Here is a 51,245-nt window from a genome sequence, read left to right as displayed (position 1 = left end):
GTTGTTCGCAGCGGTCACGCCAACGGACCCCGGACGGCCCGGCAAATGGTCCTTGATCCGCTCCCACTGGTCGTCGCGCAAGGCATGTCGATGCATCGGTCAGCCTCTCCAAAGCTGACTGCCTATGCATCGAAGAACCGGGGCTGCTGGAATCGGGAAGCCGCTTGTTGATCAACGATTCCGCCGCACTGTTGCAGCCCAGACTCACTCGGCTGGCTCCAATTGACGACACGCCCTAATCCGCCGTTCCAGGCGACTGACTGTACTCTCTACCGACGAGGCTGGCTGTGCATTTTCAAAATCCAGGCTCAGAGCCACCAGTACGTCCCGAGGCCCGAAATGCATGGTCAGTAACTCATTCATCCGCAAAACGCCGGGCTCGGCTTCCGCCAGACGCCGCATGCTTGCTCGGATCTCCGGGTGCACGCCTTCACCCGTCAATAGGCTCTGACTTTCGTAGGCGAGGAACGCGGCAGTTACGGCCAGCAGCAGGCCGATGGCGACGGATGCCATCCCGTCCGCGATCGGCAAATTGAACATCTGCCCGGCCGCGATCCCAGCGGCGGCTATCAACAAACCCAGAAGAGCCGCCGTGTCCTCGAACAGCACCGTGAAAACGGTGGGGTCCTTGCTCGAGCGAATGGCATCGAGCCAGCGGCGCCCCCCTTTTCCGGCAGCGAAGGCGCGCAGGGCGACCAGCCAGGTGATCCCCTCAAACATCAAGCTCAGCGCCAGCACGGAATAGTTGACCCAGGGGCTCTCCAGCGGATGGGGTTTGAGGATCTTCTGGATCCCTTCCAGCATCGCCACCCCAGCACCCAAGCCGAAGATCAGGATCGCGACGATGAAAGTCCAGAAATAGAGCTGCAAGCCGTGCCCGAACGGATGCTCGGAGTTGGCGGGCTTTGCCGCCTGGCGCATTCCGTGCAGCAGCAGCCCCTGATTGCCGGTGTCCACCAGCGAATGGATCGCCTCGCTCAACATGGCCGAGCTTCCAGTGAACCAGGCGGCGCCAAATTTGGAGATCGCGATCAGCATGTTGCCGGCCAGCGCAGCGTAGATCACCGTCCTGGTGCTGTGAGATGCCATGCTGCCCTTTTCGAGTCGTTGATGGACTACCGTCGAGACGCCTTGTCTGGCTTTTCGTTTCGTTGTGCTGTTCCAGCACCCACTGATATGAGTATCTGATGCGGAAAATGATCCTGCCACGGCCCGGCATGATCCCGATCGTCCAGGACCAAATAATCAGCGCAACCCGCTGGGCCGAACCAAGGAGGCGCGCTTCTTCTCCGAATGGAGGCTACATTCCGCCCGGATAACCCGGTCCGCCACCGCCTGCCGGCGGCACCCAGTCGATGTTCTGCGTCGGGTCCTTGGTATCGCAGGTCTTGCAGTGCACGCAATTTTGCGCGCCGATCTGCAATTTCGGCGCACCTTCGTCGGCGCCGATGATCTCGTAACCCCCCGCCGGAAAGTGGCGGCTCTCCGGGCTGAGGAAGCGGTCCAAGTTAACGGTGATCACCAGCCTTGGCAACTGCCAGTCACCGAGAACCCCACGCCCCGCTCAGATAATCGTTCCGCACAAAGCACCCACGCCCGCAGTGACACCCATGGCCAGCGCTCCCCAGAATGTGACCCGAATCGCAGCCGGGACCATCCGGGCGCCGCCAACGCTCGCCGCCAGGGTTCCCAACACCGCCAGTGATAGCAGCGAACTGACCGACACAGCGACGATCAGCCATGCGTCCGGTGCCAGGGCCGTGACCAGCAGAGGCATTGCCGCGCCCACGGAAAAGCTGGCGGCCGACGCCATGGCCGCCTGGAGCGGGCGGGCCATGAGCGCCTCGGAGATACCGAGTTCATCGCGGGCGTGCGCCCCGAGCGCATCGCGCGCCATGAGTTGTTGCGCGACCTGCCTGGCCAGCGCTGGATCCAGGCCACGGCCGACGTAGATCGCCGCCAGTTCCCGATGCTCGCCGGCACTGTCCACGCGAAGCTCTGTTCGCTCCTTCGCCAGATCGGACTGTTCGGTATCCTTCTGGGAGTGCACCGACACATACTCTCCGGCCGCCATCGACATGGCTCCGGCGGCCAGCCCGGCAATTCCGGCGATCAGGACGCTGCTGTGGGTCCCATGTGCCGCGGCAACCCCGAGGACCAGGCTCGCGGTCGACAGGATGCCGTCATCCGCCCCCATCACAGCTGCGCGCAGCCAACCGGTGTGTCCGCTGCGGTGGTGTTCCTGTTTGGGAATCATGCGTGTTCCGATCATCGGCTTGCCCTAAAACGGTAGAAAATCACCTTGGTGACTTCAACCAGCCCCAGATACGCCAGGGTCGCCCCCACCAGGAACACAAAGAACAGCGGCGGCGGCGTCACGAATCCAAACCAACGACCCCAGGAAACAAGCGGCAGAACGATCGCAAAGGCGACAGCCCCAAGGTTCGTGGCAATCAGAAACCGGCATGGCATGCTGCGAAAGAACTGCCGGCGCGTGCGGATGCAAAACACCACAAGGGTTTGCGTCGTCATCGACTCGATGAACCAGCCGGTCTGGAACAGGGCCTCACCCGCGCCGAAGAAGACCAACAGCGCGTAGAACGTGATGAAATCGAAGACCGAACTGACCGGACCGAACACCAGCATGAAGCGTTCGATCAGCCGGATGTCCCATTTTACCGGCGCGACGGTGGCCTCGGGATCGACGCTGTCGAATGGTATGGCGATTTCCGACACGTTGTAGATCAGGTTGTTCAGCAGGATCTGGATCGGCAGCATCGGCAGCATCGGCAGGAACGGCAGGATCAGTGTGGCACCGGCCATGCTGAACATGTTGCCGAAGTTGGAGCTCGCGCCCATCAGTACGTACTTGGAAACGTTCTGCACCGTGGCCCGCCCGGCGACCACGGCTTCACGCACCACCGACAGGTCGTGCTCCAGCAGGATCAGATCGGCTGCTGCCCGGGCGACGTCGGCCGCTCCATCGACCGAAATCCCGACATCCGCGGCGTGCAGCGCCGGCGCGTCGTTGATGCCGTCGCCCAGAAAGCCGACGACATTGCCCAGCCGCTTCAGAGCCAGCAGGATCCGCAGTTTCTGCTGCGGATTGACCCGACAGAACAGGTTGACATGCGGAAGCTGGCCGATCAGCGCCTCCTCCGTCATGTGCTCCAGCACATCGCCGGTGAGCACGCCAAGGACCGGCACCTGGATTTCAGTGAAGACGTGGCGGGATACGTGTTCGTTGTCGCCGGTCAGCACCTTCACGGTGATTCCGGCTTCCGCCATCGCCTTGATCGTTGCGCCTGCACTGGTTTTCGGCGGATCAAGGAAGATCGCGAAACCAGCAAAAACCAGATCGGCTTCATCGGCAATCGCCGCAGTTTGATGGCTGACATCGACCACGCGGCTGGCGATACCCAGCGCGCGGAACCCGTGCGCGCCGATCCCGTCGAGCGTGGTCTGGAACGCGGCCCGCCTCGCCGTATCCAGTGGCTTCTCCACGCCATCGGCGTCTTGATAGTGTCCTGACAGCCGCAGCAAATCCTCAGGCGCGCCCTTGACGATCAGGCGGCGTGTCGCATCGTGCTCGACCAGAACCGAGACCCGCCGCCGCTCGAAATCGAACGGCGCTTCGTCGATCTTCCTGAACGCGGTCATGTCGAATGGCTCGGCAGCGAGAATCGCCTTGTCGAGCGGACTTTTCATCCCGCTCTCGAACTGGCTGTTGACGTAGGCATAGGTGTACGCATGTCGACTTTCGGCGCCGTGGCCGTCGATCGTACGCACGAGCTTGATCGACGCTTCGGTCAGCGTGCCCGTCTTGTCGGTGCACAGCACGTTCATGGCACCAAGGTCGTGGATCGCCGAAAGGCGCTTCACGATGACCTTCCGCCTGGCCATCTGCATGGCCGACCGAGCCAACGTTACCGTAACGATCATCGGCAGCAGTTCGGGTGTGAGACCGACGGCGAGGGCGACGGCGAACATCAACGACTGCAGCATCGGCCGGGCGAAGGCGATGTTCATGACAAGAACGAACAGCACCATCAGCACGGTGAGGCGCATGATCAGAAGGCCGAAGCGGCGAATGCCGACGGTGAACGCGGTGGCCGGTGGCTTCTCCGCCAGGCTGGTGGCGAGGTGGCCAAGTGCCGTCCTGCCACCCGTTCGACAGATCAGAATTGTTGCGGTTCCACTGATGACTGAGGTGCCGGCGAATACAGCATTGGAGGCGCCCGCAGGGTCTTCTGCACCGGAGGCTGCCTCACTGGCCCGCTTCTCGGCGGGATAGGGTTCACCGGTCAGCAGCGCCTGGTTGACATAGAGGTCCCGGCTTTCCAGCAGTCGGGAGTCGGCCGGGACAAGATCGCCGGCGATCAACTCGACGATGTCGCCGGGGACCAGTTGGTGGATCGGTACCGAAACGCTCGCCCCGTCGCGTCGCACGGTCGCCTGCACAGCGACCGACTGTCGCAGCGCCTCGACAGCGTTCTGCGCTCGAACCTCCTGGACGAAGTCGAAGATGATGCTGAGCATTACGATGCAAAAAATGATGACGAAGCTTGCGACGTCACCCGTCGCTGCGGACACGGCGCTGGCGATCAGCAGGATAATGATCAGCGGGTTACTGAAGCGGGCGAGGAATTGGAGCCAGAGCGGTCTGCGTTTAACGGTTGCGGCATCGTTTGGCCCATAAGTCGCAAGACGGGACTGTACCTCCGCGGTGGTTAGCCCGGCGGCCTTCGTCCTGAGCCCCGCCAGCAGCCGGTCCACTGGCTCCTGCCAAACTTGTTCAGGCTCCGGCTCGCCGGTGTCGGGGTGCGCGTCCGCGACCAAACCGCCAAGCAGCGCGCCACTGGAATGATCATTCATTGCAAAGGGCTCCTGCTTTGTCAGGCGCGGTTCTCGCGTGCGTCCGCTCAATTTGAACGCATGACATTAACGGAATGGGACCCGGCCGTTGCCATGCCGGCGCAGGTCGGGCGACACAACCCTCAATCACCGGATACCGTTGAGGCAGGATCGGGAAGTACGCAACGCCTGTTGACAGTTCACGATAACTGCCAAAGCCCATATCGGCCACTCGGCCCGTGGCGCCAGCCCATCCGCGTCGGTCCGCCACTTCCGTCCAGCGAAACAAATTCTGGCGCGCGCGGCGATGCGGCGGTCGCACTCTCCCCGTCCACGAGCGGCTGCGCATCTCGCCCCCTCAATGGGTCGGGACGCTGTGCGCCGCGCCGGGGATGGTCACTGAACTACGACCGTGGGGCGACCACACGCTGGATGGCCTGAGCAAGATCCTGTTCGCTAAACGGCTTGCGCAGCACCGTCGCACTTGGCCGACCCGCCCGCATGGGCGCTCCGCTCATGAGGACGTAGGGTTTCGGACCATTCTTGAGAATGCGATCGACCGCGGAGATACCATCGCCTTCCTGCAGATTTAAGTCGACGAGCATCAATCCCGGTTGGTGCCGCATGGCATCTGCCACGGCTTCGTCTTCAGTGGCGACAATCGCACAGACCATGTGGCCCATGTCTTCCAGAATTTCGGCGAGCAGCTGGCCGATGATTGCATCGTCCTCAACAATCAGGACACTCAGAGCGGTCATGGCCATCTGTCGCCTGTCCATCAGAGGATCAGTATATCGTTTTCGACGCTCAATGCTCCTGGCGTTGCCCAGGCTGTCCCTGCGGTCACAAGGCGGTCATGTGGCGTGCGGACCGTTCTGCTCAGGTGAACTCTGCCCGCAGCCGCGCCACTATCGTCATCACGCCGTATTTGTTCGAAGGGAAGCCTCACGTCGGTCTCCCCAGCGACCATCCTGACCCCCTTGATGCGCCGGGTTCCGCTGCATGTTTTTCTCCGGACGACCCGACATGACCGGTCAAGGTGATGACCGCATGATTCGCCGTGACTCGGATAGCTGCCTCGGGCACGCTGGGCTCCCAGTGCCGATCCGTGAGCACGGCCCGGTGTGACTGACCGTCGAGAGACACGGCGTCCTCCAGAAGTTCTATGCAATAGGCTAAATGGCAACGTCATGCGCCACTATATCGGATGACGGACCGGTTTGTGGAGGCTCGGAAATTACTCAGAGTATCCTGGAATGTCCGAGATCAGCCAGGTCCTCTATTGCTTTGAAATTGATGTGGTGCTATGCGCTTTTTCGTGCACGCCTCGGTTTCACGTGCCCTCGAAAGACAATACTGTTATGACAGAAGAACTCTGGAGGCCGGCCAGCGTCGTCCTTTTTGCACCGAGAGACCAGGTTACGGCGCGCGGCCCCGCCGAACATTCTGCTGATTTTGCCGTCGTCGCGATCGGTGCGTCCGCGGGTGGCCTGGATGCCTGCAAGAAGCTCCTCGCCGCGCTGCCCCCCAAGCCCGGGATGGCCTTCATTCTTGTTCAGCATCTCGATCCGACGCATGACAGCATGCTGGTAGAGCTGCTGAGCAGCCAAACGTCGATGCTCGTGGCGCAGGCAATGGAAGGGACGCCGGTCGAACCGGATCATCTCTATATCATTCCGCCTGGAACCTATCTGTCAGTCGTGAGCGGCTGCCTGCATTTGTCTCACCCCCAGGCCCTACACGGCGCGCGGCTCCCGTTCGATTTCCTGTTGCACTCCCTGGCCGCCGAATACCGGGACCGGTCTGCGGGCATCATCCTGTCGGGAACCGGGAGCGACGGCAGTGTCGGGCTCGCGGCGGTCAAGAAAGCAGGCGGCCTGGTGATCGCGCAGGACCCGGCCGAAGCCGGATATGCGGGCATGCCGGAAAGCGCCATTCTGGCGAGTGTCGTGGATCATGTGCTGCCGATCGCCGATATGCCAGATGCGCTTGCCAGGTACGCTGACACCGGCAGCCTGCGCCAACAAACGCAGGCTCAGGATACACCCAAAGACTGGCTACCCGGCGTAATAGAATTGCTCCGCGGCAGAACCAGCCATGATTTCACGCTTTACAAGCCGGGCACGCTGCAGCGGCAGATCGAGCGGCGAATGGCAGTAGCGGCAATCGACGTCCACGACATCGAGCGCTACATGCAGTTGCTGCTTTCCGATCAGGCCGAACTCAACACTCTTGCCAAGGAATTGCTGATCAACGTGACCGGCTTCTTCCGCGATCAACACGTGTTCACCCTGCTGGCCGACAAGATCATTCCGGATCTGGTAAGCGCCCACCCGCAGGGCCAGCCGATCCGCATCTGGATCGCCGGTTGCAGCACCGGTGAAGAAGCCTACTCGCTGGCCATGCTGTTCCGGGAGGCGATTTCCGCAGCGAACCGCGATATCAAGCTGCAGGTATTCGCCTCCGACATTGATCCGGACGCTGTCGCCAGCGCGCGTGAGGGTCGCTATCCGGAAACGATCCAGACCGATGTCTCAAAGGAAAGACTCGCCCGCTTCTTTTCGAAAGAGGATAAGCAATACCGGATCTCGGCCGAACTGCGTTCCGCGGTTGTCTTCACTGTACAGGATCTGCTCGCAGATCCACCGTTTTCCCATATTGATTTCGTATCCTGCCGGAATTTGCTGATCTATTTGCAAGCCGAGGCACGGGAAAAAGTCCTGGCCCTGTTCCATTTCGCGCTGCGTCAAGGCGGCGTCCTTCTGCTTGGCACATCCGAGACGGTGGGCAGCGACGACGGCCGGTTTGAGCCGATTTCAAAGACCGCCCGGCTGTATCGGCACATTGGTCACTGCCGGCCGGGCGAGATCGGCTTTATCAGGGGCGCCATCGATGGGTTGCGCGCGCCGGTGCGGCACGTTCAAGATCAGACCATCTCACGTCAGGCTGCGCTGGCGGAACTCTGCCGGCGACTGGTGATCGACACCTATGCGCCCGCGGCCATGCTGATCAACCGCAGCCATGAGTGTCTCTATTCCCTTGGTCCGACCGACCGCTATCTCCGGGTCGTGTCCGGACATCCGACCCAGGATCTGCTGGCGCTCGTTCAGCCGGCGATACGTACCAAGGTTCGTTCCGCGATACAACAGGCGACCCAGGCGAATGCGCGCATCGTCATCGCCGGCGGGCGCACAAGCCAGGATGACAGCGGCCGGACATTCAGCATCGCGGTTCAACCTGCCCGCACCAACGGTGAGGATCTGCTGCTCGTTTGTTTTGTTGACGATCTGAAAGCCGAACGGGCGCGGCAACGGTCCGGGAGCGGGGGGGACACAACCCGCGTGACGGAACTGGAGCAGGAGCTGGAGGCCACGCGCATCGAGTTGCAAGGTGCGGTCCATAACCTGGAGATTTCCGCCGAAGAACAGAAGGTGATCCACGAAGAGGCTCTCTCCGTTCAGGAAGAGTACCAGTCGACCAACGAGGAGCTTCTGACCTCGAAGGAAGAGCTGCAGTCGCTGAATGAAGAGTTGACTGCACTGAACAGCCAGCTTCAGGAAACGCTGGAACGGCAACGCACGACGGCCAATGATCTGCAGAATGTACTTTACAGCACCAACGTAGCGACGCTGTTCCTCGACCTCGATCTTAGCATCCGGTTCTTCACGCCAACCACGCGGGCGCTTTTCACCATCCTACCGGGCGATATCGGGCGTCCGCTGTCCGACCTGCATTCATGGGTCATAACGGAAGGCGATCTTTCCGCCGATGCCAGAACCGTTCTGCGGACCCTGAATCCGATCGACCGCGAGATCGAAACGGAAAACGGCGCCTGCTACCTCCGCCGCGTCCTGCCCTATCGCGCGCAGAACGGCGGGGTGGAGGGCGTGGTCATCACATTTTCCGACATGACTGAAAGGCGGCGCGTGACGGACGAGCTTGGCATAGCGAAGCGCCATGCCGAGCAGGCGAATGCCGCGAAGTCGCGGTTTCTGGCCGCCGCAAGCCATGATCTGCGACAGCCTCTGCAAACGCTTGTCCTGTTGCAAGGCCTGCTGGGAAAGCATGTTCAAACCGAGCGAGGCCAGGTGCTGATCGGCCGCCTTGATGAAACCCTGAGCGCGATGGAAGGCATGCTCAACGCCCTGCTCGACATCAATCAGATTGAATCCGGCACGGTAAGCGCTGAAAAAATCTGCTTCCCTGTCAACAGCCTGCTTGAGCAATTGCGGGACGAATTCAACTATCATGCCCAGGCCAAGGGCCTGCGTTTGCGCGTGGTTCTTTGCGGATTGTCAATCGAAAGCGATCCGCGCCTGCTGGCGCAGATGATCCGCAATCTTGTTTCAAACGCCTTGAAATACACCAGGCATGGCGCGATTCTGCTTGGCTGCCGCCGGCACGCTGGAAAGCTTCGTATCGAAGTCTGGGACACCGGGATCGGTATCGCGGACGGCGATCTCCAAGCGATCTTTGACGAATACCATCAGATCGACAACCCGGCCCGTGAGCGAAGTCGTGGCCTTGGGCTTGGACTGTCCATTGTCTATCGCCTCGGGAAACTGTTGGGTCACGAGGTTGGTGTTCGGTCGCAGCCAGGACGCGGGTCGGTCTTCACTGTGGAGGTTGGTCTGGCATCCGGGGCACCGACGGCGCTTACCACAGAGCAAGCGGCCACTGCCGAAGAGAACGCGACTGAGCCTGCGCGTCATACCGGCGAAATCCTGCTGATCGAAGATGATCCGGATGTCAGAGATCTGCTGGAGGTATTTCTCAGAGAAGACGGCTACGACGTGGCGACCGCGCCGGACGGCCCAACGGCACTGACAATGCTGAAAACAGGCGCGATGCGGCCCGATCTGATTCTCGCTGATTACAACCTTCCAGGCGGCCTGAATGGTGTTCAAACCACGGAGAAGATTCGGGAACTGCTCCACCGAGCCATTCCGGTCATCATCCTGACCGGTGATATCCTGCTCGGCAGCGTCCGGGACATTGCGCTTCCGGACTGCATCCGACTCACCAAACCGGTGAAACTGGCCGGACTGACGCAGACCGTTCAGCACCTGTTGCCGCGTTCGCAAACCATGGCTGAGCCACGAGCGGCGTGTGCGGCTGAAGCGGTCGATCCACCATCGCCGCCAATGGTATTCGTTGTTGACGACGATGCCGGCGTGCGGGCCGCAATCCGAGCCGCTTTGGAAGACGACGGCCGAGCCGTGACCGACTTCGCCAGTTGTGAGGCGTTCCTGGAGACGTTCCGTCCAGGGCATGAAGGGTGCCTGGTGATTGATGCCTATCTTCCCGGGATGTCCGGCCTTGAGTTGCTGAAGCAGCTTCACAACCTGGGCCACACGTTGCCGGCGATCATGATCACCGGCAACAGCGATGTTTCGGTCGCGGTCGCAGCCATGAAGGCGGGCGCGATGGACTTTATTGAAAAGCCGATCAGCCGGAGCGAATTGCAGGCAAGTGTCGATTGCGCACTGGAACAATCGCACGATACGAGCAAGCTGTCCGCTAGGCGCGAGGATGCGGCACATCACGTCGCCGGCCTGACCCCGCGGCAGCGTCAGGTCATGGATCTGGTGCTCGCCGGCCATCCTAGCAAGAACATTTCCGCCGATCTTGGCATCAGCCAACGCACCGTAGAGAACCATCGGGCCGCGATCATGAAGCGGCTCGGTGTGAAATCGTTGCCTGCACTGGCAAGAGTGGCGCTCGCGGCAACCGGAGCAGACTCCTAACTCAGGCGCGCGGGTAACGACCGGAAAGACAGTATTTTCCAGATCGCCCATCTGTATCCATCGGTACCTACAGCAAGAGCGCTTGTTCCGTAACGGCAGCTTACTCAACGTACTGCTGTCGTGGAGGTATATGATGGGTCTCATTCTGTTGGTTGTCGTGCTGGTGCTGCTGTTCGGCAGTGGCGGGTGTCCTCATGGCTTTACTTCTGGTGCTCTAGTCCGTCGGTGGCATGCCGTACTTGCGCTAAAGGACACGACGGCAGGTCGTGAGCCGGGAAGCTTTTCCGGCTCGATTCGTTCGCAAGGCTGCTGGATAAGTAGATTCCGATCCTTTCGCAATTTTCATCAAGAGATAGGGTCGGCTGGTCGAGCGGATAAAGCAACCATCGCCTGCAGTCATAGGGGCCGCATAACCAGTTTAGACATAGTGGCTGTCATCCTGGTACAGATACAGTTCCGGAGGAAAATCGTGCACAACATTGCAACATACGAGAGACCGACAAACGTCGTAACGGCGCTGTTCTCGACTAGCGTGACCTCTTTCAGCCTTGCGGAGAGTGCGACATTCGCTGATCTCGCAGACAGTGTTGAGACGATCAGCGATCACGATACCCGTGTGCTAATGGCGATCTATTTGACCGTCGGCGTAACAGACCGACCGATTTCGGCCCTGCGTTCCGGCGTCTGATCGATTTCGCTATCGCGTCCGGGATCGACGACACCTGCGCATGGCAGGACCCCACCGGGGTTTCCAGATCACCTGCTGGCGCAGCCGGTTCAAAATTGCCGCGGGCACGGCCCACCAGGTCGATCCTGGCGGGCCGCGGAGTTGGGCTTGGACCCGTCACGGCCTCAATCTCGCTCGTCGCATTGGTGGACCTGACTGGTGGTTTCCGAACAGGTTCACTTTTTACTGTCGCTGTCGTGATCGAACAGCTCCAGCGCCAAGAGCAACGCAGCAACCCCTTTCACACACGAGAGGTATGCGGCCAGGCCGGCATCATTGTCGACCAGCCAGTTGAGTGCCTACTGCACAATCACAAAGACCGATACCACGTGCTGCAGTCGGCGACGCTTATCGTCGCGCGGGCCGGTGGCATTGACGATTGCGACGAGTTTGTCGCTCGTGGTCTTGGCAAGCGCGACAGCCTCCGTGCCCACTTTCCCCAAGTTCGTCTTGCGATCGCAGGCCGGATCAGGCCGTGCCGGGCCGGAACAGCCGGCAGCAGGGGCAGGCAGGGGCCGAGAGCGTTCCGATATGAAATCGATCCATCCTGACTCTTGATCCGTGGAACCGATTACGCGGTCAGGTGAACGTAATGTGCGTTCACCCTCCACCGCGATCAGGACTGGATGCCGAGTGCGCCGAGCAGCCACAGCACCAGCAACACGACCAGCACGAGGCTGAGCACGCCGCCCAGTCCCGCCCCACCGTAGCGGTTGTAGCCGTAATAGCCGCCGCCCCCACCGAACAGCAAGATCAGCACGACGATGATTAGAATGGTGCTCATGGCACACCTTCATGAAAGCTCTGCGATATTGTCGGAGCATTGAGTTTTTCGGGATGATTGCCCAGGGCGCTCAGGCATTATGCCGCTGCCTCAGGGGACCGCCTTCTTCGCGGACTTTTCGATGACCTGTCCGGTCGCCGAGGTCTCCGCAGTGGTATGGCAGGCTGCCAGCAGCGCGACTGTCGGCATTTTGTTATGGTATCGCATTTTAATACTCTCTGAGTTTGCGGGGTGCGGGCTAAATTCGCCCAGTAACCACGAGGACAATGACAAGGATGATGATCAGGCCCAGCCCGCCGCTCGGGAAGTAGCCCCAGTGTGCACTGTGCGACCAGGTCGGGAGCACGCCGATCAGCATCAGAACCAGAACGATCAATAGAATTGTGCCAAGATTCATGGTAGAGCCTCCGGAGACGCGTGCCGGACGACGACCGGTCCGGCAGCCTTGTGAACAATGCAGTCGGCTCGATGTCCGCCGCGAACCCATGGCCGCTATCTGTTCACGCTCTTGCAGCAGCGGTGGATTTCGACCTGGCCGCAAGAGACTCCGGCGTCCTGCGATGCCGGTAGACTCGGAAACTACTCAGATCAGCAACAGATCGGTTGAACAACAGGAAACGCGCGCTGAAACCTGCTCCCTGGTATAAGCCTCAGCGACCAACACAACGCTTCGCCTTCCAGCAAACACTATGCTGCCGCCGGGACGAGGTCGCAATGGATGGGCGCCGCGGCTGCGCCCTGGTCCCAGAAACTCTGGCGGTCGCTCCGCGGCGCCCGGCCGATGCTCAACCGTCTATTGCTGGTTCATCAAGTATTTCTCTCACGGGAATCGTCCGCGCACGAGGTCTCCCATTCACATGGGCGGCGGGGGGACTTCCGTTTTCTTGGTCCCAATGTCAGTGTACTTCGGAAGATAGGCGTAGCTACGGTTGAAGGGCCAAATGCCGAGGTACCAGACAATGCCGACCATGGCCACCGGAAAAATAAGCTGTAACATGTTACTATGTCTCCTTGCTTGTCAGGCTCGTTCCTCAGCTCTTGCCGATCCCGGCAGGCGCGGCTTCTGGCTGGAGCAATTCCGGCCTCGTAACGCCTGCCGCGGACGACGCCGCCAGGAGTCCGCGTGAATGTTGGACGACGAGTTCGTTGAACCCAGTAACGATGCAGGCCGGAGCCGGATGGGCAGGCAGATTGTCCTGCCCCTGACGGCTTCGGCAGTCATCACTCCTTCAGCGCGTCCTTGATCCCGCCGACGGTGTTCTGGATCTTGCCCTCGACCTTCTCACTTTTCCCGTCAGCGACCAGCTTTGCGTCGCCGATAACCTTTCCGACCGCTTCCTTGACGGTGCCCTCGACCTGCTTGGCCGACCCGGCTATCCGATCTTTGTCAATCATTTCTTGTCTCTCCGCTTGTTGATGCCCTATTCGGGCGAGTCACGCGGCCAACAGCCGCGGGATGGTGCGTACCAACCGACCACGACGGGCCTCTGGGCGTATTTCAGGTCATGCGTCTGGTCGTGGACCGCGTTGGTGCTCGCATAGGCCGTCGTATCAAGGGTCCGAACTCCTAGGAGATCCGGGATCAATCAAGACTGTGTCATAGGCGCCTATTACATGGTTCGCAGCGGCTTTGCCTTCAGCAATGAGAGCCGACGCTGGTCCAGACGCTCACCCGAACCTGGTAGCCCGCCGGTCTGCTGCAGCCTCGCAGTATGTGACTGTTCGATCCGACCGGATAGCCGGATGATGCACGGGGGCGCGACATCGCGCCAGATTCGGAAAATACTCAGACCTATGAGGCTCCACGGGAGCCCAGACATGGCGTCTTTATGCAAGATCAGGTCGAGGGTGAACGCGGCGTTGTTGCACGGATCAGAGGTTGATGATGTGGGTTCGGCTGCGTTTTGAGCGCATAGCCGACGCGCCGGTGCGACTTCTGCGCCGATGGGAACGCCAAGACCTTCTTGTCACAACCCGCTCCCTCGGTCGCCCTGAACTGGTCCCGCCACTGGGGTGTGCACCATAAGGAGGCAGAAGGAATTTGCGATGACCAAAGCTTCGACGCCGGCCGCAAGTGTCCGCCCCGTCTCCTCGTCCGTCTCGGCAGCGGTATCCACCACCACGTTCCAGCTTGTGCCGGCTGGATCCGCCGGAATCCGGAATGTCACGGCATCATGAGAGGCATTCAGGAGAATGAGGAACGTGTTATCCGGTTCCTGCTCCCCACGCTCGGTCAGATGCATGTGCCCGGGCTCACCGCTCAACCGCACCGCAAGCGCCTTTGCTTGGGCGTTTCCCCAGTCCGTCTCGGACATCTCTGCACCATCCGGGCGAAGCCAGACGACATCCTTGACCTCGGTGCCAGGAATGGTCTCGCCGTGGAAGAACCGGTGGCGGTGGAAGACAATATGCGCGCGCCGAAGCGCAATGAGCTTGCGGGCGAAGGAGAGCAGCGCTTTGCCTTCCTGGCCCATGCCCTCCCAGTCGAACCAGCTGATTACGCTGTCCTGGCAGTACGCGTTGCTGTTGCCGCCCTGGCTTCGGCCGAACTCGTCGCCGCCGAGGAGCATGGGAACCCCCTGCGACAGCAGCAGTGTTGCCAGGAAATTGCGCATTTGCCGCTTGCGAAGCGCCACAACCTCGGGGTCGTCGGTCGGCCCTTCGGCGCCGCAATTCCAGCTGTTATTGTTGTCGGACCCGTCGTGGTTGTCCTCGTTGTTCGCGTCGTTGTGCTTCTCATTGTAGCTCACGAGGTCGCGCAGCGTGAACCCATCATGGGCGGTGACGAAGTTGATGCTGGCCCAGGGACGGCGCCCGCGTCGATCATGGATGTCGGCTGATCCCGAAAACCGTGAGGCGAGGACTGGCAGGAGGCCCTCGTCACCCTTCCAGAGCCTGCGAACGGTGTCCCGATACTGGTCGTTCCACTCCGCCCAGCCCGGCGGGAAGTTGCCGAGCTGGTATCCGCCCGTGCCAGTATCCCAGGGCTCGGCGATCAGCTTGACCGCCGACAGCGAGGGGTCCTGTGCCATGGCGTCAAGGAAGCCAGCATTCTCGGTAAACTCGCCATTGACGCGCGCGAGAGTTGTGGCGAGATCGAAGCGGAAACCGTCCACACCCATTTCATGGACCCAGTAACGCAAGCTGTCCATTACCATGCGCAGCACATAGGGATGGCGAAGTTCGAGCGCGTTCCCTGTGCCCGTGAAATCGCTGTAGTACCGCTCCGCCCCGGGCTTCAGAAAGTAATAGGATTTGTTGTCAATTCCCCGAAAACTGAGGGTCGGCCCCAACTGGTTGCCTTCGGCAGTATGGTTGTAGACAACGTCAAGGATGACCTCGATGCCGGCGTCGTGTATTTGCTGTACGAACGCCTTGAACCCTCCGAGCCCCTCTGTTCCCAGATATTCGGGATGCGGCGCGAAGAACCCGATGGTGTTATAGCCCCAATAGTTGCGTAGGCCGCGCTCAATCAGATGGCGGTCATGGATAAACGCATGGATCGGGAGGAGCTCGACCGCGGTAATGCCGAGGTCGCGCAAATATGCCACGACCGGTGCCGCGGCAAGGCCGGCGAACGTGCCGCGCACGCCCTCTCCGACCTCAGGGTGACGCATCGTGTACCCCTTCACGTGCAATTCGTAGATGACGGTTTCGTGCCACGGGCGTTGATCCGGCCGCCGTCCCCACGTGAAGGCGGAGTCGACCACTTGGCATTTCGGAACGAAAGAGGCGCTGTCGCGATCGTCGAAGGACAAGTCCTTCGCGTCGTCGCCAACCTTGTAACCGAACAGGGCGTCGTTCCATTCGAGCGCACCGACGAGCGCCTTGGCATAAGGGTCGATCAGCAATTTGTGATGGTTGAAGCGATGGCCTGCCTCGGGCGCGTACGGTCCGTATACCCGATAACCATAGAGTTGACCCGGCCGCACATCCGGCAGGTAACCGTGCCAGATCTCGTGCGTGTATTCCGGCAGTCGGATCCGTGCGATTTCGCTCTTGCCACCGCCATCGAACAGACAAAGCTCGACCTTTTCGGCGTGTGCCGAGAACAGCGCGAAGTTCGTACCCGAACCGTCCCATGTCGCGCCGATCGGACCAGGTCGGCCGGGCCATACGCGAAGGTCAGATGCGCTCATCTGTGATTTTCCTGGCGGGAGTTAAGCTAAATTGTCTTATTGACTGAAAAGCAGGGACCCCCCGGCGTATGTGGTAGGTATAGGTCTCTCGAACGGCCGGTAGATCAGGGGTCGACGCCAATGTCTGACTGAGCCGTGACACCGTCAACTCGTCGTTCGATGGAATAGCGGAAGGGCCGCTCAACTTGACGGTGCCCGTTGGGGCTGCTCCTTATCGGATCGAGGATACTTCCTTAGCTCGACTTTGGCCGTCACGCGGCATAGCAGAAAGCATCAATCAAGCGTTCGGACAGCGCGGTTGGGATTTTCATGTCTCCTTGCCTGACCTGGACGTGACAAATTCCTCTGGCCACCACAGGCGCATGCGAACCGCAGCAAGTATATCGGCGTCGAACAGGTTGGCATCCAGCCGCAAGCGGGTGATCAGGCGGACGTGGCGGCGCACCGCGGCTATCAACTCGAGGCAGGCGAAGCTGCTGTCGCCGACAATGGTGATGGCGCGGTCGGGCAACCAGCGCCGGGTTTGCAGGATCGCCTGGATGGCCCAGCGGGTCAGCGGTTTGTGGTGCCGGCCGCGCTCGGCGTTGGTGCGCTGCGAGGGCGCGAGGATGGTCAGGAACGGCAGCCCCTCATCTGGCATTCCACCGGCTAGGCCGGTGGAACCTTCCAGCTTCGCCCAGCGGCGCTTCGCCCATGGGATCGGCAGCACCAGCGCCAGCGACAGCCAGCGCAGGCCGCTGGTTTTGACGAAGAAGCCGCGCGAGGAGCGCACCGGATCGCGATAGATGCCGCGGTCGCGGATGTGGGGCCCCAGCGCCGCTCGATGCTGTCGTCGGGGACGATCACCAGCTGGCCTTCGGGCAGCAGCACCTCGAGCAGGTGCAGCAGCAGTTTGCGCGCCAGCGCGCGGGCATCCCAGCGCGCCTCACTCAGCACCTCGTGGTAGCGGCCGAAACCTGGCCGATCCGCCAGCCCCATCACCCGCAGCGCGGCGCTGACGGTGCGCTGCCCCGGCGCCAGTATCGCGCCGGTGACCAGCACCAACCAAGCGGCCAGCACCGGCGGCACAGGGACAGCGGGAAGCGAGCAGGCGGGCGTGGGGCGACGATCAGGTGTCATCGGCGGGAAACGCGCAGGATGCCGCTGCCGCCATTCACACCGCTGTGTACCCGCTGTGGCGATGTGCAACCACCGTACGGGTTATGGTGATGTCGGCATGACCGACGCGATCATCCGGCGCATCGAGCGCTTCTCCTTCCCGCAAGGCGCCGTGCGCGCCGAACGCCGCAATCGCGGCTACACGCTCACCCATGCCGCCACAGGTGCGCCGGCGGCGCGCCTGCGCCCCGACACCGACGACGAACATGTCGAGGTGCTCTACTGGTCGCTGCGGACCGACCGCTGGTCACCCACCGGCCCATTCGGCCGCACCATCCTGCCGCTCGACCAGGCCCTCCGCTTCATCGCCGCCGAGGCCGTCTTCTGGGCGCTGATATGAGCGTCAAGAAATGAGGGGCGGAAAGTCGAGTTTAGAAAGTAATAGGATTTGTTGTCAATTCCCCGAAAGCGGAGGGTCGGCCCCAACTGGTTGCCTTCGGCAGTATGGTTGTAGACAACGTCAAGGATGACCTCGATGCCGGCGTCGTGTATTTACTGTACGAATCCCTTGAACCCTCCGAGCGCCTCTGCTCCGCGATATTCGAGATGCGGCGCGAAGAACCCGATGGTGTTATAGCCCCAATAATTGCGTAGGCCGCGCCCGCTTGATCGGGTCGAGATGGGGGCAACTTGCCGCGGTTCAATCTGCCGCCTGCGCCAGGGCCACGTCCGCCGCGCCATGCTGCCGAGCGAGTTTGCGGTAGATCGTGAGGTAATCCTGGGCCATCCGCCGAGCGGTAAATCGCGCCATGAAACTCGCTCGCACAGTGTTTCGCGACAAACGAACCAAGCTCGAAACGGCGGCAATCGCCCCGGCTTCGTCCTCGACGATGTAGCCGGAAACGCCATCGTCAATGATCTCTGGCACCGAGCCGCGGTTGAAGGCGATAACCGGCGTGCCGCAAGCCATCGCCTCGATCATCACCAGGCCGAACGGTTCCGGCCAGGCAATCGGCATCAGCAGCGCAACCGCACCGGACAGAAAGGCCGCCTTCCGGTCGTCGGAGATCTCGCCCACCATCTCGACGCCGCCGTCTTGCAGCAGCGGGCGAATGACAGCGTCGAACCAGGATTGGTCCGCCCGGTCCACCTTCGCCGCGATCTTGAGCGGGATCCCGCAGGCCCGCGCAATGCGGATGGCGCTGTCGGGCCCTTTTTCCGGCGCGATACGGCCGAGGAAGGCGAGATAGTCCGGCTTCGCCCGCTGTTGCGGTAGCAGCAGCCCCGCGGGCAAGCCATGGTGGACGGTCCCAACGTAGCGCGCACCCGGCAGTGGCTCGCGCTGGCTGTCCGAGATGCTGACGACAGAAACGTCCGGGAACGCTTTGAACATCGGCTTCAACTCGGGAAGATCGAGCCGGCCATGCAACGTCGTCACGAACGGTGTTTGCTGCCGACTGAACAGGCTGAACGGCAGGTAGTCCAAATGGAAGTGCAGGATATCGAACTCGTCCGCGCGCCTGCGGACGGCTTCCATCAGCAGCATCTGGGGTGCGAGCAGGTCGCGGATCGACGGATCCAGCCGCAGTGCCCGCGGTATGACCGACTCGAGCTCGGCCGCGGTGACCGAATCTCCACTCGCGAACAAGGTAACGTTGTGGCCGAGCGCGACGAGCTCCTCGGTAAGGAACGAAACGACCCGTTCCGTCCCACCGTATAGCTTTGGCGGAACCGCTTCGTATAACGGAGCGATCTGGGCGATGCGCATGGTCAGGGGCTCCCGCCAGAGCTTTTTCAGCCTGAACGTGCAGGCCGAAATGCTCTGGCCCTTTGTTTGATCGCGCGATTCACACCCTGTACGCGTTCCGCGCAGGGTGACCGCGCGCCGAACCTTCGACGGCCGCCCGGCAGCCTGGACAGCAAGTTTTAAAGTGATCCCCGATCATACCGGTCGCCGATGGTGCGGCGGTAGCTTCGGAAAACCCCTATGCGGTTGCCGCTACGACGGGGTCACGGGGACTGGCGCTTCTCGGGGCCCGTTGGTCGTTGCAGACCCGGTTCCCGGGCGTGAGTAGTTTCCGAACCTGTCCTGTCATGACGCCTGCCCGCTAAGATGGCGCCAGCGGGCGGTGCATGGATCGGCCGCCAGATATGCGACAGTGGCAGCAGCGCCTCAAAATCGGATGGAAATCCGGATCCCGAGGGAATGCCGGTTTACCAGGCCGCCAGACTACCGCGCCGGCCCTACCGAAACAGAGTCCGGTTAAACAGCAAGGTGTAGGCGTATGACAGTCCATGACTTACTCGCGCCGCGATACAACCAACTTGGGGCGTTGAAGGCGGCGATTTTGGACGTTGACGGCGTCTTACTCGCATCGCCGCATGAACGCGCCTGGCGCGAAGCGCTGAATGGCCTGGCTGACGCTGAACGTTTCACCACCGCCATGTACCAGCGCGCCGTCGCGGGCAAGCCCCGCCTGATGGGAGCCCGCGCTGCCCTTGAAGCACTTGGCGTACCGGACGCCGGGCGGCAGGCTGCCCCGTATGCGGAGCGCAAGCAGAAGCGGCTTGAGGCGTTGATCGAAGCGGGCAGCATCGCGGGCTTCCCGGATGCACTTCGTTTCGTTCAGGCGCTGGCGGCGCTGGGTTGGCCGATGGCAGTCGCGTCCTCGTCCAGGAACGCCAATGGAATGATGCAGCTGATCCACCTCGACTCCGGCCAGAATCTGCTTGACGTGTTCAGTGCCAATGTCTGCGGGCGCGACTTGCCGCGGGGCAAGCCCGACCCGGCGATTTTCCTGCTGGCCGCGGAACTGCATGTCGAACCGACTTTCTGTTTCGTCGCCGAGGACGCCCCCGCCGGCATCGCGGCCGCCCGCGCGGGAAAAATGGCCGCGCTTGGTGTTGCCCGGCATAGCGACGCGGCCAGCCTCCACATGGCGGGCGCCGACGTCGTGGTCAACAGCCTTGATGGCATCGCTCTCGATGAACTGGCACACCACCGGCTGTGCCGGGTGGCGGCATGACCGGGCCGGAGATGAAGGCCGGTATCCCCGGTCCCGGGGCTGATCCCGGTTGGACCTTCTGCCTGGATGGTTACGATCCGCTGCTTGAAAACAGCGTTGAGTCGCGCTTCGCGATCAGCAACGGTTTCCTGGGTATACGCGGCGCCCGAGCGACAAGCCGCGGTCAGCGTTGGATTGTTCCCGCGCGAACCTATGTGGCCGGCCTGTTCGACACCTCCGGGACCGAGCACGCCACCACCGGACTCGTCCCCGCCGCCGACTGGTTACGATTTCGCATCATGATGGCCGGCGGTCCGTTGCTGCATCATCCCGGTGATATGTCGTCGCATCACATGACGCTCGACGTGAGGCAGGGCGCATTGTTCAGCGCAGGCCGCCACTTCGACTCACCGGACCTGGGCATTCAGGTGCGAACCCTGCGCCTTGCATCAATCAGCGACCGAGCGCTCGGGCTGCAACTGATCCAGATGGAGATCGAACAGGGGGAGGTCGATGTCGCCGTCGAAGCCTCGTTCGAGGGCGTGGAACTCGGGCTGGTCATCGATCGTCTCGATCAGGACCTCGGCACGTGGCGAACGCGGCATTCGGGGAAACGCCTTGCCATGGCGACCACGTCGTCGCTGCAGATCGACGGGCGCGATCTGGAGCCCGCGGCCCGGGGTCCGCTGACCTGGTCCTGGAATTGGAAAACCCGCCCGGGACAAATCGCAACGTTCCAGCGTTTCGTTGCCGTCGTGCGCAGCGACGCACCGGACCTGGATCCAGGCCCGGAAGCCCGCGACAAGCTTGGCTCTGCCCGGCACGTCGGTTGGCAAGACGTCGTTGCGGCGCATAAGGCGGCCTGGGGTCGGCGATGGCACAACAGCGATGTCGAGGTCGATGGCGACGCGAAGGCGCAGCGCATGTTGCGGTTCGCCCTCTACCATCTGAACGGTGCGGCCAACCCGGCTGATGAGCGGGTTTCCATCGGCGCCCGCGCGCTGACCGGCGACAATTACCACGGCCACGTTTTCTGGGACACCGAGATCTTCCTGCTGCCGTTCTATATCCTGACCTGGCCGGAAGCGGCACGGACGCTGCTGATGTATCGCTTTCACCTGCTGAACGGCGCAAGGGCGAAGGCCGCCGCAATGGGCTGGCGCGGCGCGCTGTATCCGTGGGAGTCCGCCGATACCGGCGCGGACGTGACGCCGGAGCAGGTCATCGGTCCGGATCATCGGGTCATCGCCATCCTGTGCGGAAAGCTGGAACAGCATATCAGCGCCGACGTGGCATACGCGGTCTGGCAATACTGGCAGGCGACCGGAGACGACGCTTTCCTGCTGGAGGCCGGCGCCGAGATCCTGCTCGAAACCGGGCGCTTCTGGGCCAGCCGGGCGCAACGAGAAGCCGACGGACGATGCCATATTCGCGGTGTCATCGGACCGGACGAATATCACGAGCATGTCGATGACAATGCCTATACGAACGTCATGGCGCGTTGGAACATCCGCCGCGCGCTGGATATCGCTGCCTTGTTGCGCGAACATTGGCCCGTGCGGTGGATCAGCCTCGCGCGGCATCTCGGCCTGGAGGATGCCGAGCTGGCGCAATGGCTGGATGTCGCCGAAACGATCGCCATCGGCCGCGATCCGGAAACGGGACTGTTCGAGCAGTTCTCGGGTTATTTCGCGCTGGAGGACATCGATCTGTCTCATTACGCAGGGCGCTCGGTGCCGATGGACGTGGTGCTGGGGCGCGAGCGGACGCAAGCATCGCAGGTGGTCAAACAGTCCGATGTCGTGGCCCTGCTGGGCCTGCTCCCGGAAGAATTTGCCGGCGCGGCGGCAGAGACGAACTTTCGCTACTATGAGCCTCGTTGCAGTCACGGCAGTTCATTGAGCCCGGCGATGCACGGGCTGGTGGCCGCCCGGCTGGGTGATGCCGAAATGGCGCTGCGTTACCTTCGCCAAACCGCCGCGATCGATCTCGCGGAAACACATGTGGCGGCTGACGGCGGGATTCATATAGCAGCTCTCGGCGGGATCTGGATGCTGGCGGTGTTCGGCTTCGCGGGGTTGACGTTACGAAACGACGGCATCGCCATCGATCCCCGATTGCCGGCTGGCTGGGACAGTATGGTCTTCAGGATTCAGTGGCGTGGCCGGCACCTCAAAATCGCCATAGACCAGGCCAACCAGAGCGTCGAGGCGACGCTGGAAGCAGGCGAGCCGATGGCACTGACCGTTGGCGGCGATCCGCACCCGCTAGGTCGTGCTGCGATGCTCGCGGTCCGGTTCCGCAAACCCGGTGCAGCTTCATGCTAACCAGCACAGGAAGCCTGCCGGCGCAGCCCGGTTCCGTATGGTCGCTGGTATTCGACGGGTTCGAGCCGGACAAGGAGGGCATCCGGGAAGCCCTCTGCACTCTGGGTAACGGCTATTTCGCCACGCGCGCGGCCGCCTGCGGGGCGGTGGCGGACGGCGTGCACTATCCGGGAACCTATGTGGCCGGCGGCTATAACCGGCTGAAAACGGATATTGCGGGCCGGGTCGTGGAGAACGAAGATCTTGTCAATTTTCCTAACTGGCTCTCGCTGCAGTTTCGGATCGCCGGCGGGGCCTGGTTCGATGTTCGCTCGGTTACGATCTTATCCTATCGCCAGGAACTCGATCTGCGGCGCGGCATCCTGTGCCTTGCCATACGCTTCGAGGACACTATGCGGCGACGAAGCCTGTTGCAGGAGCAACGGCTTGTGTCGATGTCCGACATGCATCTCGGGGCGCTGCAGCTCACGCTGATGGCCGAGAACTGGTCGGGACCGGTGACAATCCGCTCGGGGATCGACGGGCGGATCGTCAACGCTGGCGCGAAGCTATATCAAAAATTCAACGGCGTACACCTGGAGGAGCTGACAGGCGAGATTGTTGGCGAGGATACCGTCTTTCTGATGGCGCGCACCTCCCAGTCGCAACTCGGTGTCGCCGAGGCGGCCCGGATGCAGATGTTCACCAACGGCCGCCGGATCGAGGGGCAGCGCACCGCCATCGAGGAGCAAGGCTATATCGGCCAGGAACAGACGATCGTCCTGGAGCAAGGCGATGTGGTGACGGTGGAGAAGCTGGCCGCCGTCTATACCTCACGCGACAACGCGATCTCGGAATGCGGGCTGGCAGCGCGCAAGGCCGTCGCACGCGCTGGCCGCTTCGACGCAGTCAGGGCGGATCATGAGTTGATCTGGGACCATTTGTGGCATCGCTTCGACGTGCGTATCAAGCACGCGGGCGCGGAGTTCAAGCTGAACATCCCGATGCTGCTTCGGCTGAACATGTTCCACCTGCTGCAGACCATTTCGCTGCATTCCATCGGCCTCGACATCGGCGTGCCCGCGCGCGGCTGGACCGGGGAGGCGTACCAGGGCCATATTTTCTGGGATGAGTTGTTCATCTTCCCGTTCTTCAACTATCGCCTGCCGGAGATTACCCGCGCCCTTCTGACCTACCGCTACCGGCGCCTTGGCGAAGCCCGCGTTGCCGCCCGCGCCGCCGGCTACAAGGGCGCGATGTTTCCATGGCAGAGCGGTAGCGACGGCCAGGAGGAGACGGATACGTTCAACCTCAACCCGCGCTCGAACCGCTGGGTGCCCGATAACTCCTATCTTCAGCGTCACGTGGGAAGCGCGATCGCTTACAATGTCTGGCAGTATTTCCAGGTCACCCGCGACATCGAATTTCTGCAGTTCTACGGCGCCGAACTGATGCTTGAGATCGCCTGCTTCTGGTCCTCGATCGCCAGGTTCAATGCCGAACGTGGACGCTACGAAATTAGTGGCGTCATGGGGCCCGATGAATTCCACGACGCCGATCCGGATGCGGCGGCTCCCGGACTGAACAACAATGCCTATACGAATGTCATGGCCGTGTGGGTGCTATGCCGCACCATGGACGTGCTGGACCTGTTAGCCGGCACCCGCCGTACTGAACTCATGGCGCGGCTCGGCATAACATCGGACGACATCGCCCGTTGGGACGACGTCAGCAGGCGAATGTACGTTCCGTTTCATGACGATGGCATCATCAGCCAGTTCGAGGGCTACGGCATGCTGCAGGAACTCGACTGGCAGAAATACCGAACACGGTACGGCAATATCCAGCGCCTCGATCTGATCCTGGAGGCGGAGAATGACAGTCCTAACCGCTACAAGGCATCGAAACAAGCTGATCTTGTGATGCTGTTCTATTTGTTTTCCTCCGAGGAACTTGGGGAGCTGTTCGGGCGGCTGGGTTATCCGCTCGCCTACGATACAATTCCGAAGAATGTCATGTATTATGCCGCACGCACGTCGCACGGCTCCACCCTCTGCCGTGTCGTCTACGCCTGGGTCCTGGCGCGTGCCGATCGGCCGAGTGCGATGACCTTCTTTGCCGAGGCGCTGCAAAGCGACGTATCCGACATCCAGCATGGAACCACGGCCGAAGGGGTTCACCTCGGCGCCATGGCGGGTACCGTGGACCAGGTATTGCGCGTCTCGACAGGGATCGAGGTCAAGGACGACGTGTTGCGGTTCAATCCCGAACTGCCGCCGGAAATAGAATGCCTCGACATGCGCATCCGCTATCGAGGCCATTCGATCGATCTGCGCGTCACGCACGACGCCCTCTCGCTGCGGGGCGAAGATCTCGACGCGGCGCCGATTTCCTTGTCCGTCGCCGGTACAACCCACGCGTTCTCAAGCGGCACCACGCGTGTATTCCAGTTAAACAACGGTAAGCCGAACCCCGACCCAGTCCCGATCGAGCAAGGATAAGCGAACCGGCGGAAAGCCCGGGTTTCCGCGCGGCGCTTCGCCGAAATGCATTATGAGTATTTTCCGAACCTACTCCGGGTGAATCGCGGCGCATTATAGTGAGGATCTTGACCGGGCGGCAGCACCCGCGGCGTATCGTAACGAGTTGGAACCTGCCGCTGCCGAATATTAACCACACGGCACGCAGCCAATTTATTTCGTTATATAACCGGAGTTATTTAAATGGACAGTCCCCTTCCGACGCCGGAGTCCCGGATCGGCAACGACACCGGCTTTTCGCCCGCCCCGGGTTCAGAAGAGTTGCGCAAGATGGACGCCTATTGGCGCGCCGCCAACTACCTGTCGGTCGGACAGATCTACCTCTATGACAATCCGCTGCTGCGCGAGCCGCTGACGCTGGATCATGTCAAACCGCTGGTCGTCGGGCATTGGGGCACAACGCCGGGTCAGAACTTCATCTATGTCCATCTGAACCGTGTCATCAAGAAACACGATATCGATATGATCTACATCGCCGGCCCCGGTCATGGCGGTCCGGCGCTCGTCGGCAACACCTACCTTGAAGGCACCTACAGCGAGGTTTACCCGAACATCAGCCAGGACGAAGCCGGGCTGAAAAAGCTGTTCACCCAGTTCTCGTTTCCGGGCGGCATTTCCAGCCACGTCGCGCCGAGCACGCCGGGTTCGATTCATGAAGGTGGCGAACTGGGATATTCCCTCAGCCACGCCTTCGGGGCTGCCTTCGACAACCCCGATCTGATTGTCGCCTGCGTGGTTGGCGACGGCGAGGCGGAAACCGGCCCGCTTGCGACGGCGTGGCACTCCAACAAGTTTCTCAACGCCGCCACCGACGGCGCCGTGCTGCCGATCCTGCATTTGAACGGCTACAAGATCAGCAATCCCACGGTGCTGTCGCGGATCGAGCATCGGGAACTGGAACACTTCTTCCAGGGCTGCGGCTGGACACCCTATTTCGTCGAAGGGGATGACCCGGACACGATGCACGGGTTGATGGCCACGACGCTGGACAAAGCCATTGCGGACATCCGGCTGATCCGGGAAAACGCCCGAACTCGCAGCGAATCCGCCCGGCCGCGGTGGCCGATGATCGTTCTGAGATCGCCCAAGGGTTGGACGGGGCCGAAATTTGTCGATGGCCTGAAGGTCGAGGGCACGTTCAGGGCGCATCAGGTGCCCCTGATCGTGGATGCGGACCATCCCGAACATGTCACGCACCTCGAAAGCTGGATGAAAAGCTACAAGGCCGACGAGTTGTTTGATGACAGTGGTCGCCTGATCCCCGAGCTGGCCGAAATGGCGCCGGCGGGCAATCGGCGTATGGGCGCCAATCCGCATGCCAACGGCGGGATTTTGTTGCGCGACCTGCGGATGCCGGATTTTCACCTTCACGCGGTCACCGTGCCGTCGCCCGGGGCGGTCGATGCACAGGACACGATGGTGCTGGGCGGCTTCCTGCGCGACACCGCCAAACTGAACGCGGCGGAACGCAACTTCCGCGTCTTCGGCCCTGACGAGACGCTATCGAATCTTTTGGGCGCCGTCTTCGAAGTCACCAACCGGCAATGGGAGGCCCGGGTCCAGGATAATGATGAATTTCTCGCGCCGGACGGGCAAGTGCTGGACTCGATGCTCAGCGAGCATCAGTGCGAAGGCTGGCTGGAAGGATATCTTCTGACCGGGCGGCACGGGCTGTTCAACAGCTATGAGGCGTTCATTCGCATTATCGATTCGATGTTCAGCCAGCATGCGAAATGGCTGAAAGTGACCAATGAACTGCCGTGGCGGCGGAAAATCGCATCATTGAACTATCTGCTCGCGTCCCATGTCTGGCAGCAGGATCACAACGGGTTCACCCACCAGGATCCCGGCTTCCTGGACCATGTCATCAACAAGAAGGCTGATATCGTCCGCGTCTACCTGCCGCCTGACGCCAATTGTCTGCTCTCGGTCTTCGATCACTGCCTGCGCAGCCGTCATTACGTCAATGTGGTGGTGGCCGGCAAACATGCCCTGCCGCAATGGCTGACCATGGATGAGGCCGTCCTGCACTGCACCCAGGGCCTTGGCATCTGGCAATGGGCCAGTAACGATCAGGGCGGCGAGCCGGATGTGGTGATGGCGTGCTGCGGCGATACGCCGACGCTGGAGATCCTGGCGGCAGTGTCGATCCTGCGAGAGCTTCTGCCGGAGCTGAAAATCCGCGTTGTCAACGTGGTTGATCTGATGCGGCTGCAATCCGCGAGCGAGCACCCGCATGGCCTGAGTGACCGGGACTATGACTCGCTCTTCACCCGGGACAAGCCCATTATTTTCGGCTTTCACGGCTATGCCTCCCTGGTGCATCGGCTGACATATCGCCGAACCAACCGCGACCTTCATGTGCGGGGCTACAAGGAGGAGGGGACCATCACGACGGCCTTCGATATGCGGGTGCAGAACGATCTGGACCGCTTCCATCTTGTGCAGGACGTCGTGGATCGCGTCCCCGGCTTGGGCGGCAAGGGCGACTACCTGAAGCAAATTGTTCGGGACAAGCTGATCGAGCACAAAGTCTACATCGACAAACACGGCCAGGACCTGCCGGAGATCCGGAACTGGAAATGGGGCAGTCGCGCATGAACGACCGTCGCGACGCCGCCGCCAAAGTCCCAGACGCGACAACCGCAACGGCGAAAACGCGGGTGTCATAGCGCATGGCCCTACGGCTCTATCTGATCCGTCACGGCGAAACCGAGTGGTCGCGCTCCGGCAGGCACACCGGGCGCTCGGACATTCCCTTGACCGAGCGTGGCGAGGACGAAGTGCGCAAACTCGGTCCCGCCCTTCGCGGTATTGCGTTCGCACATGTATTGACCAGCCCGCGGCAGCGCGCCCGGCGAACCTGTGAGCTGGCCATGCCGGGGCAGGCGGCCGTCGTCGAACCGGACCTGGCGGAATGGGACTACGGCGATTACGAAGGGCGGCGTTCCGAGGACATTCTGCAAAGCCGCCCGGGTTGGAACATCTTTCGCGACGGCTGTCCCGGTGGCGAAGCCACAGCACAGGTTTCCGCCCGCGCCGATCGGCTTATCAGTCGGCTTGGCGAGTTGGATGGAAACGTCGCACTATTCTTCCATGGCCAGTTCGGCTGTGTCCTGGCGTCGCGATGGATCGGCCTGTCGGTGATGGAAGGGCAGCATTTCACCTTCGACCCTGCGGCTTTGAGCATTCTTGGATATAGCCGCAGCCACCCTGGCGTGCGGGTTATCACGCTGTGGAATGTCGTGCCGTCATGCGTCGTGGCGCCAGCGTAGCAGGCGAACGGGCTGCCGCGGCCGCCCTCGGCGAAGCCCGGGCGAGGCCGATGACGATGGCATAGACGCCCTTCGCGACGTGCGGCGACTCTCGCCGCCGGGGTCCGTGACGGCGGCCTCCAACATCCTTGTCGCGGCTTCATTGACCGCGGACAGGCGCGTCGGCAGGACGCCCTTTCGTGCCAGCGCACGGGCGCCCAGCGCGGATGCGAGCGTGAACGTCGCCGGCAGCGCTACGGGAGTCGATGCAAGGACCGCGGTCAAAATGAGCGGAATGATGTCGGCCCAGGGGCAGCCCAAGCCAATACGCATAGGCCAACAGCATCACAATGACCGCGCCGCTGAAACAGGCGAGATTGCGCACGATAGGCAATACTGTCTTCTGCCGGGACCTGACGACCCGGGCGGTGCGCCCCAGTTCCGCGGTGCGGCCGAACCTGGCGCGTGCTCCGGTCGCGGAGACCTCCGCCACCGTCTCACCGCGTCTTACCCGGGCCCCGGCATAAGGCTGCACACCCGCACCGACTTCGATCGGTATCGGTTCGCCCGTGAGCATGGGCGGTCGTTCCCATGTTCTGTCTCATTGTCAGTGCGACGCTAACGCCTGCGGCTCGAACCCGGCCGTTACCGGCGTGGTCGGAACCTCGCCCCCTCCCCCGGTTCGATCGAGCAGCCGATACGCGAGCAGTTTCACAGGGTCGGTCACCAGGAACCAAGCCAGGGCATAGCCCCAAACCATGGCTGCCCATCCCCACCAGAGAGGGGCCACAAGGAAGCCGGAGACGCAAATCACTGTTGCCACCACCTGCGTTCCGACAACTGCCAGCAACAGTATCGGCGCCGGGCGTATCGTCCACCACGCGCCGCGGGTGCGCGTCTGGAAGATCGTCAGATGCCCGGCCACCGACAGCAGCAGGTACATCATGGTCTGGATCTGCGGACGGTCGATGTGCAGGACGCGGTCGCCGAGAAAAAACAGTCCGAACGCGGCAATCGGACCAACGAGTCCCAGCACCGTGGCGATGCCAAGAACCACCCGCATATTCCATGCCTCAGGTTGGTTCCTGTAGACGACATTGTCATAGGCGATGGACAAAATCGCCCCGTCATTCAGCAACGCCAGCATCACGATCATGATCGCCGTCAGCGGATAGAAATTAAAGACGACGATCGCCAGCGTCATGAACAGCAACACGCGCAGCGTCTCGGCGATGCGGTACATCGCGTAGCTGTTCATGCGCTGGAAGATCTTCCGGCTCTCCTTGATCGCGTCGATCAGCACGGTTAGCCCTGGCGCCACCAGCACGATGGAGGCCGCCGCCCGTGCCGCATCCGTCGCGCCGGAAACGGCAAAGCCGCAATCGGCCTTCTTCAGCGCCGGGGCGTCATTCACCCCGTCCCCGGTCATGCCCACGGCATGGCCATGTTTCTGCAGCACATCCACGATGTGGAATTTGTGCTCCGGGAACACCTGGGCAAAACCGTCGGCCTGCTCGATGGACCGGGCGACCGAAGCGGTCTCTTCGGTCCGGGCGTCACCCAGGGTGGCGCCGTCGAGAATATTCGTGCCCATCCCCAGCGTCCTGGCTGTCTCCCGGGCGATCGCCAGGGCATCGCCTGTCACCATCTTGATCTTCACGCCCATCGTGGCCGCGGTCGCGACAGTGGCTTTGGCGTCGTCTCGCGGGGGATCGAACAGCGGCAAGATACCAAGAAACTGCCATTTCCCGTCGCCATCCGCCCGCGCCACACCCAGCGCGCGAAAGCCGCGCGCAGCAAAGTCGTTGACAGCTTTGTCCACTGCCGCCTTAACGGCGGCTTCATTGGCCGACAGGCCGAGGATGACCTGAGGCGCCCCCTTCGTCACTTTGAATGTGCTGCCATCCGCCCCCGTGACCGCGGCCTCGGTCCGTTTGTGAACCGGATCGAACGGCATGAAGTGCGTGACCTGAAACGGCTTCAGCGCCTGCTTGTTCCTCAGGCCTCCCAGGACCGCGAGGTCGATGACGTCGTCCTCGGCCCGAGAGGCCAACGCGCCGGCAAGGATGAGTTGATCGACAGTGATTTTGTCCAGGCAGAACGGATCACCCAAGGTCAGCTTGTTCTGCGTCAGGGTGCCGGTCTTGTCCGCACACAACACGTCCACGCCGGCCAGTTCCTCTATCGCGACCAGTTTGCTGACAATCGCCTGCTTCTTCGCGAGCAGACGGGCACCGACCGCCATCGTCACCGACAGAACCGTGGGCATTGCCACGGGGATTGCCGCCACTGTCAACACCAGGGCAAACTGCAACGTCGTCAGGATCGGGTCGCCATGCCAGACCGCGGCGGCAATGATCACCGCTACCATGGCCACCGCCAGCATGATCAGGTAGTTGCCAATCCGGAGGACGGCCCTCTGAAAATGGCTGACGGTAGCGGCGCTCTGGACCAGGTCCGCTGTCCTGCCGAAGTAGGTTTTCCCTCCCGTCGCGTAGACCAGCGCATTGACCTCGCCCCGGCGTATGATTGACCCGGAGAACACGGCGTCACCGGTCTTACGCGTCGTCGGCAAAGATTCACCGGTCAGCGCGGACTGATCGACGGAGACCTCATCACCGTCCAGCAGGCGCGCGTCGGCTGGCACGATGTCGCCGAGGCGCAAGCGGATTGCATCACCCGGCACCAGTTCTCGCGCCGGCGGTGTGATCCACGTCCCGTCGCGCCGCACCCGAGCCTTGATCGCCAGTTTGGCCTTCAGGGCTTCGATGGCGTTGCCCGCCTGGCGTTCTTCGAAGAAACCAACCGCGGCGTTGGCGACCAGAAGCACGAGGATGATGGAAAAATCGGGCCAGTGCCGAACCACGCCCGACAGGATCACCGCCACTTCGATCATCCACGGGATGGGGCCCCAGAAGTAGGACAGGATCTTCAGCAGGACATTGGTTCGTTTCTTTTCGATCTCGTTCGGTCCATATTGCGTCAGCCGTTTCGCTGATTCGGATGCACTCAGACCGTTCGGCGATGACGCCAGGATTTTTTCCAACTCCGGCAACGGCAGCGTCTGCAAGTCATCCTTTGTCTCGACCGCAGGCGACGGCGGCGCCCGGGGCCTTCGCGGTGTTCCGTTGCCAATCGAATGCCGCACAATCTTGATCACGAGCAACACCAGGATTACGCTCGCGGCCCCCGCCACCACGCCCGTGGTCATCAGGGCCTTGTGCTGGATCATGCCGTCCAGGAAAACGGTCGCGGCCTCTCGGAGGGCGATGAGGCGTTCGGCCAACGCGGTGGCCAGCGCCTGGAGTCCGCTGCCGATGGTGTCGAGGGCGCCATGGACGGAGATTGCCGGTAGGCCCGGGGTGCCGTCAGTCGCGAGTGCCATCAGAAAGCCTCCATGCCGCCGACTGGGCAGCGCTTCATAGCGACGAAGTCGGGGACGGGATTTGGCCTCCCACCTGTGGGCGCCCCTGAATGACCCACCATGCAACACCACCGAGCGCGATGATCACGCACGTCGCGGCCGTCAAAAGCAGGGGTGATTGATCAAGCCAGCCCAAAGCGGGAACCGCCAGGAACAACACCCCGCCGACGGCACAGATTTGCCAAACGCTGGCCTGCACGCCGGCGATGAACGTACCAAGAGCCAGCAGGGTCATCATCTCCAGCGACGTGGCGTTGCGGTTCATCACTCCCTGTACGCCGCTGTCGTAGAGCAGGTAGATGGCGAGCAGGAGGGCGCACCAGTCCAGCGCAACACGCCGGACGAGTCCGGTACGTTCTTTGGTCGTGACGAAATTACGCCAACCCGCGACAACTGAGACTATGCCGAAGACCGGGATCAGAATGACCCAGTAGATAACCGGCAGCCTGAAAACAACGCCCGCCAGGGCGAGCAGCAGCATTGCGATATACGGTATGTCGTTCCGGAGCCAGCGTAATGCGACCGACTGAGGCTCGAATGAAGCGACCTGGTCCATCCGGGGCGCTCGGTCTGTTTTTTCGACCGTGGGGGCAGGACTTGCCTTTGCCCCGGTTGTCTCGGGATATTTTGGCTCAATGGTATCCATTGTAGAGTCTCCCACAATCTTAATAGCCGCCCCCGCGACACGGAAAGCATTCGATCAGACGAAAGCTCGCCGGGATCCTCAAGGTTTGCGCGTGAACGACACATGTAGCGCCCGGGAACGGGGAAACGTGGCCACTGCCGGCCGTATGCTTCGCCGCCATCGGACGTCCTGTCATTGGAAAGCGGCTACATGCCCGATTTCACCTTATCGGCGGTGTTCGTTACCGCATGGCCTGTGGCACTCACGTCCTTGCCGACGCCAGCCGTTGTGTTGCAGGCGCTCAACAGCCCGGTTGCGCCGGACAGCAGGACGAGATTGAGGAGAGCTATCAAGATAATACGACGCATTTGTGGCTCCTTTTGGATTCGTATCGTTAACCCGACTGTTGCGATCCAAGCCGGTACAAGATGCCGGTGAAAAACAACGATCGGTGCGCACCCACCCCGGCCGACGGCGCACCGAAACCCTGAGCGGACTGAACCGCGGTGGCGGCTTCCATCTTTGCGTGAACTCATGCTCACGCCCTCGCCGGGAACTCCATTGCCACTGGCTCACGGACGACACCATTCCCACGCGGCGCTTTCCCAGCCTTGTCAAGAAGTTCCAGGAACGGCTTAATGATATCGATCGGCATTGGAAATATGATGGTGGAGTTCTGCTCGGCGCCGATCTCCGCCAGCGTCTGCAGATAGCGTAGCTGCATGGCGGCGGGAATGCCGGAGAGGACTCTCGCCGCGTCGACCAGGGTTTGCGAGGCCTGGAATTCGGCTTCGGCATGGATGATCTTGGCGCGCCGATCGCGTTCCGCCTCGGCCTGTTTGGCGATGGCTTTCACCATGTTGTCGGTCAGCTCCACGGTTCTGATCTCGACGTTGCTGACCTTGATCCCCCAGGTTTCGGTCTGCGTGTCGATGATGCTCTGGACATCCGCGCTCAGCTTCTTGCGTTCGGACAGCATTTCGTCCAGCTCGTGCTGCCCGAGCACGGCCCGCAAGGTGGTTTGTGCCAGCATGTTCGTAGCGGGACGATAATTCTGCACCTGGATGATCGCGCGCTCGGGATTGACGACGTTGAAGTAGAGCACCGCGTCAACCTTCATCGAGACGTTGTCGTGCGAGATTACGTCCTGGGTCGGTATCTCGATGACCTGGATACGCAGATCCACCCGGACCATTTCCTGGATGAATGGAAGCAGCAGCACCAGGCCCGGTCCCTTCACCTTCTCAAAGCGTCCGAGCGTGAAAACCACGGCGCGTTCGTATTCGCGGAGGATTTTCACGGTCGCCGTGATCAGGGCGAAGCCCACAATCAGGATGATCGGAGGGATGATGTAAAGAGACCAGGCATACATAGGTTCTACCTTTCGAAAAGAGAAAGTGCTTCTCCTTACAGGGGAGGAGATAAAGTCACACGCTGCGCCGATCCGCCGGCTTGCCGATAGGGATGGCAGATCGCGCTGAATACTTAACGGATTACAGGAGAGACTATAATGCATACTCGGCGCGACGCCAGGATCGGAAAATACCTAGGGGGTATCGGCCCTCGACGCTGCCTTTTGAACATCGGAGGCCGCGCTGAGGTGGATGATTGCCCGTCCGGCTATAGCATTGAGTGGCCGCCTATACCGGCATGGGAACTTGCTCGCCACTATGCACGATGAGAGAGGACGGATTGGATGTGCCCAGAATCGATTTGGCACGAGCCACTTCGTCTGAACTGCCATGGGCCATGACCAGAAAACCATCCGCTTTGATGGCGGTCTCGTACTGGAGCACGCTGTCCTTGGGTATGCCGAGACTGTAGATCGCTGCTCCCAGCGCGCTCAACCCGCCGACCAGGACAGCGTTCTCGATCGCGGAGATCGCCACGGTGGCCAGATAGCCAAGCACGATCACATGTCCCACAAAGGGAATCGTCATGAACAGGCCGCTGAAGAACAAGCCCCAGAAGCCGCCCCAAAAGGCGCCGCGCGTGCCCCAAAATTTGATTCGATCGCCGGTGTTGTAGAAGCCAACGACTTTTTCGTCGGTATGATACCCCTTGCCGACAACGCTGAGGGTCTTCATGTCGAAGCCGGCGCCGGTCAATCTTTTCACCGCCTCCTCCGCCGCGGTGTGATCGGGGAAGACGGCGACCACGGAATTCGTAAGTTCCACTGGATATTCCTTCGGGATGGGTGTTGCAATGATCTTCCGGCATGATCAGTCGACTGGACTCGTCTTCAATACAAACCGTATTCTCGTGTCGTGATGAATGGCGGCTTTATCTCTGTCTTATCAGGCCACGTAGACTCGGACTTTACCTAATTGAGCTTGTCCGGGCTGCTTTGCACAGCCGTCTGTTCTGCCGGCACAGTCATTGTTGGAGGTGCCGGCTGAATCATCATCAACATACCTATCAGACCAAACACGAGCGATACGCACAGTAGTGCTATCGGCACCCAGCCCGGACGCGCCGCGTTGGCAACCGCTCCGTTGATGGCTTGCACGGGGTTTCGGGTAGGCTCCGGCAGCAACCGGATGACGCGGGAAACGGTTGCGCCGACGTTGCGAACAGCCTGCGGGCCAAGCGGCATTTTGCTCATGATCTGTATCAGGCGATCGAATGCCTCGCCCTTCGGCAATTTCGCCAGTCGTGCCGCCTCCGCCCAGGGATCCTCCCCGAGTCGTGCCAGGATGGAGAGAATCGTCAGCGGAGAACCGTTCAACTCGGTGCCCACATCTGCAAAGAGAAACGCGTTCAGATCGGAGTGTGGCAGAGCGAAGGCATCGGGGCGTGTCGTCATCGCATCTTTCTCCTGTATTCAATCGTCATGCGGGTCAACGATCGTGATCAACCGCCGATGATCGCCGCAGACAGCGGCCCGGTGGTTCTGCCGGACGGATCGAAGAAACACGTCCGGGCGGCCTCGATAACCTCGCATGAGGAGACCGGTCCTCGTCATATGGGGCCGCGGAGCCGGTCGGGGCAGACTCGGAAACTACCTAGACGCGGTAGTATATCGCTTAGTCAATACGAGGGAATGGAAAATGATTTTCTGCGGAAGCCGGATAATGTTCAAGGATATGCAGGTAGTCGGTCCGGGTGTAGACGCTGCGGTCCTGGCTGCGCTGCCAGCTCAACCTGCCGCGGATGTCGGCGACAGAGGCGATCTCCCGTTCCTCCATCCATTGCCCCAGGCCGGTGGTGAGCGTGGCCATGTAGCCGGCACCGTAGCGCAGCAATGCCGATGTCGTCATCACGGCATCTGCGCCGGCCAGCAACGATTTCACAACGTCCTCAGTCGTGCGTATGCCCGTCGATATGGCCAAGGAAGCATCGACGCGGCCGGCAAGGATGGCTGCCCAGAGCAGCGGCAAACGCAGTTCGGCGGGATCGCTGAGCTCCAGTGTGTGCGTCAGCTTCATCTGCGACAGATCGATGTCCGGCTCCATCAGGCGGTTGAACAGCACAAAGCCGGCCGCGCCGTGCTCGGCAAGAGTGACCGCGAAATGCCCGATGGCGCTCAGATAGGGGGTCAGCTTGACCGAGACAGGCAGATGGACGGAACTGCACACGGCCTCCACGATGTCGATGTAATGCGCCTCGATCTCACGGCCTGATTCCAGCAGATTGATGGGCACGAGATACATGTTCAACTCAATCGCCGACGCTCCCGCCTGCTCGATATGCTTCGAATACTCGATCCAGCCGGCGCGGGACGATCCGTTCAGGCTGGCAATGATGGGGATGGACACCGCTTCCTTGGCGCGCCGGACAAAGTCGAGATAGCGTTCCGGATACAAACCGTACGGGCGGGTTGCGGCGGCGGGAAAATAGGACAGGGCCTCGGGCGAGCTGTTGGCAAATGCCGCGACCCGGGCTGCCTGGTTCTCGGTTTCGGCCTCGATCTGTTCCTGAAACAGGGATGGCAGCACAATGGCGGCCGCCCCGGCATCTTCCAGAAGGCGGAGATTATCGATCTTGCCGGTCAGCGGAGATGCCGATGCAATCATCGGGTTCTTCAGTGTGAGGCCGAGATACCGGGTGATCAGGGACATGGTGGACTCCTTGCGCTCCCTCCGGGGATCGAACGGCACCCAACGCAGGTGCCGCCTCAGGTATGCCTGTATCCAGGCTTCCGTCAGCCGTGCGGGACCCGGTATGCCGGCGCGGGCGTCAGCGTCGCCGGCGTATCCGCACTGCCAACCACATGCCGGATCGCCCGAGCGAGATCTTTTCCATGAAAGGGCTTCTGCAACATTATCGCGCCCGGACGCGTTGGATCCCGACGCGCACCGCTCATGAAGATGCACGGAATCGAGCCCGCTCGGAGAATCCGAGCCACCGCCGATGCGCCGCTTCCCTCTCGCAACTGCTCGTCCACGATCAGCAAACCCGGCTTGCAGCGGGCCGCTTCCGACACCGCACCGTCCTCGGTGGCGGCGATCGCGCACACGTTGTAGCCCATATCTTCAAGCATTTCGGTCAGGCTCGTGGCGAGCATGGCGTCATCTTCAACAACCAGGACGCTCAGTGCCGTCATGTCAGCATATCTCCATCTGCTACTTGATCGAAATAGGATGCCGAACTCCGGTTGCCCGGGCGCGGCCGATATCGTCCCGCGGACGGTGCTGCCGATGTGCGCGGCGACCACGCTTGGCTCCTGGTCCGGTTCCGGCAGCACGGCCTGTTGCAACTGCTTGTCGGCAGACATCATGTCCCCCGCGGTGCTCGGTGGGAGGTGGTGTCGTACGGGAGGTATAATCGACTGCCGGCGACCCGTGGAGGCTCGGAAACTACTCAGAAAAGCCGGCTTGAGACGGATCAAGTGAAAACAAACACCGCCGCCGCGACGAAAACAGGCCAGCCGGAAATCCGGCGCAAGCGGGTGAGGGAGCATTCTGGCGCCGCTTCTTGCCTTTGAGCAACATCTTGGCTCGCTTCGCGGAGGCAGTGCCAGCGCTAGGAGTCCGGATTTGATCCCGTCGCCCCGGATCGATCTCGCGGGGGGGAGCCCGGGGTGCGATGCAACTAGGTATTATCCGAGGCTGTGCTATTCCACCGCAGCTCAATATAGAACGCTTGTCATGACTTCCACACAGTGTCGAGGGGCTGATGACGGCATATAGGGACGTCAAATTCTTCGATCTCAGTAACTTACCGGACGCTATCCGCGATGCGATACGCCCTGTTGCGCTCGCGCATGTCAGTACGGTCGACGCCGCTTCGATCTGGGAGGTCACGGTCGGCACCTACGACTGGCAGGATGCGGCCGAGGAATGGGCACTGCATCAATGGCTCCGGGCGAACGGCGCGGCGGACGGCGAGTTGGTGCTTGTGAAGCTGGAACAGGCCTGACGCCAGGCCACGCCTCGCGATTTCGGTTCAGCCGTTCGATGGCGAGCCTGATGCCGACCCGACGTGGATCGATCAGAATCGCTCCTTCGCCGAAGAGAGCGTGCTGTGATCAGCTGAAGAATGGCTTTCGGCGCGGGGTGAAATCCCTGTCTGTCTTCAATAATGCATGAAACCAAGGAGACGAAAATGGCGAACATTGGCAGCCGCTGGGGCTCGTATCGGCCGTCCAAGGCGATTTGGTTCTGGTCATGCGCGGCCTGCATCGTCGCAACCATGGTGGTCGGCTTTAGCTGGGGCGGCTGGGTAACCGGCGTGACGGCGACAGGCATGGCCAGCGACGCCGCCAGGGGAGCACAAGCAACTCTGGCGTCGGCAAACTGTGTGAGCCGGTTCAATGAGGGCCCGGATGCGGTGACCCAACTGGCTGCGCTGAAGAAGGCCGACACCTACGAGCGCGGCGACTTTATCAAGCAGGGCGGCTGGGCGACAATGCCCGGCAGCACCGAGCCGGTGCCCGGAGCGGCGGATATCTGCGCTCAACAGCTCATCAGCGAGAATAGGCCAATGGCGGCCAAGGAATAGAGACCGTCGATCCGGGATGCCACTCCAAGACTTATGGACCGGCGCTTCTGCCGTATTCCTTGAAGCGCTGGCCTTCGGAGTATGGGCGTGGGTCGGATACTCAAACCATGACAGCAGACCGTAGGCTCGTTGAGAAAAAGATAGCCGCGATGTCGAAAGAAACCTGCGGCGTCCTGAGCAGTTACGCTGTCGAGGGCTGGACCGAGCGCCTGATACCACTGTCGTCACCGCATGTGTAGACCGCAGCCGCCAATGCAGCGGCTCACAGCCAACCGGCGCATCGACCTCGGCAACATCAACCACGAATAGGTCAACCTGCGCCGGCAGGTTCGTGCCGACCGCTGCGGGACGGCGGAGCGACACCGCGCCGAAGCGTAGCGCCAGGCAGGCCGTGCGGACGAGGCGTCCGGGTACTGCAGGCAGTTCGATCCTCTCCCGGTTCTGCCGGGCCGGGCACGGACGGTTGCGAACACTCGTCCCCCTCCGTAACGACCTTGTCCTGAGCTGCTCTTGTCAGCAGTTGCACGCCTTCGGGACGACAGGCAAACGGTTCATAGATGTCGCCCTCGCGGTCGGCGATCATCGTGACGCTCGCCGGACCCGCGAGAACATCCGAGGCTTCCCCGGCAGCCAGCGATAGGATTCCTTCTTTTCGATCGCCCGGCGCTGGAGCCTGGTCACTTTGCCGCCGGTGCGGTTGGGAATCTGCGCACCGACCAGCCCGATCATGCTGCCATCAGCCGCGTCGACAGCGATGGTTGGATGGAGGAACAGGCCAAGATCGCGATCATGTCAGATCGCGGAGCATTGCTCCTATCACGGGGGCGATTCGGAGCGCGGGTCATGGCCTGCTGTCATTCCTGCGCAGATGGGGCTGCGGTACCGAATGGCCCTTGACCAACGCATATCCGTTACGCTCAATCTGATGGGCAATCTCGGGAGATGTCGAAGCCATGGTCGTGCCGAGGGGAATTGCGTTCCCGGCAACCTCCCATGGACCATCCTTCACGGGAAGGTTTGCCCCGGTAGCGTCAACCGTGAACCCATATAGCTCCGGCATTTTGGCAGACTGGAAAATGTGCAATATCATAACATCCTTAAAGCGCCGGTCATCAGTAGATGCCCCCTTATCTAAAGGCAAAGTATGCAGGCAGGCCGCTCCGCATCAGGTAAAAAGCGTCCTGCTTAACTGCTCTCATCACTGGATCGGACAGGGCAAGCCCGTCGAGGTTCGTTCCGGCGTAGGACGTTGCAGCTGTGCCGGCACCAGCGCCCTGCCAAGGCCCTGGCTGTGCAGGAAGATTGCTGCCGGTCGGATCGACCGTGAACCCGAATACGTCTGGCTCTTTGGCGGGGCGGAACAGGGAGATTGTCATGCGGTCAACCTATCAGAATCTGTTTGTAGGGAGCATGAGCCAGTCAGTGCGACACCGATTGCAACTTGCGGTCGAGTTGCAGGTGGTGCACGGGAGGACGACAATCGGCGCTGATCACCGTCCGCACCAGCATCGAGGCCCGATTATGGGAACTGCCGTCCGTCCTGCCAAGACCTCTCCTGGCCCATGGGATGCGTTTGCCGATGTTGACGCCTTCGTCGACGAAGTGCTGGTCGAACTCGCGGCCATGGCCAAGGACGGCAACCGGCCGATCCGGTCGGGACCCAAGCCGCCTCTGGCCGGAGCAGCGTTGCGCAAGGCGATCATGGCGATCTGGTGCGTCTGCTTTTGCGGCATGCAGTGGCGGGCGATCGGTCAGCTGTGCGAAATCCCCTTCGGCACGCTGTACGGGCTGTTCGCGCGCTGGAACCGGCTTGCCCTGTGGCGCCGCCTGCTCGACCGACTGCGGCGCAACTGGCACCTCGCTTGCGGTGATGCGCCGGAGCCAAGTGCTGTGGTGATCGACAGTCGATCCTGTCGCTCAGCACCGAGCTGCTTTGACCGCGGCATCGATGGCGGCAAGAAGATCCGCGGCGTCAAGATCCATGTTGCGGTCGACAAGTACGGCATCCCGCTGGCGATTGATGTCTCGCCGGCGAACCGCCATGACACCAAAGGGATCGTGCCGGTGCTGCGCACGCTCGCTGCGGCTGGCTTCGACGGTGCGGCGCTCGGCGATCTCGGCTACCGGGGCGAGCGGCTGGCCGAGGCGGCTCAGGCCCTCGGCATCAGCGTCGAGGCCATTGCCCGCGGCCGCGACGGAAGGTTTGTCCCGGCCGGCATTTGCTTGGCTCAGCCGCTACCGGCGGTTGAACGTCATCGTCGAGCGCTCGAAGGAACACCTCATCGCTTTCATTGCTATCGCGTTCATCTCCATCCTCTCTCGGCGCATGCGGCGTCTCGTCGCCGAGGAACCATGCACCTGACATCTACAAACAGACACTCAAGACAATGAGGGCCGACTTTATCGGTCTGGCTTTCTCAGCAGCGGCTGTGGCACCGAACCAGGAAATCCGCGGCTTTCCCGGCACACTCCATACCAGGATGCTCGCCTTCGAAATTTACCCGGACAAGCATCGGATGCCACGCACCATCCACAATGGTTCGTTGGTGTTGGTGACATTCGGCTACCGATGAGGGGACGTGGGCAGCCACGCCTCTCATCAGTCCGACCGGTTTCACCGCCAGTGGCCGGGAATCCAGTAAGGGCCACGCCAGTGTCCGGGAATCCAGACCGGCCTGGCGACGACGACCGGCGGCGGTCCATAGACCACGGGAGGCGGCACTGCCACCACCGGTGGCGCGACGCCCACAACAACGTGGGGCCGCCAGCAGCAGCCACCGCGCACCCACCAGGCGGCAGCCGGTTGGGGTATCAGCAGCGGTATGGTGACAGCCGCCAGCAAAGTGACGGCGAACAGCATCCGTCCACCAATGCGAGTTGGGCTCATGATCATATCTCCTACCAAACCCAGCAACGAGCGGGACGCACGCCATAAGGGCCGACATAGCCAGGCCGACAGGCGCATCCCATCAGCAGCGCAACCAAAGAGAATGTCACGGTCGCCCTGGCGAGTCGGCTGAAACGATCCGGGCCGGCCTGCCTCATTACGGAAACCGCTTTAGTCAGCAAGGAAACGACCGGGAGCGGGACAACAGACTGCGTCATAAAGCTCTCTCTCCTCTGGAACCGTGGCCTCTTCCCCGGAATTACGGCCTCCCGTCCTGAATCCTACGCGACGTTCGTGCCGGAGATGCGATGGCACGTCAGCCAACGAACAGGCTGGGAAGGCTTGCGGATGGCGGCTTAGGCAGCACCGCGGCGATCTGCCGGTCGGAGAGGCCGAGATGACGCTCCAGCGTGGCAGCGATGACGCTGCGAAAGTCGGATGTCACGGCAAGATCGCGCCCCTGGTAGAGAGCATCCGCAGCAAGGCCGGGCCACCCGCCGTGCACGCGCCCGCCGGCTACCCGGCCCCCCAGCACCCACAGCACGTTGCCGTGGCCATGGTCGGTCCCTTTGTCGCCGTTCTCGTGCGCGGTGCGGCCGAACTCGGACATCACCAGCACCACGGTATCATCCAGCCTGGACCCCAATCGATCGGCGAGCGCGGCCAGTCCCTGTCCCAGCGGCAGCAGATGGCCGGCGAGTTGACCCGTGGCACCCCCCTGGTTCACGTGCGTGTCCCATCCGCCCAGATCCGCGAAGGCAAGCTGAATGCGCGCGTCGCGAACCAGCAGATCGCCCAGGCCAGCGGCGGTCGCGGGGAAGCCGGCCGGAGGTGGGGCGCCGTTGTCGGCGGCGGTCTGCTTCGCGAGGTCGGCGACCAGCTCCCGGCGTGCCGCCCGCCCTTCGCGGAAAGCGATGTCCATTGCGTCATTGCCCGAATAGAGCGCGGCAAAGGCTGCCGCGACCCTGGGGCGGTCGAGCGGCAGCGGCTTGCCCGCTTCCGGTCCCAGCGGAAAGTTCATGGCGGGCGCCGCACCCGCCAGGATGCGCGGGCGGGTCGCGCCCAGGCTAAGCGCCCGGGTCGGACCGTGCGGCGCCGGCAGAACCGTGATCAGCCGGTTCATCCAGCCGTCGGGCGTGGTGCGGACGCCTGGCGTGCCGCTCTCCATGAAGTCCTGCGCCTCGAAATGCGAGCGCGTTGGATCAGGCGAGCCGCAGGCATGGACAAAGGCGAGGCGCCGCTCCCGCCAGAGCGGCAGCAGGGGCGCCAGCGCCGGATGCAGGCCGAAATGCCCGTCGAGATCAAGCACCCCCGCGTCCGAGCCAGGGGCCATGAGTCCGATGGTGGGGCGCATGACGTGATAGGCGGGGTCGCCATAAGGTACGACGACATTCAGCCCGTCCACGGCGCCGCGCAGCATCACCACCACCAGCCGGCGTCTGACTGGCGCGTCGGCGGCGAACGCCCAGCCATCGCGGCCGAGACCGATCAACGAGCCGGCGAGGGTCAGGAGATGTCGGCGATGCAGACGCATTGGGGGGTTCCTCTCCGTGGCGATCCGGTCAACGGGTCATGAAGTCGGGGCTGCCGAGGATCAGGGCAGCCTTCATGGACGGCGGCGCCCCCTGCACGACCTCTTGGGTCGTGGCCGACAGGGTGGGCTGCAACAATGCGAGCAACCGGCCGGCATCGAGCGGCATCGGTGCCATGGCCGGGGCAGGGGGTTCCGGCGCGCCCGCGTTCTCTGCCGGCAGCGACGCATTGAGCGGCAGGCGGCCGGCGCCGAGGGCCATCGCAAAGCTGATCCGCACGGTCAGTGCGTCGGGACTCAGCCACGCGTCACGGGTGTTCTTGTAGCCATCCGGCGCGAGGCAGCCGTAGAGTGGCTCGCCGAGCCGCGCCATGGTCCCCAGCAGTGGACGGAAATTGCTGACGTCGAGACCGCCGGCGCGTACGGCGGAGACCACGTATTCGAACGGCGTCTTGAACTTGCGCCCGAAATCGTCCGGTGAGCGGAACTCTGGGCTGGCGAACAGCACCGTCAGCACGGCGCGGATGTCGCCGCCGCTCGCCAACCATCGCTGTGTCAGGCGGTCGACGAGCGCCGGCGGCGGCCGATCGGCGACAAAGTACTGCGCGAGCTCGGTGCTGATGTGGCGGGCGGTCGCCGGGCTGGTGGCCAGGATGTCGAGCGCCTGCTCGATCTCGGCCGCGCCTTCGCCATGAATGGTCCGGCCCAGGAAGCGTTTGTCGCCGAAATCGTGGCGGCGGGGATTGAAGAAGAATCCGTTTTCCGAGGGCGCCCGGCCTTGCGGTGCAATGCCCCAGCCGGTCAGGATGCGCGCGAGCGCAATGACATCAGCCTGGACGTAGCCGCCGTCCACGCCCAGCGTGTGCAGCTCCATCAGTTCCCGCGCATAGTTCTCGTTGAGCCCGCTGCTGCCGCCTTTGGCGCCGGGACTGCCAGGGGCCGCATTCTGCCAGTTGTCGAGATAGACCAGCATCGCGGGATGCCGGGCCGTGGCTTCCAGGAGATCGCGAAAGCGGCCCAGGGCGAAGGGACGGATTGCCCGGTTCTCGTAATCGCCGACCCACAGATGGTCGAGGCCCTTCCGAGCGAAGACATTGAAATGGTTGAACCAGAAATCGACCATCACCTCCTGCAACTGGCGGGGGCTGGTGACAGCTCGCATCAGCCGCCCCATTGCCGCCTCCCTGACGATGATGCGGGCACGCTGGCGCGCGGCCTTCACGGCCGACGGATCCGCGCCGCCGGCGGTCCGGGCGGGCGGTCCGTAGGTTTCAAACAGACGCACGGCATCGAGCCGCTGCGTCTCCAGCCGGTCCAGCCGCTCGGTGAGCATGGCTGGTTCGGGGATGCTGGCGGGATCGAGCTGCCGGTCAATCCAACCGTCCACGCCCAGCGCGCGGATGGCCTTCAGGCTTGCCGCATCGGGCCCGAAGGCAAGGCGATCGAGAACGTGGATCGCAAGCGCCGGGTCCTCAGCGTCGGCTGGGGCCGCCCAGGCAACCGTCGCCGCCACCAGGATCGCGGCAAGGGTCTTGGCATGATGCATCGGTCTGCAGGTTCCTTCACGATGCCTTACGGGCCGGCCAGTTGCCGGCGGGAGTCAGCGCTGAGCACAGCCAGGGCCCGGGCCATGGCAACTTGCACGCGCTCCCGCAGCACCTCCGCCTTTGCGCGGGCGTCGGCGAATGCCTGGCGCATCTGCCCGGGGTCGTAGGGCTCTGCCGCCATCACCTGAGCGATCCGGGACCGCGCCACGGCCAGTTCCTCGCGCGCCTGACGAATGGCCGGACGGTCGGGTTGCATGGCGCGCTGGAAGCGTCGCCTTTCGTCCAGGGGCAGATGCTTCAGGCGCTCGCCGAGGCTGTTGACCGCCGCCGGCGCCATCGGCGGCGGGGACGGCACGAAGGCGGCATGATGCCCGATCAGGTAGCCCGCCCCGAGGCAATTGAGGGCGAGCGACACCGCCAGGGCGAGGAGCAGCGGCGAACGCTGCCGGGTCTCTGACACCTCACTCATGGAGATCTCCAATGTCCGAGCCATCGGCCACGTTGTAGAGGGCATAGGCGTTGTCCGGGTGATGGGCGCTGCGGATGCCGATCAGGACGCCGACCACCAGGCAGGAGGCGAACGCCACAGCGTGCCAGCGACCCAACCCCAGCCACGCCGGGCGCGTGGGCAAGGTGGGGCGGCGGACCGGGACTTGCGGCCGCGCCGTCGCCCGTTCGACGATGCGCGCCACCGGCGGTAGCGGCGGCGTGGTCGCGGCGTCGATCAGCGCCGCGAGACGGCTGGCACGGGCCAGCATTGCCCGCGCCTCGACCGACGACGTCAGCAGCGCTTCGGCGGACCGGCGCAGCGCGGCATCGCGCCAGCGGGAAAGATCGGGGCCGAAGCGGTCAAGCAGGGCCTGGAAATCGCGCTCGCGCATCATGCCTCCAACAGGTCGGCCAGTTCGGCGCGCAGCCGGCGGCGGGCTCTGACCAGGAGCTGTTCCAGGGTTCCGATGCCGACCCCCATGCTTGCCGCCGCCTCGGCATTGCTGAGGTCCGCGAACTGGCAGAGGGCAAAGGCGGTGCGTTGGCGCTCCGGCAGGGCACCCAGCGCGCGCTCGATGCGGTGCTGGATTTCGCTTGCCATGCTGTGCGCTTCGGTATCGGGCCCGGGTGCAACGGCATCCGCCGCGTCGTCGAGGGAATCGGTCTGCTGCCGGCGCTGCTGGTCGATGGCAAGGTTGGTGGCGATGCGCGATACCCACGCGGCGAACCGCGTCCCACGCGCCGCATCCCAGTCGCCAGCCCGGGTCCAGATGCGGATGAAGGTTTCCTGCACGATGTCCTCCGCCTCGCTGCGATTGCGGACGATGCCGTAAGCCAGCCGTATAAGAGGCCCACGGTAGCGCTCGACGAGGCTGGAAAAGGCGACGCGGTCACCACCGGCGACCCGGCGGATCAGCTCTTCGTCGCTCGCGTCGCGCTCATCGATCGTCACGGGATCCCAAACGGCATCTGTCCGAACTACGGCCGACCGGACGAAACCCTACGCCGGTGGATGCGATTTCGTCGGGCAGCACGCCCCGACGGGCGTTTTGGACAGCAAGCAAGTAAGGGGAGGGGCGGTTGGTCGCCAAGCGCGCCATGCGGCGTTCCCGATACACATGTGTATTCACATGGTGATCCAGGCGACCAGGACATGCTTCTGGCAGGCGTCGACGTACAGTGCGTCGGCCATGGTAGCATCGATGATCTGGGCGTTGGCGTCGGGCAGGAGGCCATATAGGCTTATCCGTCAGGCAGCGACTGTAACGCTGTTCCATTGGGAAATCGGCTGCATGGAAGCGGTGTTCCGGAGACGTGGCTCCACGTGCGGAGGTGAAGAACGATGTCGCCACTGACAGTCTTCCTGGGCCGGTTCATCGGGCTTTTCTGTCTGCTGATGTGTGCCGTCCTGGTCGCCAGGCCCAGGACATCGCTGGCGGCAATCAGCGCGATGATGGAGAACCCGGGGCTGGTTCTGGTCACCGGGATCTTCACCATGGCTGGCGGCGCGGCCATGGTGGTCGGCCACAATGTTTGGTCAGGCGGCGCACTGCCTGTGGTCGTGACGCTGTTGGGGTGGCTAACGCTGATCAAGGGTATCGCGCTGGCGGCGATGCCACCGGGGGCGCTGATCGCATTCTACCGTGCGCTGAACTACCCGGCATGGTTCCGTTCCTATATGGGTGTGGGTCTGGCGTTCAGCGCCTGGCTGACCCTCACAGCGTTCCTCGCCTGATCGACACCATACCGTCCGCGCGATGGCTGTGGCCTGTCTCCTCTACAGTTGAGTTTCTGCCCGTTGGCCTCGGTTGGACCCATGTCGCCGAAATCCAGTTCAGGGAAAACAAGGGCTTATCGGTCGATAACGGCCCACCGAGGCGGCAAAAATTGCGAAACTCAACTGTAGAGGTCTCGTTCTCCGCGACCTTTTTCCTACAATTTCAGCCCTATCATCCCAAGTACGACCTTCCTCCGTCCGCAGACGGATCACCAACGGCAGCCACTCCGAGGCGTGTGCCGTCACCCGGGCAAGATACGCGTCCTCGCGCGCATGTCGCAGGCGGCGGAGGGCCTCCGGGTCTCGTGCCACCACGCCGGGATTGCCGCCGCGGCGTCCCTCGCGGGCCGCCCGGGCGAGACCGCTGGCGACACGCTCGCGGATCAAAGCCCGTTCGAATTCAGCAACGGCGCCGAGCATCTGCAGCATGAAACGGCCCTGCGGGGTTGCCGTGTCGATCGGGTCGCCGAGCACGCGGAGATAAGCCCCGCGTGCCTCCAGGGTGCGGACCACATCGAGCAGGTGCTCCAAAGAACGGGCGAGGTGAGGTGGACCCCATCGGCTGGACAGGAATCGGGGTGACTTAAGGGAGAGTCCCGCCGTGCTTCCACTGTCCCTCCCGATCCGAGGGAATAAGTATTGATGAAGTATAAACCTCATTCTACATAAGTCAACACCTCTTTTGCTTGTATGCCTGCGAGCTTGTCGGCAACACCGCAGCCGGCCACCGCGATGCCGCTGGCCACAGGCGCGCAGGCTTCGCCATTGAACACCCCGCGCGGCGTCCGGTAACCCAAGGCCTGGTGTGGCCGCTCCTCGTTGTAAAATCGCAGCCAGCCGCCAATCCCTTGGCGCGCCTCCATCACCGAGCCATAGGCTTTGATGAACACCTCCTCGTACTTCAGGCTCCGCCACAACCGCTCGATGAAGATGTTGTCCAGAAACCGCCCCTTGCCGTCCATGCTGATCCGGATGCCACGGCTTGCCAACGCCTCCAGAAAGTCCCCGCTGGTGAACTGAGAACCTTGATCGGTATTCACAACAGCGGAACACTGCCCAGTACCAGGGCACCGAAGTCACCGTTCACTATCCACATCACCCATACGCGGACAAACGCGCGACGGTGATCGGCTGGAACCGGTTTGGTGACGAGATTTATTTTGTCCTTGCGCGATCCAACGCCTCGCCATTCCAGGTTCCCGTCTGGATGACCGAGCCGGGGGCGGCGGAAATGACGGTGCGTGAGGCGCCACGTGTTGACCTTGAGGCGCTGCGCAATCTTCGACGCTTGTTGGACGCGACCTCGCCGTCTCCGGATGATCGGTCTTCGACCGATCGGAGGGACAAGGATGAAAAGGACGCCGCGGCTTCAGTCGAATCTATTCGATGTGCCGGCAACTGTGACCGTGACGAGGACGCCTCAAAACATTCAGACAGCGCCGCTCAAGCCGCTGGTGCAGGCCCTGCTCACCGATCTCATCGACGAACAACGACGGATAGCAGCGGTCCTCGGACGAAAAGATGAGGCGAAGTCATGAGCAAGATAAGCGTTGATCATTTGAGCCGGACCGCCTATGTCTACATAAGGCAATCCACCATGGCGCAAGTACAGAACAATCATGAAAGCCAGCGACGACAGTATGGTCTGCGTGAGCGGGCGCGACTGCTTGGCTGGCAGGAGGTGACGGTTGTGGATGATGACCTCGGCCGTTCCGGCAGTGGCGTGGCACGCCCCGGCTTTGATCGATTGTTGACGGCGATCGGCCGCGGTGAGGTGGGAGCCGTATTTGCCATCGAAGCGTCTCGGCTGGCACGCAACGGGCGTGACTGGCATACGTTGCTGGAGTTCTGCGCTATCGTTGGCACCTTGATTATTGACGAGGACGGGATTTACGATCCGCGATCGAGTGACGACCAAATGATGCTTGGTCTGAAGGGTGCATTCAGCGTGATGGAGTCCTCCGCCATTCGTCAGCGTGCCTTTGAGGCCAAGTTGGAGAAGGCAGCACGGGGCGAATTATTTGCTCTGATCGCCGTCGGTTATGTGCTGGGCGCGAACGGTCGTTTGGAGAAGGACCCGAACGAGCGCACCCGCGAAGCCGTCAATCTGGTGTTCAGCAAGTTCCGCGAACTGGGCAGTGTTCGGCAGGTGGTGCTGTGGCTGCGACAGGAAAATGTCTGTTTACCCAAACTGACGACTGGCGGCCCGCGTCGAACGGTCGAATGGATGCTGCCGACTTACAGTGGGCTTCTCAGCATGCTGGCCAACCCGGTCTATGCGGGCGCTTACGCCTATGGTCGCAATGGCCGGGAAACCACGCTGGAAGATGGCCGTCGACGGGTTCGGAACGGTGTCCGTCTTCCACGCGAGAAGTGGCGTGTTCTTCTGCATGATCGGCATGAAGGCTATATCGGCTGGACGGAATTCGAGCGCAATCGGCGGGTGATCGCCGACAACGCAAACCGGAAGGGTCAAGCCGCTCAAGGGGCCGTTCGTAACGGTGCGGCGCTGTTGCCCGGCCTGCTACGTTGTGAACGGTGTGGACGCAAACTCAAGGTCCGCTACAGAACCGATCTACCGACAGCCCAATATTTTTGCATCCGGCCAATCGAGGAGGACAACGCCGGCAGAACTTGCACAGTCATCAGCGGCAATCGTCTTGAACGCGCCATCAGCGAGGAGGTTCTCCGCATTCTGGCGCCTCTGGGCATCGATGCGGCAATGTCCGCCATCGACAGCGGACAGGATCGTCATCGGGACCAACGCCGGCAAGCCGAGCTGGCTTTGGAAGCCGCCCGTTACGAAGCGGGGCTGGCGCGCCGGCAGTATGATCAGGTCGATCCCGACAATCGGCTGGTGGCGGGAGAGTTGGAGCGCCGCTGGAACGAACGGTTGGTGACCGTCCAGCGCCTGGAAGCGCACCTGGCGGCGATGGTCGACGACACCGCCACTCGATTGAGCATAGCCGAGCGGGACGCACTTATCCGGCTTGGGAAAGACTTGTCGGTCGTCTGGAATGACCCGGCATCATCAGTCGAGTTCAAGAAACGGATTATCCGCACTGTCGTCCGCGAGATCGTGATACGGGCGGAAGACAATCGGCTTCATGCCATGATCCATTGGCATGGCGGTGACCATACCGCTCTTGACGTTGCCACAAAGATCCGCGGCCGCTGGCGGGATATTGAGCACGCCGGCACCGAAGCGGAAACAGCGGCGCTGATCACCGCCTTGGTCCGGATGATGCCAGATTCCAGTATCGCGCCGGTTCTCAACCGGCTCGGCAAACGAACCATCGCCGGACTGAGCTGGACCGCGGCCAGGGTGCAGTTGTTCCGCAACGATCACCATCTTTTGGCGTATCGTGACGGAGAGCGGATTGACCGTGGGGAATTGGTGCTCGATGAAGTGGCGGGGGAACTCGGAGTCAGCAAGATGACGGTCATCCGCATGATCCACAATAAGACGCTTCCCGCCCGCCAGGTCTGCCCGGGAGCGCCCTACGTCATACTCCGCCAGGATCTGGAGCTGCCAGGGGTTCGGTCGGCGCCAGTGATACCCCCAGTATCGGCAGATTTGCGACAGGCCACAATGGAATTTCAATAACTTAGATGGAGGTGCAGAGGTGCATTATGCCGCGATCTTGTTGAAGATCTCCGGCTTGCCGTAGCGCGCCAGGGCGTCCTGCAACGCATCAACGCAGAAATCCGCGTCCATGGTGATCGACAACCGCCACGCCAGAACCCGGCGGCTGAACCAGTCCATCACCGCNACGGGTAAACCTTGGGCGCCGGATGCGCCTTGCTGGTGTTCGGCTTCTGGTAGATCGCCTCCAGACCCATCAGGCGCATCAGCCGCCGCACCCGCTTGCGGTTCACACACCAGCCGTCGCGGCGCAACACCGCAACCATCCGCCGCGAGCCGTGAAACGGCGAGGCGGTGTAGAGCTCGTCCATCCGCCGCATCAACGCCAGGTCGTCCGGGTCCACCGGCGCCGGCTGGTAATACAGCGTCGAGCGCGCCACCTTCAGCAGCCGGCATTGCGCCGCAACCGAGAGCGCGGGATCCGCCCGGTCAACCAGCGCCAGACGCTGCGCCGAACTCATGGTCCAGACCTTTTGCGAAAAAAATCCCGCTCCACCGTCAACTGGCCAATCTTCTCATACAGCGGGGCCAACTGCGCCTCGCTCGCCTCGCCATTCCCGACCGCCGCCTTGTCCCGTGCAAACAGCGACGCCGTGCCGTCCAGCACCGTCTTCTTCCAAGCGTGGATCTGGCTGGCATGGACGCCGAATTTGCTCGACAGCTCGGCAACCGTGCCATCCTCCCGGATCGCCGCCAGCGCCACCTTCGCCTTGAACTCCGCATTGTGTTTCTTCCGTGTCGTCGACAAGTCTCACCTCCGGCTCAACCGCCGTTCCAAGGGCAGACTCTCTCTTACTGTAGTTTCCAGGGAACGGCCTTCGCTTTTCGTATCGATACGCTGACGCGGCTCACCCGAATGTCTGGCGCAATTCCAGAAAGTATGGGTTGTCGCTGAGGCACTGGAGCGCTTCGTCGAGCGGCA

General features: G+C 62.3%; 44 protein-coding genes and 4 pseudogenes. 13 read left to right on the top strand and 35 right to left on the bottom strand.

What is annotated here, in order from left to right; translation table 11 throughout:
* The 6 genes and pseudogenes from CCS01_RS35230 to CCS01_RS14515 all read right to left on the bottom strand — a co-directional run.
* Positions 1-96: pseudogene (locus CCS01_RS35230) on the bottom strand (IS5/IS1182 family transposase); the annotation flags it as partial.
* 108 nt (positions 97-204) lie between these two features.
* Complete coding sequence (locus tag CCS01_RS14535; protein WP_338049982.1) at positions 205-1,065, bottom strand: cation diffusion facilitator family transporter; 861 nt, start codon at positions 1,063-1,065, stop codon at positions 205-207.
* Between the two features lie 235 nt (positions 1,066-1,300).
* Positions 1,301-1,516 (bottom strand): annotated as a pseudogene (locus CCS01_RS14530) (4Fe-4S dicluster domain-containing protein); the annotation flags it as partial.
* A 48-nt stretch (positions 1,517-1,564) separates the two neighbouring features.
* Complete coding sequence (locus CCS01_RS14525; protein WP_204848280.1) at positions 1,565-2,257, bottom strand: VIT1/CCC1 transporter family protein; 693 nt, start codon at positions 2,255-2,257, stop codon at positions 1,565-1,567.
* A gap of 11 nt (positions 2,258-2,268) precedes the next feature.
* Entirely contained in the window at positions 2,269-4,875 is a 2,607-nt protein-coding gene (gene mgtA, locus CCS01_RS14520; protein WP_104519519.1) for a magnesium-translocating P-type ATPase, read from the bottom strand.
* 383 nt (positions 4,876-5,258) lie between these two features.
* Entirely contained in the window at positions 5,259-5,612 is a 354-nt protein-coding gene (locus tag CCS01_RS14515; protein ID WP_104519527.1) for a response regulator, read from the bottom strand.
* A gap of 498 nt (positions 5,613-6,110) precedes the next feature.
* Between CCS01_RS14515 and CCS01_RS14505 the strand changes: the two genes are divergently transcribed.
* Positions 6,111-10,601, top strand: a complete 4,491-nt coding sequence (locus tag CCS01_RS14505; RefSeq protein WP_239992163.1) for a CheR family methyltransferase — start codon at positions 6,111-6,113, stop codon at positions 10,599-10,601.
* Between the two features lie 1,343 nt (positions 10,602-11,944).
* On the opposite strand, the gene CCS01_RS14495 is transcribed toward CCS01_RS14505, so the two are convergent.
* The 6 genes from CCS01_RS14495 to CCS01_RS35890 all read right to left on the bottom strand — a co-directional run bounded on the left by CCS01_RS14495 (position 11,945) and on the right by CCS01_RS35890 (position 17,370).
* Positions 11,945-12,112 carry a DUF3309 family protein gene (locus tag CCS01_RS14495; protein WP_104519516.1) on the bottom strand — a complete coding sequence of 56 codons (168 nt, stop codon included), beginning with the start codon at positions 12,110-12,112 and terminating at the stop codon, positions 11,945-11,947.
* Between the two features lie 238 nt (positions 12,113-12,350).
* Positions 12,351-12,509, bottom strand: a complete 159-nt coding sequence (locus tag CCS01_RS14490; RefSeq protein WP_104519515.1) for a DUF3309 family protein — start codon at positions 12,507-12,509, stop codon at positions 12,351-12,353.
* Positions 12,510-13,333: 824 nt separating this feature from the next.
* Complete coding sequence (locus CCS01_RS14485; protein WP_338049981.1) at positions 13,334-13,507, bottom strand: CsbD family protein; 174 nt, start codon at positions 13,505-13,507, stop codon at positions 13,334-13,336.
* Between the two features lie 572 nt (positions 13,508-14,079).
* Positions 14,080-16,251, bottom strand: coding sequence for a glycogen debranching protein GlgX (gene glgX / locus CCS01_RS14480; protein WP_104519514.1), 2,172 nt, complete (start codon positions 16,249-16,251; stop codon positions 14,080-14,082).
* 307 nt (positions 16,252-16,558) lie between these two features.
* Positions 16,559-16,960 carry a transposase gene (locus CCS01_RS35895; RefSeq protein ID WP_158258396.1) on the bottom strand — a complete coding sequence of 134 codons (402 nt, stop codon included), beginning with the start codon at positions 16,958-16,960 and terminating at the stop codon, positions 16,559-16,561.
* The gene (locus tag CCS01_RS35890) at positions 16,900-17,370 is read right to left on the bottom strand and encodes a transposase (protein ID WP_104519512.1); all 471 of its coding nucleotides are present in this window, start codon (positions 17,368-17,370) and stop codon (positions 16,900-16,902) included. The genes CCS01_RS35895 and CCS01_RS35890 overlap by 61 nt, the downstream gene beginning before the upstream one ends.
* Positions 17,371-17,467: 97 nt before the next feature.
* Here CCS01_RS35890 and CCS01_RS33715 point away from each other — a divergent pair, with 97 nt between their 5' ends.
* Entirely contained in the window at positions 17,468-17,749 is a 282-nt protein-coding gene (locus CCS01_RS33715; RefSeq protein ID WP_158258395.1) for a hypothetical protein, read from the top strand.
* A gap of 32 nt (positions 17,750-17,781) precedes the next feature.
* Here CCS01_RS33715 and CCS01_RS35220 read toward each other — a convergent pair.
* Together CCS01_RS35220 and CCS01_RS14460 are read right to left on the bottom strand one after the other, a co-directional pair.
* Positions 17,782-18,009, bottom strand: a pseudogene (locus CCS01_RS35220) (alpha-amylase family glycosyl hydrolase); the annotation flags it as partial.
* A gap of 40 nt (positions 18,010-18,049) precedes the next feature.
* On the bottom strand, positions 18,050-19,117 hold the full coding sequence (locus tag CCS01_RS14460; RefSeq protein ID WP_104519511.1) for a glycosyltransferase family 4 protein: 1,068 nt from the start codon (positions 19,115-19,117) through the stop codon (positions 18,050-18,052).
* Between the two features lie 517 nt (positions 19,118-19,634).
* Here CCS01_RS14460 and CCS01_RS14455 point away from each other — a divergent pair.
* The 5 genes from CCS01_RS14455 (at position 19,635) to CCS01_RS14435 (ending at position 28,475) form a co-directional block, all read left to right on the top strand.
* Entirely contained in the window at positions 19,635-20,375 is a 741-nt protein-coding gene (locus CCS01_RS14455) for an HAD family hydrolase (RefSeq protein ID WP_104519510.1), read from the top strand.
* Positions 20,372-22,681: a glycoside hydrolase family 65 protein gene (locus CCS01_RS14450; protein WP_104519509.1), complete on the top strand. Its 2,310-nt coding sequence runs from the start codon at positions 20,372-20,374 to the stop codon at positions 22,679-22,681. The genes CCS01_RS14455 and CCS01_RS14450 overlap by 4 nt, the downstream gene beginning before the upstream one ends.
* Positions 22,675-25,161: a glycoside hydrolase family 65 protein gene (locus tag CCS01_RS14445; protein WP_104519508.1), complete on the top strand. Its 2,487-nt coding sequence runs from the start codon at positions 22,675-22,677 to the stop codon at positions 25,159-25,161. The genes CCS01_RS14450 and CCS01_RS14445 overlap by 7 nt, the downstream gene beginning before the upstream one ends.
* Before the next feature lie 222 nt (positions 25,162-25,383).
* Positions 25,384-27,801 carry a phosphoketolase family protein gene (locus tag CCS01_RS14440; RefSeq protein WP_104519507.1) on the top strand — a complete coding sequence of 806 codons (2,418 nt, stop codon included), beginning with the start codon at positions 25,384-25,386 and terminating at the stop codon, positions 27,799-27,801.
* 74 nt (positions 27,802-27,875) lie between these two features.
* Positions 27,876-28,475 (top strand): histidine phosphatase family protein, encoded by a 600-nt coding sequence (locus tag CCS01_RS14435; RefSeq protein ID WP_104519506.1) that lies wholly within the window; start codon positions 27,876-27,878, stop codon positions 28,473-28,475.
* A 139-nt stretch (positions 28,476-28,614) separates the two neighbouring features.
* On the opposite strand, the gene CCS01_RS36125 is transcribed toward CCS01_RS14435, so the two are convergent.
* The 9 genes from CCS01_RS36125 to CCS01_RS14390 all read right to left on the bottom strand — a co-directional run bounded on the left by CCS01_RS36125 (position 28,615) and on the right by CCS01_RS14390 (position 37,223).
* A complete protein-coding gene (locus tag CCS01_RS36125; protein WP_204848279.1) occupies positions 28,615-29,031 on the bottom strand; it encodes a P-type ATPase in 417 nt (138 codons plus the stop codon).
* A 30-nt stretch (positions 29,032-29,061) separates the two neighbouring features.
* Positions 29,062-31,839 carry a plasma-membrane proton-efflux P-type ATPase gene (locus CCS01_RS14425; protein ID WP_239992162.1) on the bottom strand — a complete coding sequence of 926 codons (2,778 nt, stop codon included), beginning with the start codon at positions 31,837-31,839 and terminating at the stop codon, positions 29,062-29,064.
* Positions 31,840-31,873: 34 nt separating this feature from the next.
* Positions 31,874-32,524 (bottom strand): hypothetical protein, encoded by a 651-nt coding sequence (locus CCS01_RS14420; RefSeq protein ID WP_204848278.1) that lies wholly within the window; start codon positions 32,522-32,524, stop codon positions 31,874-31,876.
* 185 nt (positions 32,525-32,709) lie between these two features.
* Positions 32,710-32,871: an entericidin A/B family lipoprotein gene (locus tag CCS01_RS14415; protein ID WP_104519505.1), complete on the bottom strand. Its 162-nt coding sequence runs from the start codon at positions 32,869-32,871 to the stop codon at positions 32,710-32,712.
* Between the two features lie 170 nt (positions 32,872-33,041).
* Entirely contained in the window at positions 33,042-33,875 is an 834-nt protein-coding gene (locus CCS01_RS14410; RefSeq protein ID WP_104519504.1) for a slipin family protein, read from the bottom strand.
* A gap of 268 nt (positions 33,876-34,143) precedes the next feature.
* Positions 34,144-34,680 carry a general stress protein gene (locus tag CCS01_RS14405; RefSeq protein WP_104519503.1) on the bottom strand — a complete coding sequence of 179 codons (537 nt, stop codon included), beginning with the start codon at positions 34,678-34,680 and terminating at the stop codon, positions 34,144-34,146.
* 146 nt (positions 34,681-34,826) lie between these two features.
* Positions 34,827-35,309: a hypothetical protein gene (locus CCS01_RS14400; protein WP_104519502.1), complete on the bottom strand. Its 483-nt coding sequence runs from the start codon at positions 35,307-35,309 to the stop codon at positions 34,827-34,829.
* 220 nt (positions 35,310-35,529) lie between these two features.
* Complete coding sequence (locus tag CCS01_RS14395; RefSeq protein ID WP_104519501.1) at positions 35,530-36,564, bottom strand: dihydroorotate dehydrogenase-like protein; 1,035 nt, start codon at positions 36,562-36,564, stop codon at positions 35,530-35,532.
* An 83-nt stretch (positions 36,565-36,647) separates the two neighbouring features.
* Positions 36,648-37,223, bottom strand: coding sequence for a response regulator (locus CCS01_RS14390; RefSeq protein WP_204848277.1), 576 nt, complete (start codon positions 37,221-37,223; stop codon positions 36,648-36,650).
* 398 nt (positions 37,224-37,621) lie between these two features.
* On the opposite strand from CCS01_RS14390, the gene CCS01_RS14385 reads away from it, so the two are divergent.
* On the top strand, positions 37,622-37,864 hold the full coding sequence (locus CCS01_RS14385; RefSeq protein WP_104519500.1) for a hypothetical protein: 243 nt from the start codon (positions 37,622-37,624) through the stop codon (positions 37,862-37,864).
* A 186-nt stretch (positions 37,865-38,050) separates the two neighbouring features.
* Positions 38,051-38,446 (top strand): hypothetical protein, encoded by a 396-nt coding sequence (locus CCS01_RS14380; RefSeq protein WP_104519522.1) that lies wholly within the window; start codon positions 38,051-38,053, stop codon positions 38,444-38,446.
* A 579-nt stretch (positions 38,447-39,025) separates the two neighbouring features.
* On the opposite strand, the gene CCS01_RS33710 is transcribed toward CCS01_RS14380, so the two are convergent.
* Together CCS01_RS33710 and CCS01_RS32850 are read right to left on the bottom strand one after the other, a co-directional pair.
* Positions 39,026-39,175: a hypothetical protein gene (locus CCS01_RS33710; RefSeq protein WP_158258394.1), complete on the bottom strand. Its 150-nt coding sequence runs from the start codon at positions 39,173-39,175 to the stop codon at positions 39,026-39,028.
* A gap of 398 nt (positions 39,176-39,573) precedes the next feature.
* Complete coding sequence (locus CCS01_RS32850; protein ID WP_146101766.1) at positions 39,574-39,822, bottom strand: hypothetical protein; 249 nt, start codon at positions 39,820-39,822, stop codon at positions 39,574-39,576.
* On the opposite strand from CCS01_RS32850, the gene CCS01_RS14375 reads away from it, so the two are divergent.
* Positions 39,821-40,837: a transposase gene (locus CCS01_RS14375; RefSeq protein WP_104519499.1), complete on the top strand. Its 1,017-nt coding sequence runs from the start codon at positions 39,821-39,823 to the stop codon at positions 40,835-40,837. The genes CCS01_RS32850 and CCS01_RS14375 overlap by 2 nt on opposite strands.
* A gap of 223 nt (positions 40,838-41,060) precedes the next feature.
* On the opposite strand, the gene CCS01_RS32845 is transcribed toward CCS01_RS14375, so the two are convergent.
* From CCS01_RS32845 to CCS01_RS14355, 6 genes are all read right to left on the bottom strand, one after another.
* A complete protein-coding gene (locus CCS01_RS32845; RefSeq protein ID WP_146101765.1) occupies positions 41,061-41,333 on the bottom strand; it encodes a YXWGXW repeat-containing protein in 273 nt (90 codons plus the stop codon).
* 316 nt (positions 41,334-41,649) lie between these two features.
* Positions 41,650-42,867 carry a DUF1501 domain-containing protein gene (locus CCS01_RS14370; RefSeq protein ID WP_104519498.1) on the bottom strand — a complete coding sequence of 406 codons (1,218 nt, stop codon included), beginning with the start codon at positions 42,865-42,867 and terminating at the stop codon, positions 41,650-41,652.
* A 28-nt stretch (positions 42,868-42,895) separates the two neighbouring features.
* On the bottom strand, positions 42,896-44,410 hold the full coding sequence (locus CCS01_RS14365; RefSeq protein WP_104519497.1) for a DUF1800 domain-containing protein: 1,515 nt from the start codon (positions 44,408-44,410) through the stop codon (positions 42,896-42,898).
* Positions 44,411-44,436: 26 nt separating this feature from the next.
* Positions 44,437-44,880: a periplasmic heavy metal sensor gene (locus CCS01_RS14360; protein WP_158258393.1), complete on the bottom strand. Its 444-nt coding sequence runs from the start codon at positions 44,878-44,880 to the stop codon at positions 44,437-44,439.
* Complete coding sequence (locus CCS01_RS32840) at positions 44,873-45,292, bottom strand: hypothetical protein (protein ID WP_146101764.1); 420 nt, start codon at positions 45,290-45,292, stop codon at positions 44,873-44,875. The genes CCS01_RS14360 and CCS01_RS32840 overlap by 8 nt, the downstream gene beginning before the upstream one ends.
* Positions 45,292-45,852 carry a sigma-70 family RNA polymerase sigma factor gene (locus tag CCS01_RS14355; protein WP_104519495.1) on the bottom strand — a complete coding sequence of 187 codons (561 nt, stop codon included), beginning with the start codon at positions 45,850-45,852 and terminating at the stop codon, positions 45,292-45,294. The genes CCS01_RS32840 and CCS01_RS14355 overlap by 1 nt, the downstream gene beginning before the upstream one ends.
* A 390-nt stretch (positions 45,853-46,242) precedes the next feature.
* Between CCS01_RS14355 and CCS01_RS14350 the strand changes: the two genes are divergently transcribed.
* The gene (locus CCS01_RS14350; RefSeq protein WP_104519494.1) at positions 46,243-46,635 is read left to right on the top strand and encodes a hypothetical protein; all 393 of its coding nucleotides are present in this window, start codon (positions 46,243-46,245) and stop codon (positions 46,633-46,635) included.
* A 99-nt stretch (positions 46,636-46,734) separates the two neighbouring features.
* Here the strand turns inward: CCS01_RS14350 and CCS01_RS14345 are convergent, their stop codons facing one another.
* Positions 46,735-47,337, bottom strand: a complete 603-nt coding sequence (locus CCS01_RS14345; RefSeq protein ID WP_104519493.1) for a recombinase family protein — start codon at positions 47,335-47,337, stop codon at positions 46,735-46,737.
* Positions 47,334-47,720, bottom strand: a pseudogene (locus CCS01_RS35215) (transposase); the annotation flags it as partial. The pseudogene CCS01_RS35215 and the gene CCS01_RS14345, both read right to left, overlap by 4 nt.
* 306 nt (positions 47,721-48,026) lie before the next feature.
* On the opposite strand from CCS01_RS35215, the gene CCS01_RS32835 reads away from it, so the two are divergent.
* Both CCS01_RS32835 and CCS01_RS14335 read left to right on the top strand, forming a co-directional pair.
* Entirely contained in the window at positions 48,027-48,215 is a 189-nt protein-coding gene (locus CCS01_RS32835) for a hypothetical protein (RefSeq protein ID WP_146101762.1), read from the top strand.
* Complete coding sequence (locus CCS01_RS14335) at positions 48,212-50,284, top strand: recombinase family protein (protein WP_104519491.1); 2,073 nt, start codon at positions 48,212-48,214, stop codon at positions 50,282-50,284. The genes CCS01_RS32835 and CCS01_RS14335 overlap by 4 nt, the downstream gene beginning before the upstream one ends.
* 166 nt (positions 50,285-50,450) lie before the next feature.
* On the opposite strand, the gene CCS01_RS36120 is transcribed toward CCS01_RS14335, so the two are convergent.
* Both CCS01_RS36120 and CCS01_RS14325 read right to left on the bottom strand, forming a co-directional pair.
* The coding region (locus CCS01_RS36120; protein ID WP_408887491.1) for an IS3 family transposase at positions 50,451-50,784 on the bottom strand (334 nt) is incomplete at its 3' end.
* Complete coding sequence (locus CCS01_RS14325) at positions 50,781-51,071, bottom strand: transposase (RefSeq protein WP_104519489.1); 291 nt, start codon at positions 51,069-51,071, stop codon at positions 50,781-50,783. The genes CCS01_RS36120 and CCS01_RS14325, both read right to left, overlap by 4 nt.
* Between the last annotated feature and the right edge of the window lie 174 nt (positions 51,072-51,245).

Source organism: Rhodopila globiformis, from assembly GCF_002937115.1.
GTDB lineage: Bacteria > Pseudomonadota > Alphaproteobacteria > Acetobacterales > Acetobacteraceae > Rhodopila > Rhodopila globiformis.
This window is presented reverse-complemented; position numbering and strand designations above follow the sequence as displayed.

What these genes read in the sequence shown, in the direction of transcription:
- CCS01_RS14445 (WP_104519508.1), top strand. Translation starts at nt 22,675, where the DNA reads ATGCTAACCAGCACAGGAAGCCTGCCGGCGCAGCCCGGTTCCGTATGG.
- CCS01_RS14450 (WP_104519509.1), top strand. Translation starts at nt 20,372, where the DNA reads ATGACCGGGCCGGAGATGAAGGCCGGTATCCCCGGTCCCGGGGCTGAT.
- CCS01_RS14410 (WP_104519504.1), bottom strand. Translation starts at nt 33,875, where the DNA reads ATGTATGCCTGGTCTCTTTACATCATCCCTCCGATCATCCTGATTGTG.
- CCS01_RS14485 (WP_338049981.1), bottom strand. Translation starts at nt 13,507, where the DNA reads ATGATTGACAAAGATCGGATAGCCGGGTCGGCCAAGCAGGTCGAGGGC.
- CCS01_RS14335 (WP_104519491.1), top strand. Translation starts at nt 48,212, where the DNA reads ATGAGCAAGATAAGCGTTGATCATTTGAGCCGGACCGCCTATGTCTAC.
- CCS01_RS14425 (WP_239992162.1), bottom strand. Translation starts at nt 31,839, where the DNA reads ATGGCACTCGCGACTGACGGCACCCCGGGCCTACCGGCAATCTCCGTC.
- CCS01_RS14525 (WP_204848280.1), bottom strand. Translation starts at nt 2,257, where the DNA reads ATGATTCCCAAACAGGAACACCACCGCAGCGGACACACCGGTTGGCTG.
- CCS01_RS14345 (WP_104519493.1), bottom strand. Translation starts at nt 47,337, where the DNA reads ATGAGGTTTATACTTCATCAATACTTATTCCCTCGGATCGGGAGGGAC.
- CCS01_RS36125 (WP_204848279.1), bottom strand. Translation starts at nt 29,031, where the DNA reads ATGCTCACGGGCGAACCGATACCGATCGAAGTCGGTGCGGGTGTGCAG.
- CCS01_RS14415 (WP_104519505.1), bottom strand. Translation starts at nt 32,871, where the DNA reads ATGCGTCGTATTATCTTGATAGCTCTCCTCAATCTCGTCCTGCTGTCC.
- CCS01_RS14375 (WP_104519499.1), top strand. Translation starts at nt 39,821, where the DNA reads ATGCGGTCAACCTATCAGAATCTGTTTGTAGGGAGCATGAGCCAGTCA.
- CCS01_RS14360 (WP_158258393.1), bottom strand. Translation starts at nt 44,880, where the DNA reads ATGAGTGAGGTGTCAGAGACCCGGCAGCGTTCGCCGCTGCTCCTCGCC.
- glgX (WP_104519514.1), bottom strand. Translation starts at nt 16,251, where the DNA reads ATGAGCGCATCTGACCTTCGCGTATGGCCCGGCCGACCTGGTCCGATC.
- CCS01_RS32840 (WP_146101764.1), bottom strand. Translation starts at nt 45,292, where the DNA reads ATGCGCGAGCGCGATTTCCAGGCCCTGCTTGACCGCTTCGGCCCCGAT.
- CCS01_RS32845 (WP_146101765.1), bottom strand. Translation starts at nt 41,333, where the DNA reads ATGAGCCCAACTCGCATTGGTGGACGGATGCTGTTCGCCGTCACTTTG.
- CCS01_RS14490 (WP_104519515.1), bottom strand. Translation starts at nt 12,509, where the DNA reads ATGAATCTTGGCACAATTCTATTGATCGTTCTGGTTCTGATGCTGATC.
- CCS01_RS14515 (WP_104519527.1), bottom strand. Translation starts at nt 5,612, where the DNA reads ATGACCGCTCTGAGTGTCCTGATTGTTGAGGACGATGCAATCATCGGC.
- CCS01_RS33715 (WP_158258395.1), top strand. Translation starts at nt 17,468, where the DNA reads ATGACCGACGCGATCATCCGGCGCATCGAGCGCTTCTCCTTCCCGCAA.
- CCS01_RS14460 (WP_104519511.1), bottom strand. Translation starts at nt 19,117, where the DNA reads ATGCGCATCGCCCAGATCGCTCCGTTATACGAAGCGGTTCCGCCAAAG.
- CCS01_RS14380 (WP_104519522.1), top strand. Translation starts at nt 38,051, where the DNA reads ATGGCGAACATTGGCAGCCGCTGGGGCTCGTATCGGCCGTCCAAGGCG.
- CCS01_RS14385 (WP_104519500.1), top strand. Translation starts at nt 37,622, where the DNA reads ATGACGGCATATAGGGACGTCAAATTCTTCGATCTCAGTAACTTACCG.
- CCS01_RS32835 (WP_146101762.1), top strand. Translation starts at nt 48,027, where the DNA reads ATGAAAAGGACGCCGCGGCTTCAGTCGAATCTATTCGATGTGCCGGCA.
- CCS01_RS14455 (WP_104519510.1), top strand. Translation starts at nt 19,635, where the DNA reads ATGACAGTCCATGACTTACTCGCGCCGCGATACAACCAACTTGGGGCG.
- CCS01_RS14390 (WP_204848277.1), bottom strand. Translation starts at nt 37,223, where the DNA reads ATGATGTCTGCCGACAAGCAGTTGCAACAGGCCGTGCTGCCGGAACCG.
- CCS01_RS33710 (WP_158258394.1), bottom strand. Translation starts at nt 39,175, where the DNA reads ATGATCGGGCTGGTCGGTGCGCAGATTCCCAACCGCACCGGCGGCAAA.
- CCS01_RS14350 (WP_104519494.1), top strand. Translation starts at nt 46,243, where the DNA reads ATGTCGCCACTGACAGTCTTCCTGGGCCGGTTCATCGGGCTTTTCTGT.
- CCS01_RS14435 (WP_104519506.1), top strand. Translation starts at nt 27,876, where the DNA reads ATGGCCCTACGGCTCTATCTGATCCGTCACGGCGAAACCGAGTGGTCG.
- CCS01_RS14420 (WP_204848278.1), bottom strand. Translation starts at nt 32,524, where the DNA reads ATGGATACCATTGAGCCAAAATATCCCGAGACAACCGGGGCAAAGGCA.
- CCS01_RS14440 (WP_104519507.1), top strand. Translation starts at nt 25,384, where the DNA reads ATGGACAGTCCCCTTCCGACGCCGGAGTCCCGGATCGGCAACGACACC.
- CCS01_RS14370 (WP_104519498.1), bottom strand. Translation starts at nt 42,867, where the DNA reads ATGCGTCTGCATCGCCGACATCTCCTGACCCTCGCCGGCTCGTTGATC.
- CCS01_RS35890 (WP_104519512.1), bottom strand. Translation starts at nt 17,370, where the DNA reads ATGACACCTGATCGTCGCCCCACGCCCGCCTGCTCGCTTCCCGCTGTC.
- CCS01_RS14505 (WP_239992163.1), top strand. Translation starts at nt 6,111, where the DNA reads ATGTCCGAGATCAGCCAGGTCCTCTATTGCTTTGAAATTGATGTGGTG.
- CCS01_RS32850 (WP_146101766.1), bottom strand. Translation starts at nt 39,822, where the DNA reads ATGACAATCTCCCTGTTCCGCCCCGCCAAAGAGCCAGACGTATTCGGG.
- mgtA (WP_104519519.1), bottom strand. Translation starts at nt 4,875, where the DNA reads ATGAATGATCATTCCAGTGGCGCGCTGCTTGGCGGTTTGGTCGCGGAC.
- CCS01_RS14400 (WP_104519502.1), bottom strand. Translation starts at nt 35,309, where the DNA reads ATGACGACACGCCCCGATGCCTTCGCTCTGCCACACTCCGATCTGAAC.
- CCS01_RS14495 (WP_104519516.1), bottom strand. Translation starts at nt 12,112, where the DNA reads ATGAGCACCATTCTAATCATCGTCGTGCTGATCTTGCTGTTCGGTGGG.
- CCS01_RS14365 (WP_104519497.1), bottom strand. Translation starts at nt 44,410, where the DNA reads ATGCATCATGCCAAGACCCTTGCCGCGATCCTGGTGGCGGCGACGGTT.
- CCS01_RS14395 (WP_104519501.1), bottom strand. Translation starts at nt 36,564, where the DNA reads ATGTCCCTGATCACCCGGTATCTCGGCCTCACACTGAAGAACCCGATG.